The sequence below is a fragment of the Streptomyces sp. NPDC002306 genome (assembly GCF_053593435.1).
Map to the genome: position 1 here is coordinate 1 of NZ_JBSFCK010000001.1, position 56,251 is coordinate 56,251.

At 71.8% G+C, this 56,251-nt stretch carries 52 protein-coding genes (1 of these 52 cut by a window edge); 21 read left to right on the forward strand and 31 right to left on the reverse strand.

The window, feature by feature from the left end; translation table 11 throughout:
* Positions 1–114: 114 nt before the first annotated feature.
* On the reverse strand, positions 115–771 hold the full coding sequence (locus ACWCQK_RS00005; RefSeq protein ID WP_451150082.1) for a M15 family metallopeptidase: 657 nt from the start codon (positions 769–771) through the stop codon (positions 115–117).
* 128 nt (positions 772–899) lie between these two features.
* Here ACWCQK_RS00005 and ACWCQK_RS00010 point away from each other — a divergent pair, with 128 nt between their 5' ends.
* A complete protein-coding gene (locus ACWCQK_RS00010) occupies positions 900–1,958 on the forward strand; it encodes an NAD-dependent epimerase/dehydratase family protein (RefSeq protein WP_451150084.1) in 1,059 nt (352 codons plus the stop codon).
* Between the two features lie 220 nt (positions 1,959–2,178).
* Here ACWCQK_RS00010 and ACWCQK_RS00015 read toward each other — a convergent pair whose 3' ends face one another.
* Positions 2,179–3,471, reverse strand: a complete 1,293-nt coding sequence (locus ACWCQK_RS00015) for an ROK family protein (protein WP_451150086.1) — start codon at positions 3,469–3,471, stop codon at positions 2,179–2,181.
* Between the two features lie 194 nt (positions 3,472–3,665).
* Positions 3,666–4,580, reverse strand: a complete 915-nt coding sequence (locus ACWCQK_RS00020) for a DUF3626 domain-containing protein (protein ID WP_451150088.1) — start codon at positions 4,578–4,580, stop codon at positions 3,666–3,668.
* Between the two features lie 106 nt (positions 4,581–4,686).
* On the opposite strand from ACWCQK_RS00020, the gene ACWCQK_RS00025 reads away from it, so the two are divergent.
* The 3 genes from ACWCQK_RS00025 to ACWCQK_RS00035 all read left to right on the forward strand — a co-directional run bounded on the left by ACWCQK_RS00025 (position 4,687) and on the right by ACWCQK_RS00035 (position 7,952).
* Entirely contained in the window at positions 4,687–5,181 is a 495-nt protein-coding gene (locus ACWCQK_RS00025) for an FBP domain-containing protein (RefSeq protein WP_451150090.1), read from the forward strand.
* Between the two features lie 113 nt (positions 5,182–5,294).
* A complete protein-coding gene (locus tag ACWCQK_RS00030; RefSeq protein WP_451150092.1) occupies positions 5,295–6,554 on the forward strand; it encodes an FUSC family protein in 1,260 nt (419 codons plus the stop codon).
* A gap of 171 nt (positions 6,555–6,725) precedes the next feature.
* Positions 6,726–7,952: a lactonase family protein gene (locus ACWCQK_RS00035; RefSeq protein ID WP_451150094.1), complete on the forward strand. Its 1,227-nt coding sequence runs from the start codon at positions 6,726–6,728 to the stop codon at positions 7,950–7,952.
* On the opposite strand, the gene ACWCQK_RS00040 is transcribed toward ACWCQK_RS00035, so the two are convergent.
* Positions 7,920–8,645 carry a DUF2470 domain-containing protein gene (locus ACWCQK_RS00040; protein WP_451150096.1) on the reverse strand — a complete coding sequence of 242 codons (726 nt, stop codon included), beginning with the start codon at positions 8,643–8,645 and terminating at the stop codon, positions 7,920–7,922. The two genes, ACWCQK_RS00035 and ACWCQK_RS00040, sit on opposite strands and share 33 nt — an antisense overlap.
* A gap of 97 nt (positions 8,646–8,742) precedes the next feature.
* Complete coding sequence (locus tag ACWCQK_RS00045; protein WP_451150098.1) at positions 8,743–9,348, reverse strand: TetR/AcrR family transcriptional regulator; 606 nt, start codon at positions 9,346–9,348, stop codon at positions 8,743–8,745.
* Positions 9,349–9,455: 107 nt separating this feature from the next.
* On the opposite strand from ACWCQK_RS00045, the gene ACWCQK_RS00050 reads away from it, so the two are divergent.
* The gene (locus ACWCQK_RS00050; protein WP_451150100.1) at positions 9,456–11,045 is read left to right on the forward strand and encodes a cytochrome P450; all 1,590 of its coding nucleotides are present in this window, start codon (positions 9,456–9,458) and stop codon (positions 11,043–11,045) included.
* Here the strand turns inward: ACWCQK_RS00050 and ACWCQK_RS00055 are convergent.
* Positions 11,007–11,861 carry a pentapeptide repeat-containing protein gene (locus tag ACWCQK_RS00055; RefSeq protein ID WP_451150102.1) on the reverse strand — a complete coding sequence of 285 codons (855 nt, stop codon included), beginning with the start codon at positions 11,859–11,861 and terminating at the stop codon, positions 11,007–11,009. The two genes, ACWCQK_RS00050 and ACWCQK_RS00055, sit on opposite strands and share 39 nt — an antisense overlap.
* A gap of 172 nt (positions 11,862–12,033) precedes the next feature.
* Here ACWCQK_RS00055 and ACWCQK_RS00060 point away from each other — a divergent pair, with 172 nt between their 5' ends.
* Positions 12,034–12,234 carry a DUF5999 family protein gene (locus tag ACWCQK_RS00060; protein ID WP_451150104.1) on the forward strand — a complete coding sequence of 67 codons (201 nt, stop codon included), beginning with the start codon at positions 12,034–12,036 and terminating at the stop codon, positions 12,232–12,234.
* Between the two features lie 51 nt (positions 12,235–12,285).
* On the opposite strand, the gene ACWCQK_RS00065 is transcribed toward ACWCQK_RS00060, so the two are convergent.
* Positions 12,286–13,254 carry a GlxA family transcriptional regulator gene (locus ACWCQK_RS00065; protein ID WP_451150106.1) on the reverse strand — a complete coding sequence of 323 codons (969 nt, stop codon included), beginning with the start codon at positions 13,252–13,254 and terminating at the stop codon, positions 12,286–12,288.
* A 133-nt stretch (positions 13,255–13,387) separates the two neighbouring features.
* On the opposite strand from ACWCQK_RS00065, the gene ACWCQK_RS00070 reads away from it, so the two are divergent.
* Complete coding sequence (locus tag ACWCQK_RS00070) at positions 13,388–14,026, forward strand: HD domain-containing protein (RefSeq protein ID WP_451150108.1); 639 nt, start codon at positions 13,388–13,390, stop codon at positions 14,024–14,026.
* A gap of 60 nt (positions 14,027–14,086) precedes the next feature.
* Positions 14,087–15,007 carry an NADP-dependent oxidoreductase gene (locus tag ACWCQK_RS00075; RefSeq protein ID WP_451150110.1) on the forward strand — a complete coding sequence of 307 codons (921 nt, stop codon included), beginning with the start codon at positions 14,087–14,089 and terminating at the stop codon, positions 15,005–15,007.
* 183 nt (positions 15,008–15,190) lie between these two features.
* On the opposite strand, the gene ACWCQK_RS00080 is transcribed toward ACWCQK_RS00075, so the two are convergent.
* The 7 genes from ACWCQK_RS00080 to ACWCQK_RS00110 all read right to left on the reverse strand — a co-directional run bounded on the left by ACWCQK_RS00080 (position 15,191) and on the right by ACWCQK_RS00110 (position 22,829).
* Complete coding sequence (locus ACWCQK_RS00080; protein ID WP_451150112.1) at positions 15,191–16,492, reverse strand: alpha/beta fold hydrolase; 1,302 nt, start codon at positions 16,490–16,492, stop codon at positions 15,191–15,193.
* Between the two features lie 97 nt (positions 16,493–16,589).
* The gene (locus ACWCQK_RS00085) at positions 16,590–17,621 is read right to left on the reverse strand and encodes a LacI family DNA-binding transcriptional regulator (RefSeq protein WP_451150114.1); all 1,032 of its coding nucleotides are present in this window, start codon (positions 17,619–17,621) and stop codon (positions 16,590–16,592) included.
* A gap of 158 nt (positions 17,622–17,779) precedes the next feature.
* Positions 17,780–18,100 (reverse strand): L-rhamnose mutarotase, encoded by a 321-nt coding sequence (locus tag ACWCQK_RS00090; RefSeq protein ID WP_451150116.1) that lies wholly within the window; start codon positions 18,098–18,100, stop codon positions 17,780–17,782.
* 48 nt (positions 18,101–18,148) lie between these two features.
* Complete coding sequence (gene rhaS / locus ACWCQK_RS00095; protein WP_451150118.1) at positions 18,149–19,231, reverse strand: rhamnose ABC transporter substrate-binding protein; 1,083 nt, start codon at positions 19,229–19,231, stop codon at positions 18,149–18,151.
* Between the two features lie 58 nt (positions 19,232–19,289).
* Entirely contained in the window at positions 19,290–20,282 is a 993-nt protein-coding gene (locus tag ACWCQK_RS00100; protein WP_451150120.1) for an ABC transporter permease, read from the reverse strand.
* Complete coding sequence (locus ACWCQK_RS00105) at positions 20,275–21,315, reverse strand: ABC transporter permease (protein ID WP_451150122.1); 1,041 nt, start codon at positions 21,313–21,315, stop codon at positions 20,275–20,277. Before ACWCQK_RS00105 ends, ACWCQK_RS00100 begins: the two co-directional genes overlap by 8 nt.
* A complete protein-coding gene (locus tag ACWCQK_RS00110) occupies positions 21,312–22,829 on the reverse strand; it encodes a sugar ABC transporter ATP-binding protein (RefSeq protein WP_451150124.1) in 1,518 nt (505 codons plus the stop codon). The genes ACWCQK_RS00105 and ACWCQK_RS00110 overlap by 4 nt, the downstream gene beginning before the upstream one ends.
* Before the next feature lie 272 nt (positions 22,830–23,101).
* Here ACWCQK_RS00110 and rhaI point away from each other — a divergent pair, with 272 nt between their 5' ends.
* From rhaI to ACWCQK_RS00145, 7 genes are all read left to right on the forward strand, one after another.
* Positions 23,102–24,262: an L-rhamnose isomerase gene (gene rhaI / locus ACWCQK_RS00115; protein ID WP_451150126.1), complete on the forward strand. Its 1,161-nt coding sequence runs from the start codon at positions 23,102–23,104 to the stop codon at positions 24,260–24,262.
* A gap of 117 nt (positions 24,263–24,379) precedes the next feature.
* Positions 24,380–26,419, forward strand: coding sequence for a bifunctional aldolase/short-chain dehydrogenase (locus ACWCQK_RS00120; RefSeq protein WP_451150128.1), 2,040 nt, complete (start codon positions 24,380–24,382; stop codon positions 26,417–26,419).
* A 101-nt stretch (positions 26,420–26,520) separates the two neighbouring features.
* The gene (locus ACWCQK_RS00125) at positions 26,521–28,014 is read left to right on the forward strand and encodes a rhamnulokinase (RefSeq protein WP_451151736.1); all 1,494 of its coding nucleotides are present in this window, start codon (positions 26,521–26,523) and stop codon (positions 28,012–28,014) included.
* 73 nt (positions 28,015–28,087) lie between these two features.
* Complete coding sequence (locus ACWCQK_RS00130) at positions 28,088–28,843, forward strand: (Fe-S)-binding protein (protein ID WP_451150130.1); 756 nt, start codon at positions 28,088–28,090, stop codon at positions 28,841–28,843.
* The gene (locus ACWCQK_RS00135; protein WP_451150132.1) at positions 28,840–30,318 is read left to right on the forward strand and encodes a LutB/LldF family L-lactate oxidation iron-sulfur protein; all 1,479 of its coding nucleotides are present in this window, start codon (positions 28,840–28,842) and stop codon (positions 30,316–30,318) included. The genes ACWCQK_RS00130 and ACWCQK_RS00135 overlap by 4 nt, the downstream gene beginning before the upstream one ends.
* On the forward strand, positions 30,315–30,962 hold the full coding sequence (locus ACWCQK_RS00140) for a LutC/YkgG family protein (protein ID WP_451150134.1): 648 nt from the start codon (positions 30,315–30,317) through the stop codon (positions 30,960–30,962). Before ACWCQK_RS00135 ends, ACWCQK_RS00140 begins: the two co-directional genes overlap by 4 nt.
* Positions 30,963–30,984: 22 nt before the next feature.
* On the forward strand, positions 30,985–32,139 hold the full coding sequence (locus ACWCQK_RS00145) for a betaine/proline/choline family ABC transporter ATP-binding protein (protein ID WP_451150136.1): 1,155 nt from the start codon (positions 30,985–30,987) through the stop codon (positions 32,137–32,139).
* A 70-nt stretch (positions 32,140–32,209) separates the two neighbouring features.
* Here the strand turns inward: ACWCQK_RS00145 and ACWCQK_RS00150 are convergent, their stop codons facing one another.
* From ACWCQK_RS00150 to ACWCQK_RS00185, 8 genes are all read right to left on the reverse strand, one after another.
* Positions 32,210–34,348, reverse strand: coding sequence for an MMPL family transporter (locus ACWCQK_RS00150; protein ID WP_451150138.1), 2,139 nt, complete (start codon positions 34,346–34,348; stop codon positions 32,210–32,212).
* Positions 34,349–34,640: 292 nt separating this feature from the next.
* On the reverse strand, positions 34,641–35,483 hold the full coding sequence (locus ACWCQK_RS00155) for a DUF4097 family beta strand repeat-containing protein (protein ID WP_451150140.1): 843 nt from the start codon (positions 35,481–35,483) through the stop codon (positions 34,641–34,643).
* Positions 35,484–35,564: 81 nt separating this feature from the next.
* The gene (locus tag ACWCQK_RS00160) at positions 35,565–36,080 is read right to left on the reverse strand and encodes a hypothetical protein (RefSeq protein WP_451150142.1); all 516 of its coding nucleotides are present in this window, start codon (positions 36,078–36,080) and stop codon (positions 35,565–35,567) included.
* A gap of 215 nt (positions 36,081–36,295) precedes the next feature.
* Positions 36,296–36,886, reverse strand: a complete 591-nt coding sequence (locus ACWCQK_RS00165) for a hypothetical protein (protein WP_451150144.1) — start codon at positions 36,884–36,886, stop codon at positions 36,296–36,298.
* A gap of 146 nt (positions 36,887–37,032) precedes the next feature.
* A complete protein-coding gene (locus tag ACWCQK_RS00170; RefSeq protein WP_451150146.1) occupies positions 37,033–37,983 on the reverse strand; it encodes an ABC transporter substrate-binding protein in 951 nt (316 codons plus the stop codon).
* Positions 37,980–38,651 (reverse strand): ABC transporter permease, encoded by a 672-nt coding sequence (locus tag ACWCQK_RS00175; RefSeq protein ID WP_451150148.1) that lies wholly within the window; start codon positions 38,649–38,651, stop codon positions 37,980–37,982. The genes ACWCQK_RS00170 and ACWCQK_RS00175 overlap by 4 nt, the downstream gene beginning before the upstream one ends.
* Positions 38,648–39,328 carry an ABC transporter permease gene (locus tag ACWCQK_RS00180; protein ID WP_451150150.1) on the reverse strand — a complete coding sequence of 227 codons (681 nt, stop codon included), beginning with the start codon at positions 39,326–39,328 and terminating at the stop codon, positions 38,648–38,650. The genes ACWCQK_RS00175 and ACWCQK_RS00180 overlap by 4 nt, the downstream gene beginning before the upstream one ends.
* Positions 39,329–39,603: 275 nt before the next feature.
* Positions 39,604–40,173: a TetR/AcrR family transcriptional regulator gene (locus ACWCQK_RS00185; protein WP_451150152.1), complete on the reverse strand. Its 570-nt coding sequence runs from the start codon at positions 40,171–40,173 to the stop codon at positions 39,604–39,606.
* 141 nt (positions 40,174–40,314) lie between these two features.
* Here ACWCQK_RS00185 and ACWCQK_RS00190 point away from each other — a divergent pair, with 141 nt between their 5' ends.
* On the forward strand, positions 40,315–41,172 hold the full coding sequence (locus tag ACWCQK_RS00190) for an AAA family ATPase (RefSeq protein WP_451150154.1): 858 nt from the start codon (positions 40,315–40,317) through the stop codon (positions 41,170–41,172).
* Entirely contained in the window at positions 41,169–42,524 is a 1,356-nt protein-coding gene (locus ACWCQK_RS00195) for a VWA domain-containing protein (RefSeq protein WP_451150156.1), read from the forward strand. The genes ACWCQK_RS00190 and ACWCQK_RS00195 overlap by 4 nt, the downstream gene beginning before the upstream one ends.
* Positions 42,525–42,585: 61 nt before the next feature.
* Here ACWCQK_RS00195 and ACWCQK_RS00200 read toward each other — a convergent pair whose 3' ends face one another.
* The 4 genes from ACWCQK_RS00200 to ACWCQK_RS00215 form a co-directional block, all read right to left on the reverse strand.
* Positions 42,586–43,563, reverse strand: coding sequence for a pyridoxal-phosphate dependent enzyme (locus ACWCQK_RS00200; protein WP_451150158.1), 978 nt, complete (start codon positions 43,561–43,563; stop codon positions 42,586–42,588).
* Positions 43,560–44,333 carry a helix-turn-helix transcriptional regulator gene (locus ACWCQK_RS00205; RefSeq protein ID WP_451150160.1) on the reverse strand — a complete coding sequence of 258 codons (774 nt, stop codon included), beginning with the start codon at positions 44,331–44,333 and terminating at the stop codon, positions 43,560–43,562. The genes ACWCQK_RS00200 and ACWCQK_RS00205 overlap by 4 nt, the downstream gene beginning before the upstream one ends.
* A 108-nt stretch (positions 44,334–44,441) precedes the next feature.
* Positions 44,442–45,053, reverse strand: coding sequence for an HdeD family acid-resistance protein (locus ACWCQK_RS00210; RefSeq protein ID WP_451150162.1), 612 nt, complete (start codon positions 45,051–45,053; stop codon positions 44,442–44,444).
* Between the two features lie 400 nt (positions 45,054–45,453).
* Complete coding sequence (locus tag ACWCQK_RS00215) at positions 45,454–45,993, reverse strand: hypothetical protein (RefSeq protein ID WP_451150164.1); 540 nt, start codon at positions 45,991–45,993, stop codon at positions 45,454–45,456.
* A gap of 334 nt (positions 45,994–46,327) precedes the next feature.
* Between ACWCQK_RS00215 and ACWCQK_RS00220 the strand changes: the two genes are divergently transcribed.
* On the forward strand, positions 46,328–46,897 hold the full coding sequence (locus ACWCQK_RS00220; RefSeq protein WP_451150166.1) for a GNAT family N-acetyltransferase: 570 nt from the start codon (positions 46,328–46,330) through the stop codon (positions 46,895–46,897).
* A 148-nt stretch (positions 46,898–47,045) separates the two neighbouring features.
* The gene (locus ACWCQK_RS00225) at positions 47,046–47,813 is read left to right on the forward strand and encodes a YqjF family protein (protein WP_451150168.1); all 768 of its coding nucleotides are present in this window, start codon (positions 47,046–47,048) and stop codon (positions 47,811–47,813) included.
* Positions 47,814–47,947: 134 nt separating this feature from the next.
* Here ACWCQK_RS00225 and ACWCQK_RS00230 read toward each other — a convergent pair whose 3' ends face one another.
* The 4 genes from ACWCQK_RS00230 to ACWCQK_RS00245 all read right to left on the reverse strand — a co-directional run bounded on the left by ACWCQK_RS00230 (position 47,948) and on the right by ACWCQK_RS00245 (position 52,789).
* Positions 47,948–48,511 carry a hemerythrin domain-containing protein gene (locus tag ACWCQK_RS00230; RefSeq protein WP_451150170.1) on the reverse strand — a complete coding sequence of 188 codons (564 nt, stop codon included), beginning with the start codon at positions 48,509–48,511 and terminating at the stop codon, positions 47,948–47,950.
* Between the two features lie 184 nt (positions 48,512–48,695).
* On the reverse strand, positions 48,696–50,351 hold the full coding sequence (locus ACWCQK_RS00235) for a ricin-type beta-trefoil lectin domain protein (protein WP_451150172.1): 1,656 nt from the start codon (positions 50,349–50,351) through the stop codon (positions 48,696–48,698).
* 154 nt (positions 50,352–50,505) lie between these two features.
* Entirely contained in the window at positions 50,506–51,576 is a 1,071-nt protein-coding gene (locus tag ACWCQK_RS00240) for a glycoside hydrolase family 19 protein (RefSeq protein ID WP_451150174.1), read from the reverse strand.
* 685 nt (positions 51,577–52,261) lie between these two features.
* Positions 52,262–52,789 carry a YbhB/YbcL family Raf kinase inhibitor-like protein gene (locus ACWCQK_RS00245; RefSeq protein ID WP_451150176.1) on the reverse strand — a complete coding sequence of 176 codons (528 nt, stop codon included), beginning with the start codon at positions 52,787–52,789 and terminating at the stop codon, positions 52,262–52,264.
* A gap of 540 nt (positions 52,790–53,329) precedes the next feature.
* Between ACWCQK_RS00245 and ACWCQK_RS00250 the strand changes: the two genes are divergently transcribed.
* Positions 53,330–53,911 (forward strand): pyridoxamine 5'-phosphate oxidase family protein, encoded by a 582-nt coding sequence (locus ACWCQK_RS00250; protein ID WP_451150178.1) that lies wholly within the window; start codon positions 53,330–53,332, stop codon positions 53,909–53,911.
* On the opposite strand, the gene ACWCQK_RS00255 is transcribed toward ACWCQK_RS00250, so the two are convergent.
* A complete protein-coding gene (locus tag ACWCQK_RS00255; protein ID WP_451150180.1) occupies positions 53,845–54,900 on the reverse strand; it encodes a helix-turn-helix domain-containing protein in 1,056 nt (351 codons plus the stop codon). The genes ACWCQK_RS00250 and ACWCQK_RS00255 overlap by 67 nt on opposite strands.
* A 942-nt stretch (positions 54,901–55,842) precedes the next feature.
* On the opposite strand from ACWCQK_RS00255, the gene ACWCQK_RS00260 reads away from it, so the two are divergent.
* On the forward strand, positions 55,843–56,251 hold the 5' portion of the coding sequence (locus ACWCQK_RS00260; protein ID WP_451150182.1) for a GNAT family N-acetyltransferase. It continues 389 nt past the right edge of the window; the window shows 409 of its 798 coding nt (coding positions 1–409); the start codon lies at positions 55,843–55,845; its stop codon lies beyond the right edge, outside the window.

The window sequence follows — 56,251 nt, forward strand, 5'->3', positions numbered from 1 at the left end:
TCGCCGCACTCCACAACCTCAAACTAGACATCCGGTAACCGCCGCCACCACCCCACCCCGACACGACCTGCGCCCCATTACGGGATATCTCTTAGGAACCTCCTTGCGGAGCCGCTAGCGCTCCCCCAGTTCCCGAGGCCCGTACAGGGCGGCGGGCGCGCCCGTCTCCAGGGCCCAGTAGCGGTCGCCGTACGACCAGTGCCACCACTCGGTCGGATAGTTGACGAGGCCGGCCGCGCCCAGTGCGGTGCCCAGGACGGCGCGGTGGGCGCGGGCCTCGTCGGTGATGTTGTCCGCCCCGGTGTAGCAGGCGCCCGCGCTCTGCTCGGGGCTGGCGTTCATGGCCGTGCCCAGGTCGACTTCGCGCCCGTCGGCGTCGGCGAGCGTCAGGTCGACGGCCGCGCCCGCGGTGTGCGGGCCGATCTCGGGCGGCGAGACATAACGGCTGGCCGCCGACCGGACCTGCTCGGCGGTCCACCGCGGATGCGCGGCGCGCAGTTCGTCGGCGTACTGCGCGAAGTAGTCGCGTTGGAGAGCCGGTGGGCGGTATCCCTCCACGAACAGCAGCCGCAGTCCGTCCGGCAGCAGCGCCTGCGCGGTGAGCAGCCGGTCGAGCACGCCCCGCCGCAGATGGACCTGGGCGCCCTCGGAGTCCTGCTGCTTGCGTTCGTCGACCAGCAGGGATCCGCTCACGTCCACCAGGGGCTCGCCGCACTCCTCGACGGGAACGGCGGCGACCCTGGCGTCGGACATCAGAATGATCTCGCTCATGACCTGATCATCGCGCACGCGTGACGCGTCGATCACCCCGGCCGCCACGCGGCCGCCTCCGGTGTGTGCGGGGCCGCGGGGGCCGGGTACTCGGGCACTCCCGCCCGCTCACAGGGAGGAGACCCGAGGTGAGCAGCGAACCGGGCCGGAGAGTCGTCGTCACGGGCGCCACCGGCGATGTCGGTACGAGCGTGGTCCGTCTGCTGTCGGAGGATCCGCAGGTGGACTCGGTGCTGGGGCTGGCCCGCCGGATCCCGCGGTGCTCGCCGCCGGGGGCGGAGTGGGCCGCCGTGGACCTGGCGGTCGAGCGGCCCCACCCGGTGAAGGAGTTCGAGGGGGCGGCCGCCGTGGTGCATCTGGCCTGGGCGTCGCGGCCGGTCCGCGATCCGGTGGTGACCTGGCGTACGAACGTGCTCGGCGGCATCCGGGTGTTCGAGGCGGTGGCCGCGGCCGGGGTGCCGGTGCTGGTGCACGCGTCGTCCGTGGGCGCGTACTCCCCGGGGCCGCGGGGACACGCGGTGGACGAGTCGTGGCCGACGCACGGCTGGCCGGACGCCGCGTACTGCCGGGAGAAGGCCTATCTGGAGCGGGTGCTCGACACCTTCGAGCGGGACCATCCCGAGGTACGGGTGGTGCGGATGCGGCCCGCGTTCCTCTTCAAGCGGGAGCCGACGGGCTCGCGGCGCCACGTCTTCGGGGGCCGGTTCCTCCCCGGCCCCTCGGCCCGGCCCGATCTGCTGCCGTTCCTGCCCGCCGTTCCGGGGCTGCGGGTGCAGACCCTGCACCCGGACGACGCGGCCGAGGCGTACCGGCTGGCGGTGTCCCGCGAGGTCCGGGGAGCGTTCAACCTGGCGGCGGAACCGCCGGTCGACGCGGAGCTGCTGGGCGAGATGTTCGGCGCCCGCCCGGTACGGCTGCCGCGCGGCGCGGCCCGCTCGGCGCTCGCCGCCGCCTGGGGACTGCGGCTGCTGCCCGCCTCTCCCCCACTCTTCGACGCGATCCTGCGCCTGCCCCTGCTGGACTGCGCGCGGGCCCACACCGAACTGGGCTGGCATCCCCGGCACACGTCGACCGAGATCCTGGAGGACTTCCTGCTCGGCCTGCGCCGCGACGAGGACGGGGACGCGAGCGGGGACGAGCCCGAGACCGCGGAGTCGGCCCCGCCACGGGGGCGCACGCTGAACTGACGGGGGAAGCACCGGGGCGCTGCGGCGGAGCACCGCCGGAGGGGCGCACGGGATGGAGGGGCCGGACCGGAGGGTCGGGACTGGAGCGGCGGTCCGGAGTGGTGGTCCGGAGTGGTGGTCCGGAGTGGCGGTCCGGAGTGGTGGTCCGGAGTGGTGGTCCGAGGCGTCGGGCTTTCTCGCGGCCCGGTGCTCGCGGTCGGATCGTGGGTTTTCGGGGGCCTCAGTGGGGGGCGCGTTCCTCCAGGGCTGTGCGCCAGGCCGGGGGGGGTCCCTCGGGTGTGGGTTCCGGGCGTCGGCCGCCCCGGGCGAAGAAGTCGGCGAGCGGCAGGATCGCGGCACCGACGGTGACCGCGTCCGGGCCGAGCCGGCCCAGCTCCACGGTGACCTTCTCGGCGGGGTGGCGCAGGGCGTACGCGCCGGCGTGACGGCGTACGGCGGGCAGGAAGCGGGCGCCGAGCTGGAGACCGGCCCAGCCGCCGATGAGGATGCGCTCGGGCTGGAAGAGGTTGATCAGGTCGGACAGACCGGCGCCCAGGTACTCGGCGGTCTCCTCCAGGACGGCCAGCGCGACGGGGTCGGCCGTGGCACCGCCCTCGGGAGGGTAGGCGGCGGCCAGCATCGCGGTCAGCGCGGTCTCCTCGTCCACGCCCCGCGGGGGCTGCCCGCCCGCGTCGCTCCAGCGCTGGAGCAGCGACTCGGCGCCCGCGTACGCCTCCAGGCAGCCGAGCGCCCCGCAGCGGCAGCGCCGCCCCCTGACCCGGACGGTCAGGTGACCCCACTCCACGGCCCGGCCGTGTTCCACGTCCGCGGTGACGAGGCAGGCGCCGACGCCGGAGCCGAAGAGGACGACCACGGCGTTGTGGGCCCCGCGTCCGCCGCCGAACCACATCTCGGCCTGACCGAGGGTCTTGGCGCCGTTGTCGATGAAGTACGGCACGGTGTCCGGCAGAAAGGTGCCGGCCCGCAGCAGCGCCTCCAGCGGGACCGCGTCCCAGCCGATGGTCTGGCCGTGCACGACGGCTCCGCGGTCCGGGGTGTGCTCGATGATGCCGGGGACGCCGATGCCCACGCCGAGGAGCCGCTCGGGTGCGATGTCGGCGGCGGCGAGCACCTCGGCGATGCCATCGCGGATATGGCCGACGATCACCTCGACCTCGTACCGCTGATGCGCCAACGGGCGCTCCGCACGGGCGAGTTCGGTCAGTGTCAGGTCGAACAGCTCGATGCGCACCCGGGTCTCGCCGACATCGACACCGATCATGTGGCCGCTGCCGGGGGCGACGCGCAGCAGGGTGCGCGGGCGGCCGCCGTCGGAATCGACACTGCCGGCCTCCTCCAGCAGGCCGTCGGCGACCAGGTCGGCGACCACGTTGCTGACCGAGCCGGAGCTCAGCGCGGTGGCCGGGCCGAGCTCGAAGCGGCTGAGGGGCCCGTCGAAGTACAGCCGTTGCAGCACGACCGTGCGGTTGGCCCGCCTGAGGTCGCGCACCGTGCGCCCGTTCCGCCCCGCCATGTGGCTCCTTCCAACCCCGCCCGGACCGTGTCCGAGGCCCTGGCCGACCTGCAACATACCTCCGCAGGAGCACCGGGCGCACTTCTCCTGACCCTTAATTCACGTAACGAGCTAAGCAACGGGCCTGGTGATCGACCCGGACCCGGGCCGACGCGCCGGGCGGCGGCGGACCATACGGGAGCGGTGGCCCGCGCCTACGCGCCGGGCGGCCCGGCGGCCGGGGTGCGGCCGTCGGGGGCCGCCGCCGGGGAGTAGGCGGTGCCCGCTCCCTCGGGGGCGCCGAAGCGGGCGAGGGTGTGCCACACCTTCTTCAGGTCCTGGAGCTCGTGGCGGCCGGTGCGGGCGGCGTCGCCGATGACGCGGGGGTCGAGGCGGCGCCGCCCGGCGATACGGGCGCCGAGGTCGGCGTAGCGCCGGCCGCGGTAGGCGGCGTGACGGTGCAGTTCGGGCACGGTGAGCCGGTAGCCGGGGTGCCACTCCAGCGGGCAGGGCAGCAGCCGGGCGGCGGTCTCGACGGGGGTGCCGCGGTAGCTCGCGTCCAGGACCAGCGCCTCGGTGTCCCGGGCGAGGTCGACGCCGCCGTGCACCTGCGCCTCGATGTAGTCGTCGAGGGCGTCCCGCCGGTCGGCCGTGGCGAGGGCGATCAGGGACATGCCGGCGGCGACCCCGAAGTCGGCCGGTTCTGCCGCGCTGTCGGGGTAGCAGAACGTGGCGCGGGCGAGCGTCGCCGCGGTGAGCCGGAAGTGCGCCGAGCCGAACCGCGGGGCGGCGCCGACCGTCTGCTCGCGGAAGTTCAGCGCGCCGTACACGGGTCGGTCGTACGCGTCGGCGTCGTCGTACGCGCCGCCGAAGATCCGGCTCTCCCAGCGCCAGCGGTCGCCGCCGGGGTGCGCGGTGAGGCCGCCGTTGCCGGTGCCGGTGACGAACTGCGAGACGTAGGCGCCGTCCTCGGCCAGGGCGCGCAGGATGGGCCGGCCCCGGACGACGCGGTCCGGGTGGAAGTTCAGTGTGATGCGCGGCCGCGGTCCGACGGCCGGTCCGGCGGAGCCGGCCGCGACATGACACAGCGCCGCCCGCGCCCGCGGTGACAACAGTCCCTCGAATTCCACTGGCGTCCCCCGTTCGAAACTGTTTACCCTAGGCGGAAACCTAGTACCCCTAGGTTCAGAGCGTCGGGAACGCCAGGAACGTCCCGCCACACCAGGAGGCCCCTCCATGAGATCACTCACCGAGCCGGAGATCCGCGACTCCTTCGTCAACTGTTCGAAAGGCGAGGCGAAGCGGCTGGCCGTGCCCCGGGATCTCGACCAACACCCTTGGGCAGACCTGGACTTCCTGGGGTGGCGGGATCCGGGCGCGCCCGACCGCAGCTATCTGGTCACCGAGCGGGAGGAGCGGCTCGTCGGCGTCACGCTGCGGTTTCCGTCCTCGCGGCGCGGCATCCTGCATCGCAGCATGTGCTCGCTCTGCCTGACGACCCACCGGGGCGGCGGCGTCTCGCTGATGACGGCCCGCAAGGCGGGCGCGGCGGGCCGCGAGGGGAACTCGGTGGGCCTGTACATGTGCACCGATCTCGCGTGCTCCCTGTATGTCCGCGGACGGAAGCCCCTGAACTCCGGATCCCGTTTCGAGGAGACCCTGACGGAGGCGGAGCAGATCGCCCGCACGAGGGGCAACCTGTCCGCGTTCCTCGACCAGCTGTACGTCTGAGCCCGCGAGCCGCGGTCAGTCGGTCAGGCGGGCGGGGGGCGGGCGGGCGGGCGGGCGCAAGGTTCCTCGACCGGGACGTTCGAGCAGTCCAGGGACGGGGAAGGGGCCAAGGAATGCAAGATGCTCGTGAGTGGACCCAGCCCCTCGGACGGTGGCTGAAACGCCACCGGGACCCCGTGGTCGTCCAGGCGCTGCGCTCGGCGGCCGCCGCGACGATCGCCTACGTCATCGCGCTCCGCCTCAGTCCGGAAGCCGCCCCGCTGACCGCCCCGCTGACCGCGCTGCTCGTCGTCCAGGTCACCCTGTACTCGACGCTCACCACCGGTATCCGCCGGGTGAACTCCGTGGTGGCGGGTGTCCTGGTCGCCATCGCGTTCAGCCTTCTGGTGGGCCTGACCTGGTGGAGTCTCGCGCTGCTCATCGTGGCCTCGCTGGCCGTCGGGCATCTGGTGCGGGTCGACGAGTTCGTGCCGGAGGTGGCGATCAGCGCGATGCTGGTGCTCGGCGTCACCAGCGTCGGTGACACCGCGTGGGCGCGGATCGTGGAGACACTGATCGGCGCGGTGGTCGGCCTCGGCTGCAACCTGCTGCTCGCGCCACCGGTATGGGTGGACCGGGCGGGCGACTCGATCGAGGGGCTGGCACGCCGGGTGCGGCAGCTGATGCTGCGCATCGGCGAGGAGGCCGCCGGCCGCACACCCGTGGACCAGGCGGCCGCGCGGCTGCACGAGGCCCGGCGGCTCGACCACGACATCGTCGAGGTGGACGCGGCCCTGCGGCAGGCGGAGGACAGCCTGCGGCTCAATCCGCGCGTACGGGAGGCCGTACTGCACCGGGTGGTACTGCGGACCGGTCTGGACACGCTGGAGATCTGCACGGTCGTGCTGCGGGTGATCGCCCGTACCCTGACCGACCTCGCCAAACAGCGCGGGCCCGAGCCGCTGTTCCCCGCCGAGACGGGCGCCGTCGTGGAACGGCTGCTGTCCGAGATCTCCGACGCGGTGGTCAGCTTCGCGGTACTGGTCACCACCCATGTCAGCGTGAGTGCCGAGTCGGCGGAGGCACGGCTCACCGCCGAGCTGCGGCAGGCCGCCGCCACCCGGGACAAGCTGGGTCAGCTCCTGCTGGAGGAGGTCCAGCGTGACGCCCGGTACTGGCAGCTGTTCGGTGCCGTGCTGACCGAGGCCGACCGCATCATCGACGAACTCGACACCGAGCACCGCTCACGCCGGCTCATGGAGGAGCTGGACCGCTGGGCGCGGGAGCAGCGCGAGCGCATGCCGCGGGTCACGCGGCTGCGGGAGCTGGTGGGCGGGCGCTTGCCGTCCCGGCTGCGGCGCAACCGCGCGGCCACCGGCCGCCGCTCACCGTGAGACGACGCCCGCCATGCACCGAGGCCCACCGTGAGACGACACCTTCCAGCGAGGTCGGCCAGGGCGTGGGTTGCGCCCTGCGCAACACCGGTCGTCTTTTTTGCGCTTCCCGGGTGCCCCACGTCAAGGTGGGTGTGACGACCGGTGCAACCGACGACCCGAGGTGCGCATATGAGCGGTGAGGCAGAAGCGTCGCGCGGTGGCTGGAGCAGGCGTCGCTTCGTCGGCACGCTCGGCGGGGCGGCCGCGGCGACGGCTCTGGCCGCCTGCGGTACGACGTCGGAGGCCGCGAAGACGCCGGGCACGGCCGAGCCGCGCCGGCCCCGGCCGGACAGCGCGCGGGAGACGTCGCGCAAGCGCGCGGAGTCCGGCCCGCGCCCCCTCTACATCGGCACGTACACCTCCGCCGAGGGCGGCGGGAGGGGCATCGGTCTCGCCGCCTACGACACCGCGACGGGCCGGATCACCGGCACCGGCACCCTCACCGGCGTCGCCGATCCGTCGTACCTCGCGGTGCATCCCGACGGCCGGACGCTGTACGCGGTGAACGAGCGCGAGCGGGGTGCCGTGACCGCCGTACGGCTCGCCGACCGCCGGATCCTGGGCAGCCGCGCCACGGGCGGCGCGCAGCCCTGCCAGCTGTCGGTCCATCCGGGCGGGCGCTGGCTGCTCAGCGCCGACTACGGCTCGGGCAGTGTGGCCGTGCACCGGATCGAGGCGTCCGGGGCGCTGGGCGAGCGCACCGACCGGGTGGTCCACTCCTCCCCCGCGCCCGGGCCGGGCCAACAGGGCCCGCACGCCCACCAGGTCGTCACCAGCCCCGACGGCGGCCACGTCCTCGCCGTCGACCTCGGCACGGACACGGTCTACACCTACCGTCTGGACGACCGGGCCGGCACGCTCACCGAGGTCGCGCGGGCGCACACCCGGCCGGGCGCCGGTCCACGGCAGCTGACCTTCCACCCGGGCGGGCGGTACGCCTACCTCGCCAACGAGGTCGACGACACGATGGCGGTCTGCGCCTACGACCCGGCCGGCGGCCGACTCAGCATCGGCGCGCCGCAGTCCACCGGCGGCGGCAAGGGCACCAACTACCCGGCGCAGTTCCTGGTGACGGCGAACGGTTCGTACGCGTTCCTCGCCAACCGGGGCCACAACACCCTGGCGCGGTACGCGGTGGAGGCGGGCGGCGCGCGGCTGAGGCCGCTCGGCACGGTGCCGGTGGCCGGCGACTTCCCGCGGCAGATCGCGTTCTCGCCGGACGGCGGGCTGCTGTTCGCGGCGAACCAGCGGTCGGACACGGTCAGCGTGTTCCACGTGGACGCGAAGAGCGGTGGACTGCGGCTCGCGGGCGAGCCGTTCGCCTCACCCGTCGCGGTCTGTGCGCTGCCGCTGTAGCGCGCGGGGGCAGGACGCGGCGCTCGCCTGGGTGAGCAGGACGTGCATGCGCTCGGTGAGCTGCGTGACGTCGTCGGCGGGCGCGTGGAAGGGCAGCCGTACCTCGCCGTGGGCGCGGGCCTGCTCGATGCGCAGGGTCAGCCCGTGCCGGTCGACCGCGAGCGGCAGCACGCGCACGACACCGTGCAGGCTTTCGGGGTCGACGAGCCGGGTCAGCCGCTCGACCGCGTCGGGGTGGGCGTCGGCGAGATGGGTCAGCAGATGGGCCTCGGCCGTGGCGAGCGGGTCGGGCTCGGCGGCGGCGAACTCGTCGAGGCCGACGACCACCGCGCCGGACGGCTGCCGCAGCACCACCCGTGTGGCCTGGAAGACGAGGTGGCCGTCCACGGGCAGGAACCATCCGGCCAGCCAGAGCCGGCCGCGGATCCGGTGGCGCACGGCGACGGGGGCCACGTCGGCGAACTCCAGCACGGCGGACGGCTCCCCGCGGGGCGCGCAGATCACGGCCGTGAGCAGGGCGCTGTCGTCGGGCACGTGCAGGAGCACCCGGCCGTCGTCGTCCACGGCGTGCGCGCCGACGTACTCCTCGCGTCCGCCTTCCGCGGTCACCGTGCACGACCACGCGGCGGCGAGCACCGAACGCGCCCGCTCCGCGGCGGACGGCGCGGCCGTCCAGGTCTGGCTGTCACCCATCCCGAAGCCTCCTTAGGTAAGCCTTGCCTAACTTATCGAAGATCGGGGCGCACGCCAACCACGCGACACCTCAGGACGCCCCGGGACGCCTGTGCGATTACGCGATGAGCCCCAGCAGCGCCCGCGCGCACAGCTCCCGCACCTGCTCCCGCGACATCTCCTCACCGCGCAGCCACTCCAGACAGACCGCGGTGGTGAACGCGAGCCAGCCGCGCACGGCCAGCCGCACGTCGGCTCGCGCCTGGAAGGCCGGACCGAACTCGGGGTCGGCGGCGAGCGCCGCCAGGATCTGGCGCTCCTGAGCGGCCAGCGCGCGCTGGTAGACCCGGCGTACCGCCTGGTCGCCCGCCGCGTCGGCGCGATGGAAGGCGCGATAGCCGTGGGCGTGGGAACGGACGTACTCCAGATACGCGTCGAGCCCCACGGCGATCTGCTCGCGCACCGGGACTCCGGGCACGGCGGACGTCATGCGCAGCATCCGCTCGCTCTCGCGCTCCACGACCGCCGCGAAGAAGTCCCGCTTGGTCGGGAAGTAGTGGTAGAGCAGGCCCCGGGAGACGCCGGCGATCTCCGCGACCTGCTCGATCCACACCTCGTCGTACGGACTCTCCGAGAACAGCCGCGCCCCGACCGCCAGGAGCTGTTCGCGACGCTCCCCGGTACTGAGCCGGCGGCGCGTGCGGTCCCCCTGGTTCGCGGCCATGGCCGCACCTTACTTGACGCCGGTTCAGCTACCGGATCAGACTGGGGCCGTTTTTGAACCCACGTACAACACGCTCAACGTGCCGCTGGATCAAGGGAGATCGCGTCATGTCGGAGACGGCCGGGACAGAAACGTCCGAGGCGCCACCCGCGACCGGGACGGCGGCGAGGACCGCGGGCGACGGACTGCCGAGAGGGTTCCGCAGCGCCGAGCACGGCTGGCCCGAACTGCACCGCATTCCGCATCCGCCGCACCGGCTGCCCGTGTTCGGCGACATCCTCGGCGCGAGCCGTCGCACCCCCGTGCAGGACTCGACGCGCTTCGCCCGGCAGCTGGGGCCGATCTTCCGGCGCAGGGTGTTCGGGCGTGAGTTCGTCTTCGTGTGGGGGGCCGCGCTCGCCGCCGACATGGCGGACGAGTCCCGCTTCGCCAAGCATGTCGGGCTCGGGATCGCCAATCTGCGGCCGGTCGTCGGGGACGCCCTGTTCACGGCGTACAACCACGAGCCCAACTGGCAGCTGGCGCACGACGTCCTGGCCCCGGGCTTCAGCCGGGAGGCGATGGCGGCCTACCACCCGATGATGCTCGACGTGGCCGGGCGGCTCACCGACCACTGGGACGGGTCGCTCACGGCGGGCCGGCCGGTGGACGTGCCCGGCGACATGACCCGGCTGACCCTGGAGACCATCGCGCGCACCGGCTTCGGACACGACTTCGGCTCCTTCGAGCGGACCCGTCCGCACCCCTTCGTCTCCGCCATGGTGGGCACGCTCAGCCACGCCCAGCGGCTCAACACCGTGCCCACACCGCTGATCCCGCTGCTGCTGAGGCGGGCGGGGCGGCGCAACACCGCGGACATCGCCTACCTCAACCGTACGGTCGACGACCTCGTACGGGCCCGGCGGGCGGCGGGCGAGGAGGGCGACGGCGGCACGGACCTGCTCGACCGGATGCTGCGCACCGCCCATCCGGAGACCGGGGAACGGCTGTCCGCGCGGAACGTGCGCCGCCAGGTCATCACGTTCCTGGTCGCGGGCCACGAGACGACGTCGGGCGCGCTCTCCTTCGCCCTGCACTACCTCTCCCGGCACCCCGACGTCGCGGCCCGCGCCCGCGCCGAGGTGGACCGGGTGTGGGGCGACACCGCGGCGCCCGGATACGAGCAGGTGGCGAGGCTGCGGTACGTGCGCCGGGTGCTGGACGAGGCACTGCGGCTGTGGCCGACGGCGCCCGCCTTCGCCCGGGAGGCACGGCGGGACACGGTGCTGGGCGGCGAGCATCCGATGCGGCGGGGCGCCTGGGCGCTGGTCCTGACGACGATGCTGCACCGTGACCCCGAGGTGTGGGGCCCGGACGCCGAACGGTTCGACCCGGACCGCTTCGACGCCCAGGCCGTACGTGCCCGTGCCGCGCACACCTTCAAGCCGTTCGGGACCGGGGCCCGGGCCTGTATCGGACGTCAGTTCGCACTGCACGAGGCGACGCTCGTGCTCGGGCTGCTGCTGCGCCGCTACGAACTGCGGCCCGACCCGGGCTACCGGCTGCGGGTGGCGGAGCGGCTGACGCTGATGCCGGAGGGGCTGCGGCTGCACCTGGAGCGACGCGCGCCCACCGCCGTCCCGGCGGACGTCGGCCGGGTGGCGCGGGAGGAGGCCGCCTCAGAGTCGCGCTGTCCAGTGCGCGGGGCGGGTGAATGACTCCGGCAGGCGGGTGCCGGCGCTGCCGCGGGCCGCGTCGAGCTGCGGCTGCGTCAGGAAGAGCGCGCCGGTCAGATCGGCGTCCGAGAGGTCGGTGTCGCGCAGGTCCGCACCGATCAGGTCGGCACCCCGCAGGTCGGCACCGGTGAGGTCGGCGGCGATCAGACAGGCGCCGCGCAGACTCGCGCCGCGCAGGTCGGCGCCCTTGAGCCGGGCGCCCATCAGGTCCGCGCCCCGTCGGTCGCTCCCCCGGCCGCCGGTGCCCGCCCGGACGAGTTCACTGGTCCTGAGCAGGAGGACGTTGACCTTCTGCCGGTGAGCGCCGACGTCCAGCGCGGCCAGCTCGGCGGGGGTCCGAAGGGTCAGCCGCTCCGTCTCGGCCAGGATCCGGCGCACGTCCGCGTGGACGGGGCGGGCGGCGGGCAGGGTGAGCGCCTCGGTCAGATACCAGAGCAGCTCGTGCAGGTGCCGGACGACCGGGAAGACCTCGGCCATGAGGCGGGCCCGCTCACGGGTGCCGCCTTGCCGGTCCGCTCCGCCGAAGGTGATCTGCGAGACCTTCTGCCCGGCGCCGAAGCAGTCGTAGACCGTGCAGCCGTTGAAGCCCTCCTCACGCAGCCGCGCGTGGATGCCGCAGCGGTGGTCGCCGCGGAGGTTCGGGCAGGGTGTCCCGGCGTCCTTGTCGAGGGCGAAGTCGGCCGAGGCCGCGAAGGGCAGGGCCACACAGCACAGCCCGGAACACCGCCCGCAGTCCCCGCGCAGGTCACCCCGGTCGATCGTCCCGACGGGTATCTCGGCCGGTATGTCTTGTGGCATGCGCCCACCCTACTGACCGGGCGCCGCCCCTCCCCGCCTCCGGTCGGACAGCAGAACTCACCGTCGAGTTCGCTGCTTCGTGGGGGTCTCCTCATCCAACGGAAAACTGTCTCGGGTATCAACGGGACAGGAGCCGGCCGAGGTAGGAGCCAGCGGATCGAGGAGAGACGTCATGTGCAGTCACCAGCCCCCGTGTCCTCACGCGGAAAGCCCGCACCACCACTCCGCCGTCATCGTGTCGGCCCATCCGGAGCAGGGCTGGAGCCTGCTGTGCAACGGCACCATCCGTTTCGACGACACCGGTGAGCTGCTGCCCGACGGACGGGTCGTGGGCCCCTGCCGCGCCGTCGGTCCCCTCGCCGTCGCCGCCTGAGCCGCGGGTCGGTCCGCCAGGGCGTCCGCGCCGAGGCGGGCGAGGCACGCGCTACGGGGTGCGGCGGGCGCTGCTGAAGCGGCGCTGGTACGCGGCGGGGCTGACGGACAGCTCCCGGGCGAACACGCGCCGCAGGCTCTCGTAACTCGGGAATCCGGCCAGGGACGCCGCCTGTGTCGCGGTATGCCCCTGGTCGAGCAGAGCCTTCGCGATGTCGAACCGGATCGACTCGACGTAGCGGGCCGGCGTGGTGGACAACTCCTCCCGGAACAGCCGTGTGAGATGGCGGGAACTGAGGTTGAGCCGCGCGGCGAGTTCACCGAGGGAGTGGTTCCCCCCGGGATCGGCCGTCACGACGTCGACGACGGTGCGCAGGGCCGGGGAACGGGGCGGTGGGCCCTGCAGGGGCGCGGAGAACTGTGACTGGCCGCCCGCGCGTCGCAGGTAGACCACCAGGGCGCGGGCGACGTCCCGGCTCAGGTCGGGGCCGTGGTCCTCCTCGACGAGGGCCAGCGCCAGGTCGATGCCGGCGGTGACGCCCGCCGAGGTGTACGTGGCGCCGTCGCGCACGTAGATGGCATCGGGTTCGACCCGGATCCTCGGGTGCCGCCCGGCGAGTTCACGCGCGATCTTCCAGTGGGTGGTCGCCCGCTTGCCGTCCAGGAGGCCGGCGGCGCCGAGGACGAACGCTCCGGAGCACACGGACGCGACCCGGCCGGACCGGGCCGCCAGCTCCCGCGCGGCCTCGATCAGCTCCCGCGTGACGGGAGTCCTCGGATAGACGGCCCCGCCCGGCATCACGAACGTGTCGGGGTCCGGCTCGCGGTCGGGGCCGCCGTCGACGGCGATCCGTACCCCGATCGACGAGGCGATGTCCGCGCCGGTCGTCGACAGCAGTGTGATCCGGTAGTCGGCACCGAGCCGGTTCGCCTCCCCGAACACCTCGGCGGGACCGGCGACGTCCAGCAGCGCCACCCCGTCGTAGACGAGGATCGCGACCCGATGCGGTGCGGAGCTCACAGTCCATTTCCTCGGGTGTCCGGATTCGAGTGGTTCCTGGCCGGACCGAGGCGGCGGCATGGCCGAACGGTCGGCATCGTAGAGAACAGAGGCACCACAGACTCCTCACTGTCTCATCGAAAGCGTGACCATCATGACCGACATCATCGCCGCAGTGGAAATTCCCGAGACCGCAGCGGTGGCGGAGGCCACCCGTTTCCTCCGGGAAACAGTCGGGCCGCTCATCTTCCACCACTCCCGGCGTGTTTTCCTCTTCGGTTCTCTGCACGCGCGCGACCTCGGCCTCCAGCCCGATCCGGAACTGCTCTACATATCCGCGATGTTCCACGACACGGGGCTTTCGACGCCGTTCTCCGACACGGAGCAGCGCTTCGAGGTCGACGGCGCCGACCACGCGCGCAGGTTCCTGCTCGACCGCGGTTTCTCCAAGAGTGCCGCCGACGTCGTCTGGACGGCGATCGCGCTGCACACGACGCCGGGGATTCCCGGCCGGATGGACCCGGTGACGGCCGTCACGAGCTACGGCGTCCTGACCGACGTGGTCGGCTGGGGGCTCGACCGGCTGAAAGGCGACGCGGTGGACGAGATCATTTCCACCCATCCGCGCGGACAATTCAAGGAGGAATTCCTGAAGGCATTCGTCGACGGGCTCAAGAATCGCCCGGACACCACCTACGGGACCATAAACTCGGATGTACTGGAACACTTCATTCCAGGTTTCCGCCGCACCACCATGGTCGAACGTGTCCTTGACGCGCCCTGGCCGAATTGATTCCGAGAACGCGTGGTGACGGCGCTACAGGACCCTTCGGAACCGGACAGAGGACAAGGCATGCGAGCCATCATCGCCCCGGACCGTGACGCAGGGGTCAGCGGGCTGACCCTGACCGACCTGCCCCATCCCCACGCCGCCGAGAACGACGTCATCGTGCGGGTCCATGCCGCGGGATTCACCCGCGGAGAGCTGGACTGGCCCGGCACCTGGTCCGACCGGGCCGGCCGCGACCGCACACCGAGCGTGCCCGGGCACGAGGTCTCGGGCGTCGTGGCGGAGCTCGGCTACGGCACCACCGGCCTCACGGTCGGCCAGCGGGTCTTCGGACTGACCGACTGGGCCCGCGACGGCTCACTGGCCGAGTACGTCGCCGTCGAGGCCCGCAACCTCGCCCCGCTTCCCGCGGACGTCGACCACACGGTGGCGGCCGCCCTGCCGGTCTCCGGGCTCACCGCCTGGCAGGGACTGTTCGACCACGCGCGGATCGACGCCGGGCAGAGCATCCTGATCCACGGCGCCGCGGGGAGCGTCGGCTCGATCGCGGTACAACTCGCGCGGGAGGCGGGGGCCCACGTGATCGGCACCGGCCGGTCCGCCGACCGGGACACCGTCCTCGCCCTGGGCGCGCACGTGTTCCTGGATCTCGCGGCCGGCCGGCTGGAGGACGCCGGCGAGGTCGACGTGGTGTTCGACGTGATCGGCGGTGACATCCTCGACCGCTCGGCCGCGCTCGTGCGTGCCGGCGGCACGCTCGTCACGATCGCCCGGCCGCCCACCGTCCGGCCCGAGGACGGGCGGGCACTGTTCTTCGTCGTGGAACCCGACCGCGCGCGTCTCGCGGACCTGGCACAGCGGCTCCGCGACGGACGGCTCGACGTACGGATCGGCGCGGTCCGCCCGCTGGCCGAGGCACCGGCCGCCTTCACCCCCGAGGGGCGCGCCACGGGCAGGACGATCATCCGGGTCGCCGAGGACTGAGAGCGCCGGCCGCCGCGACGACGGCACGGCGCGGGCAGCAGGCAGCGTGTCCGTGCCGCTCGCGGCCGTCGGCCCGACAGCCGGCCCGCCGACGGACCGACGGGCCGACCCCGGCGCCGGCCCGTTTCGTCCTCAGGTCCCGGCAGGCCCCAGGTCCCGGCAAGCCTCAGGTCCCGGCAGGCCTCAGGCCTCGTCGCGGGTCAGTGCCAGGAGACGGTCCAGGACCCGGGGGCCGCCCGCGCGGACGCCGTCGTGCTCGAACTCGTCCGTGACCCAGGTGCGCAGGCCCCGTACGGCGCGCGCGGTCTCCAGTGACTGGGCCGCGTCGACGTACATGTCGTCGTGGTAGACCGCCGCCGCGACCGGCACCTCGTTGACGGCCAGGCGCGCGGGGTCGTAGAGGGGCTGCCAGTCGGTGCGCGCGGCGAGCAGGTGCGCGGTCTCGCGCAGGGGGCGCAGGGCCGGGTCGCAGTCGAACATCCAGGGGTGGACGGACTCTCCGGTGAACAGCACCGGTCCGTCGCCCGCCAGCGTCTTCGCCGCGTCGAACTGGGGGAACTCCGCGCGGACGCGTTCGGCCGACCAGTCGGTGGGGCGGCCGTCCTGGCCGTAGATGGCCTCGTGGACGAGGGCGTAGAGCGGGTGTCCGGCGTAGGACAGCAGGCTCTGGGCCTCCTCCTGGAAGGCGTCGGAGAGTTCGCGGCCGCCCGGGGTGCGCACGAAGGCGTCCTCCAGGAGGAAGTGCAGCCGGTGGCTGCCGTCGGCGCCGCCGAGGAGGATGCCCAGCGACTGGAAGGCCTCCGCGGTCAGGCGGTAGCCGTTGGGCAGGACCACCTCGTGCTGGAGGAGGTGGTCGGCGATGCGGCGGGCGCGTTCGACGTCCTGCGGGTAGCGGGCGTAGTGCGCGGCGGTCTTGCGCTCGATGCGCGGGTAGGCGGCCCGGTAGACGTCGTCGGCGTGGGCGTGCAGGGAGGGCAGGCCGCCGGTCAGCACGGCCGCGGCCAGGCCCTCGGGGGCCGAGGACAGATACGTCACCGTGCAGAAGCCGCCGAAGCTCTGGCCGAGGACGGTCCAGGGGTCGCCGCCGGTGACCTGCGGGCGGATCGCCTCGCAGTCCCGGACGATGGAGTCGGCGCGGAAGCGGGCGAGGTAGTCGGCCTGCTCGGCGGGGCCACCGCGCAGGGGCAGCGTCTGGCGGTTGGCGGGCGTGGAGTGGCCGGTGCCGCGCTGGTCCAGGAGGAGGACGCGGTACTCCTTCAGAGCGCGGCCGAGCCAGGCCTGCCTGCCGACGAACCGGTTGGCGCCGAAGCCGGGTCCGCCCTGGAGGTAGACCAGCCACGGCAGGTCCTGGCGTGACGTGTCGCTCGCGACGACCTCCCGACCGTACAGCCGGATCGTTTCTCCAGCCGGGTCGTCGTGGTCGAGAGGCACGGTGAACCGGCGGTCGGTGAGGACGACACCGGGCTGGCGGTAGCTGACGGTCAACAGAGCTCCCCGTACGGACGGACTGGGCCGTCCCAGTTCAGCACACCCGCCGCGGTCGGACCCGACCGGGGATCATGAACAGCTACTGAACGGCCGCTCAGCGCCCGGGCAGGCTGGAGCGGCGGACGACGAGTTCGGGCTGGAGCACCACGCGCCGGTGCTCGTGCGGCTCGCGCCCGTCCTCGGCGTCCGTCTCCGTCTCCTCCAGCAGCAGTTCGGCGGCGAGCGCGCCCAGCGTGACGGCGGGCTGCCGTACGGAGGTGAGCGGGACGGCCGCGGCGGCCGCGAACTCGATGTCGTCGTAGCCGACGATGGCGAGCTCGTCGGGGACGGTGACGCCGGCCGCGTACATGGCCTGGAGCACACCGAGGGCCAGCAGGTCGTTGGCGCAGAAGACGGCGGTCGGCCGGTCGGCGAGGCCGAGCAGCCGGGCGCCCGCGTCGCGCCCGGCGGCGACGTCGAGCCGTTCGGTGGGCAGTTCGCGCAGCGCGTCGGGGCCGAGGCCCGCCTCGGCGAGCGCGTTCAGGGCGCCGGTGCGGCGGTCGCGGACCTGGTTCAGGCCGGGCGGCCCGCTGACGTAGGCGAGGGAGCGGTGCCCGGCGTCGACGAGATGGCGCACGGCCAGCGCGCCGCCCGCCACGTCGTCCACGGAGACCGAGCACTCGGTGGTGCCCTCCGCCACCCGGTCGACGAGGACGAAGGGGATGCCGTGCCGGCGGAAGCCCTCGATGTTGCGTCCGGTGGCGTCGGCCGGGGTGAGCAGCACGCCGCGCACCCGCTGTTCGGCGAAGAGCGACAGGTACTCGGCCTCCTCGCCCGGGTTCTGCGCGCTGTTGCAGACCATCACGCCCAGGCCCGCCTGACGCGCGGCCCGCTCGGCACCGCGTGCGACGTCCACGAAGAAGGGGTTGCCCATGTCGAGGACGAGCAGCCCCATGATCCGGCTGCGGCCCGCGCGCAGCTGGCGCGCGGACTCGCTGCGGACGTAGCCGAGCCGGTCGATCGCGGACAGCACCCGGGCCCGGGTCTCGCCGGCGACCGTGTCCGGACGGTTGATGACGTTGGAGACCGTGCCGACGGAGACTCCGGCGGCGCGGGCGACGTCCTTGATACCCACCGACTGGACCATCGGGCGGGGACCTCCAGGGGGAACGAGGAGCGGCGGGAAAGCCTTCACATTACCGTCATGACCGGCACGAACGTCCTTCGGTCGAACGGGCGGCACGACGTCTTCTCCTACGGAACCACGGGTCGGGAGACGGGGAGTGCCGCTCCGGGAACCGCGGGTCAGGCGAGGTGGAAGACCTCCGTCAGGGGTCTCATCGCCTCGTCGGGTGCGGCGCCGTCCAGCGACTCGAAGAACGGCGCCATCTCCGCCTGCCAACGGGCGTTGACCTCGGTGGCCTCCATGCCGGCGCGGGCGGCGTCGAAGTCCTCGGTCTCCAGGTAGCCGACGAGCAGGCCGTCCTCGCGCAGGAAGAGCGAGTAGTTGCGCCAGCCGGTGGCGGAGAGCGCGTCGAGCATCTCCGGCCACACGGCGGCGTGCCGTTCGCGGTACGCGTCGAGGCGGTCGGCCCGGACCTTCAGCAGGAAGCACACGCGCCGCATCGACGGCCCTTCGGTGTCGGGGTGTCCGGGTTCGGGACGGCCGGCGGATCAGAAGTCGAACTGGTCGATGTTCTTCGCGTCGAACACGGTCGGCTTGCCCAGGCTGATCACGCCGTCCGCGCCGATCGTGTACGAGCCCATGGCGCCGGCCGTGAAGGTCTCACCCTCCTTGCCGGTGATCTGCCCGGAGGCCAGCGCCACGGCGGTGCGCGCGGCGAGCTCGCCCAGCTTCGCCGGGTCCCACAGCTCGAAGCCCTCGACGGTGCCGTTCTTGACGTACTTGCGCATGTCGTTGGGGGTGCCCAGGCCGGTCAGCTTGACCTTGCCCTTGTACTTGGAGCCGGAGAGGTACTGGGCGGCCGCCTTGATGCCGACGGTGGTCGGGGAGATGATCCCCTTCAGGTTCGGGAACTCCTGGAGCAGGCCCTGGGTCTGCTGGAAGGACTGCTGGGCGTCGTCGTTGCCGTAGGCGACCTTGACCAGCTTCATGTCCTTGTACTTGGGATCCTTCAGCTCCTCCTTCATGAAGTCGATCCAGGTGTTCTGGTTCGTCGCGGTCTGCGCGGCCGACAGGATCGCGATCTCGCCCTTGTAGCCGACCTGTTCGGCGAGCAGTTGCACCTCGGTGCGGCCGAGGTCCTCCGCACTGGCCTGGGAGACGAAGGCGTTGCGGCAGTCGGCCTTGGTGTCGGAGTCGTAGGTGACGACCTTGATGCCGTTCTTCATGGCCTGCTTGAGCGCGGTGCACAGGGCGCCGGGGTCCTGCGCGGAGACGGCCATCGCGTCGACCTGCTGCTGGGTGAGGGTGTTGACGTAGGAGACCTGGCCGGCCGTGTCGGTGGCGCTGGACGGGCCGACCTCCTTGTAGCTGGAGCCCAGTTCCTTCAGTGCCGCCTCGCCGCCCTTGTCGGAGGAGGTGAAGTAGGGGTTGTTGACCTGCTTGGGCAGGAAGCCGACGGTCAGGCCCTTCTTGGTGGCCGCGTTCGGGTCGGCCGTACCGCCGGTGGCGGCCGAGCCGCTGTCACTGGCGACGTCCTTCTTGGTGGTGCCGCCGCACGCGGTGACGGCCAGGGCGAGGGAGGTGACGGCGGCGAGGGCCGCACAGGTACGGCGGATCGACGACTTGCGCATGGCGACAGTCCTTTACGAGGGTCGGCGAAGCGGGTTGCGGAGCGATCGTGGGCGGGGGCTACGGCGCCGGGGTGGAGGCGGCCCGGCGGCCGGCCCGCGCCGTGGAGATCTGCCGTGCGACCCGGGGGCCGAGCACGGAGACGACGAGCAGGACGCCGGTGACGACGATCTGCGACTGGGCGGAGACGTTCAGCAGGCTCATCACGTTCTGGAGGGCGCCGAGCAGGAAGACGCCCGCGACCGCGCCGCCGAGCGTGCCCCGGCCGCCGTCGAAGTCGATGCCGCCGAGCAGGACGGCCGCGACGACGGACAGTTCGAGGCCGGTGGCGTTGTCGTAGCGGGCGCTGGCGTAGTGCAGTGCCCAGAAGACGCCGGTGAGGGAGGCCATCAGGCCGGTCACCGTGAACAGGATCAGCTTCTGCCGTCTGACCCGGACGCCGGCGAACCGGGCGGCCTCCGCGCTGGCGCCGATCGCGAACAGCGAGCGTCCGAACGGGGTGGCGTGCAGGGCCACGACCGCGATCACGAGCAGCACCAGGAAGAGCGGGAAGGCCCGCGGGAGGAAGCTGTCCCCCATGCGTCCGGCCGCGAAGTCCAGGTACGGGGTGGGGAAGTCGGTGACCGCGTCGGAGCCGAGCACGATCTGCGCGATGCCCCGGTAGGCGGCGAGGGTGCCGATGGTGACGGCGAGCGAGGGCAGCCCGAGCCGGGTCACCAGCAGGCCGTTGACCAGTCCGCACACCACGCCGAGCAGCAGACACAGCGGGATGATCGTCTCGATGGTCATGCCCTGGTTCCACAGGGCGCCCATCACGGCGCCGGACAGGCCGGCCGTGGATGCCACCGAGAGGTCGATCTCCCCGGCCACCACGAGCAGGGTCATGGGCAGGGCGACCAGCGCGATCGGCAGGGTGTTGCCGATGAGGAACGACAGGTTGAGGGCGTTGCCGAAGCCGTCGACGAAGCCGAAGGAGAACAGCAGGACCACGATGAGCAGGGCGCCGACGACCGTGTCCCAGCGGACGGCGCGCGCGAGAGCGGAGTCAGCCATGGCGGGCGTTCCTCTTCTTCAGTGCCTGGGCCACGCGCACCGCGACGATCCGGTCGACCGCGATGGCGAGCAGGAGCAGGATGCCGTTGATGGCGAGCACCCAGACGGAGCTGACACCGAGGGCGGGCAGCACGCTGTTGACGGACGTGAGCAGCAGGGCGCCGAGCGCGGCGCCGTAGACGCTGCCGGAGCCGCCGGTGAAGACGACACCGCCGACCACGACCGCGCTGACGACGGTGAGTTCGTAGCCGTTGCCGGTGCCGGAGTCGACGTTGCCGAACCGGGCCAGGTACATCGCGCCCGCGAGGCCGGCCAGGCCGCCGCAGAAGGTGTAGGCGGCCAGGATCCGCTTGCGGACCGGGATGCCGGCCAGGCGCGCGGCCTCGGGGTTGGAGCCGAGCGCGTACAGTTCGCGCCCGCTGCCGAAGTGCTTGAGGTAGTACGCCGTGGCCACCAGGACGACGAGCGCGATCATCGCGAGCCACGGCACCGCCGAGAGGCCGCCCGCGCCGAAGTCGACGAATCCCCCGGGCAGGTCGGCCGCGGTGATCTGCCGGGAGCCGACCCAGATGGAGTCGACGCCTCGGATGATGTACAGCGTGCCGAGGGTGACGACGAGCGCGGGCACCTGGCCGAGGCTGACGAGCAGTCCGTTGAGCAGTCCGAAGCCGATGCCCAGCAGGACCGCGAGGGCGACCGCCACGACCGGGTTTCCGCCGCCCTGGAGGTAGAGGCCGGCGGCGAAGGCGCTGATGCCGAGGGTCGAGCCGACCGAGAGGTCGACGTTGCGGGTGATGACCACCAGCGACTGGCCGGTGGCGACCAGCACGAGGATGGTCGCGTTCAACAGCAGGTCCTTGATGCCCTGTTCGGACAGGAACTCGCTGTTGCCCAGCTGGGTGACGACGATCATCACCAGGAAGACACCCAGGATGGCGAGTTCGCGCATCCGGAAGACGCGGTCGACCAGCCGGGTGCCGCTGGATTTGGACGCCTCGCCGGCGGGGGCGGGGCTGGGAGCGGTCACGGTCATGCGGCGGCCCTCCCCGTGGCTGCGGCCATCACGGACTCCTCAGTGGCGTCGGCGCGGGGGATCTCGGCCGTGAGCCGGCCCTCGTGCATGACGAGCACGCGGTCGGCCATGCCGAGGATCTCGGGCAGGTCGGAGGAGATCATCAGGACGGCCACCCCGTCGGCGGCCAGCTGGGACAGCAGCCGGTGGACCTCGGCCTTGGTGCCGACGTCGATGCCTCGGGTCGGCTCGTCGACGATGAGCACCTTCGGACCGGTGGCCAGCCACTTGGCCAGGACGACCTTCTGCTGGTTGCCGCCGGAGAGGGTGGCGACGGTGTCGGCGATCCGGGCGTACTTCACCTGGAGCCGCACCGCCCAGTCGAGGGACCTGCTGCGTTCGGCGCCCCGGTCCATCAGTCCGGCCTGCACGGTGGCGCGCAGTCCGGTCAGGCCGATGTTGCGCTCGATGGACATGTCCATCACCAGGCCCTGGGCGCGCCGGTCCTCGGGGACCAGGGCGAGCCCGGCGGACATGGCGGCGGACGGGGCACCGTTGGTGAGCCTGCGCCCGCCGACCTCGACCTCGCCGGCGTCCCAGCGGTCGATGCCGAACACCGACCGCGCGACCTCCGTGCGGCCGGCCCCGACCAGCCCGGCCAGTCCGACGATCTCGCCGCACCGCACCTCGAAGGAGACGTCGGTGAAGACGCCCTCGCGGGTCAGCCGGCGCACGCTCAGCGCGACGTCGCCGGGCGCCACGTCCTGCTTGGGGTACAACTCGTCGAGGTCCCGCCCGACCATCCGGCGCACGAGGTCGTCCTCGGTCATGCCGTCCAGCGGTTCACTGGCGATCAGGGCGCCGTCACGCAGGGTGGTGACCCGGCGGCAGATCCGGAAGATCTCCTCCAGCCGGTGCGAGATGAACAGGACGGCGGCACCCTGGTCGCGCAGGGTGCGCACGACGCCGAAGAGGCGGGCCACCTCGCTGCCGGTGAGGGCCGCGGTCGGCTCGTCCATGATCATGACCCGGGCGTCGAAGGAGAGCGCCTTGGCGATCTCGACGATCTGCTGGTCGGCGATGGACAGGCCGCGGGCCGGGCGGTCGGGGTCGAGGTCGACGCCCAGGCGCTTCATCAGGGCGGCGGTCGCCGCGTGGGTGGCCCGGTGGTCGATCCGGCCGAGGGTCCGGCGCGGCTGACGGCCCATGAAGATGTTCTCGGCGATCGACAGGTCGGGGAAGAGCGTGGGCTCCTGGTAGATCACGGCGATACCGGCGTCCCGCGCGTCGCCGGGGCCGTGGAAGACGACGGGCTCACCGTCGAGCAGCACCTGCCCGGCATCCGGCCGGTGGACCCCGGCGAGTGTCTTGATGAGGGTCGACTTGCCCGCGCCGTTCTCCCCGGCGAGGGCGTGCACCTCGCCGGGGAACAGCTCCAGGGAGACGTCCCGCAGGGCGCGTACGGCGCCGAAGGACTTGGCGATGTCCTTCAGCGCCAGCACCGGGGCCGGACCCGTGTCGGACGGGTGGGTCATTGGGGGCTCCTCGACGACGCCGGCGGGATGACCCTCACCGCGTCGTGAAAGGTTTCAACTGGGTTGCCGGGACGTTAGACACGTACGGCATGTCACGTCAATGGGTTCGTAGCGAAAAACTTTCGATACTCCTTCGATAGTCAAAGGTCACGTCCGAGCCCTGAAGAAGCGTCCGTGCGGGAGGGGTTGACACCCGTTCGGAGGGCTCATAGTTTCGGCTTCTGAATCGTTTCATTCAACGCCTTCTCTTCCGACGTCGCAGGAGCCCTGAAGTGACCGATCTCGCCGCGGTGAAGGCCGCGCTCAAGTCCCAGGCCGTCGAGACACCGTCGTGGGCATACGGGAACTCAGGGACCCGCTTCAAGGTGTTCGCCCAGCAGGGCGTACCGCGCGATCCGCGCGAGAAACTGGACGACGCGGCCCGGGTGCACGCGTTCACCGGCGTCGCCCCGAGCGTGGCGCTGCACATCCCCTGGGACCGGGTCGACGACTACGCCGCCCTCGCCGAGCACGCGCGGGACCGCGGGGTGCGGCTGGGCACGATCAACTCCAACACCTTCCAGGACGACGACTACCGGCTGGGCAGCATCTGCCATCCGGAGGCGGCGGTCCGCCGCAAGGCCGTCGACCATCTGCTGGAGTGCGTCGACATCATGGACGCCACCGGGTCGCGGGACCTGAAGCTGTGGTTCGCCGACGGCACGAACTACCCCGGGCAGGACGACGTACGCGGGCGGCAGGACCGGCTGGCCGAGGGGCTCGCCGAGGTGTACGAACGGCTCGGCGACGGGCAGCGGATGCTGCTGGAGTACAAGCTCTTCGAGCCCGCCTTCTACACGACCGACGTCCCGGACTGGGGCACGGCGTACGCCCACTGCCTCAAACTCGGCCCGAAAGCCCAGGTCGTGGTGGACACGGGCCATCACGCACCGGGCACCAACATCGAGTTCATCGTCGCCACCCTGCTGCGGGAGGAGAAGCTCGGCGGCTTCGACTTCAACTCGCGTTTCTACGCGGACGACGACCTGATGGCCGGCGCCGCCGACCCCTTCCAGCTGTTCCGGATCATGTACGAGGTGGTGCGCGGCGGCGGGCTCGCCGCCGGCATCGCCTTCATGCTCGACCAGTGCCACAACATCGAGGCGAAGATCCCGGCGATCATCCGGTCCGTGATGAACGTGCAGGAGGCCACGGCGAAGGCGCTGCTGGTCGACCGGGAGGCGCTGACCACGGCGCAGCGGGCCGGGGACGTGCTCGGGGCGAACGCGGTGGTCATGGACGCGTACAACACCGATGTCCGGCCGCTGCTCGCCGAGGTGCGGCGGGAGATGGGCCTGGACGCGGATCCGATCGGGGCGTACGCCCGGTCCGGCTGGGCGGAGCGGATCGTCGCGGAGCGGGTCGGAGGGGAGCAGGCCGGCTGGGGGGCGTGAACGTCCGCCCAGTCGTGTCCTTCACGGACCGCGGGCCGGCTGTGTCCGGTCACGCGGGCCCCCCGCGCCCCTCGCGGCGCGCCCCACTCACGTACGTCCTAGCAGTCAGGAACATCCATGGCACCCCACCCCGAAGCCGACGCGCTCCTCGCCCGGTCCCACCGACTCGGCGCCGACCCGCGCAACACCAACTACGCCGGCGGAAACACCTCCGCCAAGGGGAACGGCACCGATCCCGTCACCGGTGGTGACGTCGAACTGATGTGGGTCAAGGGGTCCGGCGGCGACCTCGGCACGCTCAGCGAGGCCGGACTCGCCGTCCTGCGCCTGGACCGGCTGCGCGCCCTCACCGACGTCTACCCCGGTGTCGAACGCGAGGACGAGATGGTCGCCGCGTTCGACTACTGCCTGCACGGCAAGGGCGGCGCGGCGCCTTCCATCGACACCGCGATGCACGCACTGGTCGACGCGGCCCACGTCGACCATCTGCACCCCGACTCCGGGATCGCGCTGGCGTGCGCCGCGGACGGGGAGAAGCTCACCGCCGAGTGCTTCGGCGACACGGTGGTGTGGGTGCCGTGGCGGCGGCCCGGCTTCCAGCTCGGGCTGGACATCGCCGCGGTCAAGGCGGCCCACCCACGCGCCGTCGGCTGCGTCCTCGGCGGCCACGGCATCACCGCGTGGGGCGACACGTCCGAGGAGTGCGAACGCAACGCGCTGCACATCATCCGCACCGCCGAGACGTTCCTCGCCGAGCGCGGCCGGCCGCGGCCCTTCGGCCCGGTGATCGAGGGGTACGAGGCGCTGCCCGAGGACGAGCGGCGGGAGCGGGCCGCCGCCCTGGCCCCGCACGTGCGTGCCCTCGCCTCCCAGGACCGGCCGCAGGTCGGGCACTTCGACGCCTGCGACACCGTCCTGGACTTCCTCGCCCGCGCCGAGCACCCGCGGCTGGCCGCGCTCGGCACCTCCTGCCCGGACCACTTCCTGCGGACCAAGGTGCGCCCGCTGGTCCTCGACCTGCCGCCGACCGCCCCGCTCGACGAGGTGATCGCGCGGCTGGCGGAACTGCACGCCGAGTACCGCGAGGAGTACGCCGCCTACTACCGGCGGCACGCCCTGCCGGACTCTCCCGCGATGCGCGGCGCCGACCCGGCGATCGTGCTCGTGCCGGGCGTCGGCATGTTCTCCTTCGGCAAGGACAAGCAGACCGCCCGGGTGGCCGGCGCGTTCTATCTCAACGCGATCAATGTGATGCGCGGCGCCGAGGCCGTGTCGTCGTACGCGCCGATCGAGGAGTCGGAGAAGTTCCGCATCGAGTACTGGGCCCTGGAGGAGGCCAAGCTGCGGCGGATGCCCCCGCCGCGGCCGCTCGCGACGCGGGTGGCGTTCGTGACCGGCGCCGGCAGCGGGATCGGCAGGGCCGTCGCGCACCGGCTGGTCGCCGAGGGCGCCTGTGTCGTGGTCGCCGACGTCGACGCCGGGAAGGCGGCCGCGGTGGCCGAGGAACTCGGCGGCGCGGACAGGGCGGTGGCGGTGACGGTCGACGTCACCTCGGAGGAACAGATCGCGGACGCCCTCAGGACGGCCGTGCTGGCCTTCGGCGGGGTCGACCTCGTGGTCAACAACGCCGGTATCTCCCTCTCCAAGCCGCTGCTGGAGACGTCCGCGAGGGACTGGGACCTCCAGCACGACATCATGGCCCGCGGCTCCTTCCTGGTCGCGCGCGAGGCGGCCCGGGTGATGATCGCCCAGAAGCTCGGCGGCGACATCGTCTACATCGTCTCCAAGAACGCCGTCTTCGCCGGCCCGAACAACATCGCCTACTCCGCGACCAAGGCCGACCAGGCCCACCAGGTGCGGCTGCTGGCCGCCGAACTGGGCGAGCACGGCATCCGCGTCAACGGCGTCAACCCGGACGGGGTCGTGCGCGGCTCCGGGATCTTCGCGGGCGGCTGGGGCGCCCAGCGGGCGGCCGTGTACGGCGTACGGGAGGAGAAGCTGGGCGAGTTCTACGCGCAGCGGACCATCCTCAAGCGGGAGGTGCTCCCCGAGCATGTCGCGAACGCCGTGTTCGCGCTCACCGGCGGCGACCTGACCCACACCACCGGACTGCACGTCCCCGTCGACGCGGGTGTGGCGGCCGCGTTCCTGCGATGAGCACCGCCGCGACGAACACCTCCGTCACGGGCGCCCCCGCGCTGAGCGCCCCCGCCACGAACACCTCCGTCACGAACGCCTCCGCGCTGAGCACCTCCGCCATGCACACCTCCGTCACGAGCGCTTCCGCGCCCTCGCCCGCCGTGCGGTCGTACGCCGCGGTCGACCTCGGCGCGTCCAGCGGGCGCGTCATGGTCGGCCGGGTGGGCCCGGACTCCCTGGAACTGGCCGAGGCACACCGCTTCCCCAACCGGCCCGTGCGGGTGGCGGAGGGGCTGCGCTGGGACGTCCTCGGGCTGTACGCGGGGGTGCTGGACGGGCTGCGGGCGGCCGGCGCGCACTGCGGTGGGCGGCTCGACTCCGTCGGCATCGACAGCTGGGCCGTGGACTACGGCCTGCTGGACGCGGACGGCGCCCTGCTCGGCAACCCCGTCCACTACCGCGACACCCGCACCGAGGGCGTCGCGGAGAAGGTGTGGGCGAGCGTGCCACCCGCGGAGCTGTACGCGGCGACCGGCCTGCAGTACGCCCCCTTCAACACGCTGTACCAGCTGGCGGCGGCCCGGGCCTCGGCCCAGTTCGCCGCGGCGAGAAGGCTGTTGCTCATCCCGGACCTGCTGGCGTACTGGCTCACCGGCGAGCAGGGCACCGAGCTGACCAACGCCTCGACCACCCAGCTCGTCGATCCCCGGACCCGGACGTGGTCGTACGACGTCGCGGCCCGGCTCGGCGTCGACCTGGGCCTGTTCGCGCCGCTTCGGCAACCCGGTGACCCGGCGGGCGTGCTGCGGCCGGAGGTGCTGGAGGAGACCGGGCTGAGCGGCCCGGTTCCGGTCACGGCGGTCGGTTCGCACGACACGGCGTCGGCGGTGGCCGCGGTGCCCGCCACCGGCGAGCGGTTCGCGTACATCTGCACCGGCACCTGGTCGCTGGCCGGTCTCGAACTCGACGCGCCGGTCCTGACCGAGGCGAGCCGGGCCGCCAACTTCACCAACGAACTGGGCCTGGACGGCACGGTCCGCTACCTGCGCAACATCATGGGGCTGTGGCTGCTCCAGGAGTGCCTGCGGGCCTGGGGCGCCCCGGACCTGGACGAGCTGCTGCGCGAGGCGGCCGGGGTGCCGGCGCTGCGCTTCGTGGTGGACGCGGGCGACGCGGCGTTCCTGGCACCCGGGCGGATGCCGGAGCGGATCGCGGCGGCCTGCCGGGACGCCGGCCGGCCGGTACCGGCGAGCCGGGCCGAGATCACGCGCTGCATCCTCGACTCGCTCGCCCTCGCCCACCGCCGGGCCGTCGAGGACGCCCGGGACCTGGCCGACCACCCGGTCGACGTGGTGCACATCGTCGGCGGCGGCGCCCGCAACGCCCTGCTCTGCCAGGCGACCGCCGACGCCTGCGGGCTGCCGGTCGTGGTCGGCCCCACGGAGGCCGCCGCGCTCGGCAACGTACTCGTGCAGGCCCGCGGGCACGGACTCGTCGGCGACCTCGCCGACATGCGGCGCCTGCTGGTCCGTACCCAGCCGCTGACCCGGTACGAACCGCGGGGCGACCCGGCGCGGTGGCGGGAGGCGGCGGCCCGCCTCGGCACACCGTGAGCCGGGCTCTGCCCCCGGGCCGTACTCCGCCACTAGGCTTGACTCATCCGATGACCGATGACGGGGAGCCGCGATGCGAGTCGCTCTGTTCCTGACCTGTGTCAACGACACGCTCTACCCGGACACCGGTCGCGCGGTGGTGAAACTCCTGACCAGGCTGGGCGTCGACGTCGACTTCCCGATGGCCCAGACGTGCTGCGGGCAGGCCCACTACAACACCGGGTACCGCCACCAGGCCGAGCCGCTCGCCCGGCATTTCTCCGATGTCTTCGGGGAGTACGAGGCGATCGTGACCCCGTCGGGGTCGTGCGCGGCGATGGTGCGGGAGCTGTATCCGCGCCTGGGCGAACGGGCCACGGCCGAGGGGCGCGGCGACACCCTCGCCGCCACGCTGGCGCCGGTGGTGCCGAAGACGTACGAGCTGACGGAGTTCCTGGTGGACGTGCTGGGGGTGACGGACGTCGGGGCGTACTACCCGCACACGGTGACCTACCACCCGACCTGTCACGGGCTGCGGAGCCTCGGGCTGGGCGACCGTCCGCGGCGGTTGCTCCAGGCCGTCGGGGGGCTGGAGCTCGTCGCGCTGCCGGGCGCCGACGAGTGCTGCGGGTTCGGCGGCACCTTCGCGCTCAAGAACCCCGACGTCTCGGCGGCGATGGGCGCGGACAAGGTGCGCAACGCCGAGTCGACGGGCGCCGAGGTGCTGTGCGCGGCGGACAACTCCTGTCTGATGCACATCGGCGGGACCATGACCCGGCTCGGCACCGGGATGCGGCCGGTGCACATCGCGGAGATCCTGGCGAGCACGAAGGAGGACCCGGCGGCATGAGCGGGACGTTCATGGGGATGCCGGCCTTCCCCCAGGCCGCGCGCGCGGCGGTCGGCGACCGGACCCTGCGCGCCAATCTGCGGCACGCCACCCACACCATCCGCGCCAAGCGGGCCAAGGCCGTGGCCGAGGTGTCCGACTGGGCGGAGCTGCGCGAGGCGGGCCGGCGGATCAAGGACCACACGCTGCGTCATCTCGACCGGTATCTGCTCCGGTTGGAGGAGACGGTGACCGCGGCGGGCGGTGTCGTCCACTGGGCCGCCGACGCCGACGAGGCCAACCGGATCGTGGCCGGCCTGGTCAAGGAGACCGGCGAGTCGGAGGTCGTCAAGGTCAAGTCGATGGCCACGCAGGAGATCGGCCTCAACGAGGCCCTGGAGGCGGAGGGCATCCGCGCCTACGAGACCGATCTCGCCGAGCTCATCGTGCAGCTCGGCGACGACCGGCCCTCGCACATCCTCGTCCCCGCCATCCACCGCAACCGGGGGGAGATCCGGGAGATCTTCGCCCGCGAGATGGGCGCGTGGGGACGGCCCGCCCCCGAGGGCCTGACCGACACGCCCGCCGAACTCGCCGAGGCGGCCCGGCTGCACCTGCGGGAGAAGTTCCTGCGCGCCAAGGTCGGGATCTCCGGAGCCAACTTCATGGTCGCCGAGACCGGCACCCTCGTGGTCGTGGAGTCGGAGGGCAACGGACGGATGTGCCTGACCCTGCCGGAGACCCTGATCTCGGTGGTCGGCATCGAGAAGATCGTGCCGACCTGGCGGGACCTGGAGGTCTTCCTCCAGACGCTGCCCCGCTCCTCCACGGCCGAGCGCATGAATCCCTACACCTCGATGTGGACCGGCACCACGGACGGCGACGGTCCGCGCGCCTTCCACCTGGTGCTGCTGGACAACGGCCGCACCGACACCCTCGCCGACGAGGTCGGCCGCCAGGCCCTGCGCTGCATCCGCTGCTCCGCGTGCCTGAACGTCTGCCCGGTGTACGAGCGGGCGGGCGGCCATGCCTACGGCTCGGTCTACCCGGGGCCGATCGGCGCCATTCTCAGTCCCCAACTCCGGGGCACCGCGAGCGAGATCGACGCCTCGCTGCCGTACGCGTCGTCACTGTGCGGTGCCTGCTACGACGTCTGCCCGGTGGCCATCGACATCCCGGAGGTGCTGGTGCACCTGCGCGAACGGGTGGTCGAGGGCGGCCAGGTGACGCGGGCGGGCAACAAGGTCGTACTGAAGCCCGCGAAGGGGCACGCGGCCGAGCGGGCCGCCATGCGGGCGGCGCGCTGGGCGTTCGGCCGCCCGGCTGTCCTGCGGACAGGACAGCGGCTCGCGTCGCGCACCCGCCGGCTGCATCCGCGGACGCTGCCGGGCCCCGGCAGGGCCTGGAGCGCGACCCGCGACCTCCCGCCGGTGCCGGCGGAGCCGTTCCGGGACTGGTGGCAGCGCACGGACGGCGGAAAGGACGGAGCCGCGTGAGCGACAGGGAACGGATCCTGGGCCGGGTGCGGCGCGCGCTCGCGGACGTGCCACGGGACGATCCGCCGTACGAGCGTGCGGTCGAGCGGGACTACCTGCGCGAGCACGGCGGCCTGGGCGTCGAGGCGACGGTGGACCTGCTGGCGGAGAACCTGGCGGACTACCGGGCGCTCGTGCACCGCTGCGCGGCGGACGACCTGGCCGCGCTGATCGGGCGGCTGCTCGCCGAGCGCGGCTCCCGCCAGGTGCTCGTGCCCCCGGGACTCCCGCCGCAGTGGCTGTCGGCGGCCGGTTCCACCCGGGTCGCCGACCGTGCGGTGAGCACGCCGCGGGAGCTGGACGCGGTGGAGAGCGTGGTGACCGGCTGCGCCGTCGCCGTCGCCGAGACCGGGACGATCGTCCTCGACGGCGGACCGGAGCAGGGCCGCCGCCGGATCACCCTGATCCCGGACCACCACATCTGCGTCGTCCGGGTGCCCGGCCAGGTCGTGGCGTCGGTCCCGCAGGCACTCGAACGCCTCGCTCCGGACCGCCCGCTGACCTGGATCTCCGGCCCGTCCGCCACCAGCGACATCGAACTGGACCGGGTGGAGGGCGTGCACGGCCCGCGCACCCTGGAGGTGGTGCTGGTGAGCGGGCGGTGACGGGCCCGGCTAGCGTGAGGGGATGATCCGGTTCGATCAGGTCACCAAACGCTATCCGGACGGGACGACAGCCGTGGACGACCTCTCGTTCGAGGTGTCCGAGGGTGAACTCGTCACGCTCGTGGGACCGTCCGGCTGCGGCAAGACGACGACCATGATGATGGTGAACCGGCTGATCGAACCGACGTCGGGCCGGATCTTCGTCGACGGTGAGGACATCGCCGGGGTGGACCCGGTGCGGCTGCGTCGCCGGATCGGCTACGTCATCCAGCAGGTGGGCCTCTTCCCGCACCGCACGGTGCTCGACAACACGGCCACCGTGCCGACGCTGGTGGGCTGGAAGCGGGGCAAGGCGCGGGCGCGGGCGGCCGAACTGCTGGCGCTGGTGGGCCTGGATCCGAAGACGTACGGCCCGCGCTATCCGCACCAGCTGTCGGGCGGTCAGCGTCAGCGGGTGGGCGTGGCGCGGGCACTGGCCGCGGACCCGCCGGTGCTGCTGATGGACGAGCCGTTCGGCGCGGTCGACCCGGTGGTGCGCGAACAGTTGCAGGACGAGTTCCTGCGGATGCAGGACACCGTGCGCAAGACGGTGCTGCTGGTCACGCACGACATCGAGGAGGCGGTGCGGCTCGGCGACCGCATCGCCGTGTACGGGCAGGGGCGCGTCGAGCAGTTCGACACGCCGGGCGCGGTGCTCGGCACGCCGGCCACCCCGTACGTCGCCGAGTTCGTGGGCGCCGACCGGGGGCTGAAGCGGCTTTCGGTGACCGAGATCCAGCCGGACGACCTCCAGCAACCACCGGTCGTCCGCCCCGACGAGCCGGCCGAGCGGGCGGCGGAGCGACTGCGCGCGCAGGGCACCCGCTGGGCCGTGGTCCTGGACGCGCGGGGCGACCTGCACGGCTGGGTCGGCATCGACGACCTCGGGGCCGGCGGCTCGGTCGGCGACCACGCCCACCGGATGAGCGCGTGGGTGCCGGTGGGCGCGCCGCTGAAACAGGCCTTCGGTGTGATGCTCCAGCACGACGCGGGCTGGGTCGCGGTCCTGGACGGCGCCCGTCTCCTGGGCGTCCTGACCCCGGCGAAGCTGCACGAGGCGCTGCGCCGCTCGGTGGACGCGGACGCGCGGGGCGTGCCGCGGGGAGAGGTGACGTTCGACTCGGTCGCCGACGCGTAGGAGCGCCGCGGGGACGCGGGACACGAAGGGGCCGGGTGCGCGACGCGCACCCGGCCCCCCGCCGTACCGGTCAGACCAGTTCGCGGGCTTCCTCACGGCCCGGGACGGACGGCTCCACCGTGGTCCGGTCGCCGTGGCCGGGCCACCAGGCCGCGCGGCCGATCAGCGCGGTCAGGCTCGGCGTGAAGAACATCGCCATGACGAACGCCGCGACGACGATGCCGAAGGAGACGGCGAAGCCCATCTCGCTCAGGAGCGAGTTGCCCGCGAGCATCATCGTGGCGAAGGTCGCGGCCAGGATGAACCCGGCGGCGGCCACGGTCGGGCCCGCGTGCCGCAGGGCCTCGCCCGCCGCCTCGCGTGGCTCGCGGCCCTCGCGGGCCTCCTCGCGCAGTCGGGCGATCATCAGGATGTTGTAGTCGGTGCCGATGGCGATCACGAAGAGATACATGATCACCGGCAGCAGGAACATCAGGCCGGAGTGCCCCTCTCCCTTCTGGAAGATCAGCACCGTGGCGCCGAGGGTGGCGCCGAAGCCGAGGCCGACCGAGGCCATCAGGTACCAGGGGGCGACCACGCTGCGCAGCAGCAGGCCCAGGATGATCATGATGAGTACCGCGGCGACCGGGAAGACCGTCTTGTAGTCGTGTTCGACGGCGGTGTTGATGTCCTTGTAGATCGCGGAGGTACCGCCGACCACCGCCTTGGTGCCGGGCGGCGTGTCCGCGTGGGCGGTGTCCCTCACCTTGCCGACCGCGCTGATGGCCTCGTCCTTGGCCGCGTCGTACTTGAGGGTGACGGCGATGTTCGCCGTCTCACCGTCCTTGCTGAGCGCGGCCAGCCGGGAGTCGGCGACGCCCTCGACCCCCTTGAGCTTGGCCACGAACGCGGGCAGCGCGGCCTCGTCGAGGGGCTTGCCGTCGCTGCTCGTGACGTAGACCTGGGTCGGGTCGGCGGCACCGGCCGAGTACGCCGCCTGCATCCGGGTCTGGACGACCATCGACTCCTTGGTCTTGGGCATGGAGCCCGCGGCCAGGTCGAAGGTGGCCTTGAAACCGAGCGCGCCCAGCGCCAGCGCGACCATCAGCACCCCGGACACCGCGGCGACCAGCGCGGGGCGCCGCCGCACCAGGTGGCCGAGCGCCGCGAACCGGGCGTTCTCCGGTTCCATCTGCCAGGACTTCGAGGGCCAGAAGACCTTCGGACCGATCAGCGAGACCACCGCCGGGATCAGCGTGAGGCCCGCGACCAGGGTGGCGGCGACCGCGATGGCCAGCGCCGGTCCCATCTGCCTCAGGAAGCCGAGGGAGGACAGGACGAGGGCAAGGAACGCGATGATGACGGCGCCGGCGGCGGAGGCGATGGCCTCGCCGACCCGGGCGACCGCGTTGATCATCGCTTCCTTGGGCTCGTCCCCGGCCCGCAGCCGTTCCCGGTAGCGGAACATCAGGAACAGGAAGTAGTCCGTGCCGACGCCGAACAGCACCACGATCAGCATCGCCGAGATCGAGCTGTTGGCCTCGAGGCCGAAGAGCTTGGTCGCGTGGGCGATCAGCCCGTTGGCGATCACGGAGACCAGGCCGATCAGCACCAGCGGCAGCACCGCCAGGATCGGCGCCCGGAAGATGATCAGCAGGGTGACCAGGATGATCACGAAGGTGCCGATCCCGACCAGCGCGTTACCGCGCTCGGAGGATTCCTGCTGGTCCAGGGCCTGCGCGGCGGAGCCGCCGACCTTCACGTCCAGCCGCGTACCGGCGGACAGTTCCTTGGCCTCCGCGCGCAGCGTCTTCGCCGCGTCGGCCTGCTTGGGCTGGCCGGCGTTCTTGCTGTCCATCTGGACCAGCGCCAGATCGTACTTGCCGTCCTTCGACGGAGTTCCGGGGACGACCTTCTGCACCTCGTCGATGTGCTTGGCGCCCAGTCCGTCGGTGACGCGCTGGACGTCCTTCAGGTCCTCGGACGTCAGCTTCTGGCCGTCGGTGCGGCCGTAGAGCACGATCGCGGACGGGGTGAAGGCACTGGGGAACGCCTTCGACTGGACTTCCAGGGCCTGGATGGACTCGTAGCTTTTGGGGAGGAAGCTGCTCTGGTCGCTGTTGGAGGGAAGGCCGGGTGCGGTGGCGACGATCGCGACGGCGGCTATGACCCACGCCACGATCGTCCAGATCGGATGCCGGACGACTGCACGTCCTATGCCGTGAAACATGCGGTGTTGTCTCTCTTCGCGGGGGGCTGGCGGGGAGAAGTGGTGCGGCCGGGTGCCGGATCAGGGTGAGCGGAAGGCCCAGCCTGCGTCGAGCCCTCCACCGTGGCGCGTGTACGAGATGACCCGAGATCGGGAAGGAGGCTCTCGGCGCTGGTGGTGTTGTTGATCGGCGAGCGCGACCCAACGTAGCCGATCAGAAACGCTACCGGCGCGTCAATTAAGCGTGGTCGCTTGGCTGTTGTCGGTCCGGACACCGGAGAAGAAGCAGGTCGCGCGAGGTCTCGGCCGGTACTCAGTCGCGGGCGCGGCGCACGTCGATGTTGCCCCAGCGGGTGCGGGCGCGGACCTCGACGGTGTCCTCCGTCCGCTGCGGGGGTTCGGCGTCGGCGAGTGCGTTACGTACCTGCCCGCGCCCGGAGCTGACGTCGAGCCAGGCGGCGGTGCCCTCGCGGACACCGACCTCGATGGAGCCGTAGGAGGTCTCCAACTGGACGATTCCGCGGACGACTTCACCCACCCGCAGGGCGCCATGGGCGGTGGTGGCGGCCACCGAGTCCTCGGCGCGCGCGATGTCGATGTCACCGTTGGCACCGCTCACCCGTACCTCGCCGGTCACGGCGCCGACGGTCGTGGCGCCGTGCGAGTTCTTCAGGACGGCGGAGCCGTCGACGGTGCCGACCCGCAGGCTGCCGGAGCTGGTGGTGATCTCGGCCGTGCCCACGACCCGGTCGACGGTGATCGAGCCGTGGGAGGCGGTCAGGTTCAACGGCCCGGTCGTGTCCAGGCGGACGTCGCCGGACGAGGTCTTCACGCGGACCTCGCCGAGCCGGCCCTCGCCGAGCACCTGGACCCAGGAGCCGGTGATGTCGACGCGCGAGCCCGTGGGCAGGTCGACCGTGATGTCGACGGCTCCGCTGGGCCCGACGAGGTGGCGCTGCTTCGTCCTGACGGCCAGGACACCACCGGCGTACGTCACCTCGGTCTGCTCGGCGGCCCGCACGTCCTTGTCCCGGTCGGGGTCGCGGGGCCGCACCTCGACCGACGTGTCGAGGCGGTCGCCCGCGGTGAACTGGATGGAACCGGCGTCCACGTGGGCGGTGGCCGAAATGGGTTCCGGGGTGTCGAAAGAAGGCATGGTTGTCCCGTCCTCATGGGTACTGGGGCCGTCCCCGCTGGTGGGACGTGGTGGGGTGACGTGGGGCGGGCGCGAACGCGGCTAACGCACCCAGCCCGTGAAGGTCTGTCCGAGGGTGCGGGACCGCTCCGTCGCACGCGGCGCGCCACCGCCCTCGACCGCGGCCGACACGGCCCGCACCAGCCACGCGTTGACCGACAGGCCGTCGCGGCTCGCGGCCTCCTCGGCGCGCGCCTTGAGGTGGGCCGGCAGCCGGAGGTTGACGCGGGCGGTGCCGCCCTCGTCGCCGTCGGCGGGCGCCTGCGCCTTGAGCGGTTCGACGGGCGGCGCGGCCGCTTCCACGAGGCCGCCGGCGGGCGGCGGCGTCACCACGAAGTCGGGGTCGAGCCCGCGCAGCCGTACGTCGACCGAGCCGGGGGCGAGTTCGCGGGTGATCTCGTCCATCGCGGCGGAGAGCACATTCAGCATGGTCAGACGGGTCGCCGATTCCAGGGGCGCGGTGAGCCGTTCGGCCAGTCGGCGAGCGTCCTCGCCGCCGGCTTCGGCGGCCACCGCGAGTTCACGGCGCAGGGAGTCGACATACGGGGCAAGGTCCATGACGCCATTGTGGCGCCATGATGGCGTCATGCGCAAGTCCTGGACGGAGATCGCATGGTGCCATTCGGCGCCAGGTGGCACCATGCGGCGCCATCTGACGCCGTAGACCTACATCCGTACCCGTCGCGCTTGCGCCGACCGCACCCGATGGACGACTGGGCGGGGCGCGTCGGGCGAGGCGGCAGGGCTAGGTCAGGAGGGGCGGCAGGGCTAGGTCAGGAGTAGACCAGCGGGCAGCCGCGGCGCAGGGAATGCTGGGCCGCGCGCAGGTACAGCGCCACGTAGTAGGACGTGTCCAGGTCCTCGCTCCACGGGCCCGGCCGGGTGACGGCCAGTTCCGCGGCCGGGCCGTCCAGGAACCAGAGCGTCAGTCCGAGGTCGTCGCACCTCTCCGGTATCGCGTCGACCGGCAGTTCGAGGACCGCCGCAAGGCGCTCCGCGAGGGCCAGCACCTGCGGGGCTCCGGCGACCAGCGTCTCGTCCGCGTAGGCGCAGCCGACGGACAGCCGGAGGTCGTCCTCCAGCGAGAACGGCACCAGCACCGACCAGCCGGCCAGGGTCTCCCCCTCGTCCCGTGCCAGGTGCGCCTCGCAGAGCGCGCCGAACCCGGCCATGGGGGGACTCAGCTTCTCCTCGAACCGCAGCCCCGCGCCGGGCACGAAGTCCGCCTCCTCGGGCAGCGACGCGTACGGCGGCAGCCCGCGCCGTCTCAGCTGCTCGTTCAGCGCCGAGGCGGTCTCCCCGTACTCGCCCTCCCGCGCGCCGAACCACTGCTCGGCACCGACACTCACCAGGTAAACGCCCATGACCGCAACGTACAGCGCACCACTGACAGTCCCCCGGGTCACGCGGTCGGGACGGACGGGCGGGCGTGGGGCGGGGCGCGCGTGCGGACGTTCGGTCAGGTGGCGTGCGACGGGGTGCGGGCTGAGGGATGCGGGGTGAGGGGCGCTCATTTCAGGAGGCCCTTGTCCTTCAGATAGGTGCGTGCCACGTCCTCGGGCAGCCTGCGCCAGCTGTCCACCTGCTCGTTCAGGGATGCCAGGTCCCGGGTGGTGAGAACCTCGTTGAGCCGGCCGAGCGCCCGCGTGACCTTGGCGTCTCCCGCCCGGGCGCGGTTGACGACGGGGACGACGTAGTCCGCGTTCTGGAGGTGCTTGTCGTCGGCGAGGAGCACCAGCCCGAAGTCGTCGAGTGTGGCGTCGGTCGTCGTGGTGAGCAGCATCTGGTCCCGGCCGCTGCGCACGGCCAGCTTCGCCGGGGTCGTGCCGACGCCTTTGGGGTCGACGGCGACGATGTCGATGCCGTACGTCTTCTTCAGTCCGGGTGCGCAGTACGGCCGTTGGACGCACTCGTCGCCCGCCGCGAGCCGGACCTTCAGGCCGGAGGCGCCGAGGTCGCTGAGGGTCTTGAGGTGATGCTGCCGCGCGTAGGCGGCGGTGACGGCGAACGCGTTCTGGTCGACGGCCTTCCCCGGGTCCAGGACGGTGAGCCCGCGGGGCGTGGCGAGCGCGCGCAGGGCCTTCATCGTGGCACCGAGGTCGGGCGAGCCCACCGGGCGGGCGTCAGGGCCGTCGGTCTTGGCTTTGAGCCAGTCGGCGAAGGTCGCCGCGTACTCGGGTACGACATCGATCTGGCCGGACTCCAGGGCGGGTTCGTACAGCTCGCGGTTGGCGACGGTGAGGAGGGACGTCTTGTATCCGGCCTGGTCCAGCAGCAGGGCGTACATCTGGGCGAGCAGGTCGCTCTCGGTGAATCCGGCCGAGCCGACGGTCAGGTCGTGGCTGTCGCCGGGCGGTGCGGTGACCGCGCCGCGGTTCTCCAGGGACGGGCCGGTGGAGCAGCCCGCGGGCGCCAGCAGGAGGAGCAGCAGCGCGACTGCCGGAGCCGTACGGTCTCTCACCGGGTGCCTCTGGTCCAGGCCGGCGCCATCCGTTCGGCGACCTCGAAGACCGCCTCGACGACCAGCGCGAACACGGCGACGAGCACGGCGCCCGCGACCACTTGAGGGGTGCTGGCGAGATTGAAGCCCGCCGTGATGATCCGGCCGAGCCCTCCTCCGCCGGCCAGCGCCGCGATGGTGGCGGTGGCCACCAGTTGGACGGCGGCGATGCGCACGCCGTTCATGATCATCGGGCGGGCGAGCGGCAGTTCCACCCGGAGCAGCAGCTGCGGACCCGTCATCCCCATCCCGCGGGCCGCACCGACCACGCCCCGGTCCACCTCGCGCATCCCGACATAGGCGTTGGTGAGCAGGGGCGGTACGGCGAACAGCACCAGCGCGACGACCGTGGGGCCCTCGCCCCACGCACCGATCGGCGTGAGCAGCAGCAGGACGAGGACGGCGAAGGTGGGCACCGCGCGGCCGACGTTGGAGATGTTGACGGCGAGCGCGCCGCCCTTGCCGAGGTGGCCGAGGACGAGGGCGACCGGCAGGGCGATCAGACAGCTGATCGCCAGGCAGACGACGGTGAGGACGAGGTGCTGGAGCAGCCGGTGCCCGATGCCGTCGGCACCCGACCAGTGCGCGGGGTCGGCGAGCCAGTCCCAGGCAGCGGTCAGGGTCGTCATCCGCGGGCCGTTCTCGTCCAGGGAGTGATGAGCCACTGCACGCCGAGCAGGAGCAGGTCGGCGGCGATCGCGATCACCACGCACAGGACGGACGCGGTCAGCACCTGTGCCTTGAAGTACGTGTTCATGCCGGCGTAGATCAGATTGCCGAGACCGCCGTGGCCGACGATCGCGCCCACGGTCACCAGGGAGACGGCCGAGACGGCGGCGATGCGCAGCCCGGCCATGGAGGCGGGCAGGGCGAGCGGCAGTTCGACGGTGAGCAGAAGGCGGACCGGGCCGTAGCCCAGGCCGCGCGCGGCCTGCCGGGTCTCCTCGGGGACGGCCCGCAGGCCCGCGAGGATGTTGCGGACCAGCAGGGTGAGGGAGTAGAGGACGAGTCCGGCGATGACGAGGGTCGCCGAGAGTCCGTAGAGGGGCAGCAGCAGCGAGAACATCGCCAGGGACGGGATCGTGTAGAGGACCGTCGTCACCCCCAGCACGGGTGCGGCGGCCCAGCCCCAGCGGCGGGCCAGGACGGCGAGCGGTACGGCGACGACCAGCCCGATGAGCACCGACAGGGCGGTCAGCCGCAGGTGCTGGAGCACCGCGTCGAGAAGGATCTCGCTGCGGCTGGTGAGGTACGCGCCGCAGATCCACTCGTTACGCGCGAGGCAGTCGTCCGGTATCGCGGTCACCCGTCCATTGCACCGGCCACAACGTGGCCTCGGCCCGTTGTGGTGACCCGTACGAGCGGCGACCGTCGACTGCGCACAGGACTGCCGGGCGCAGCACCGACCCCACCTGCCTGCTTACCGCCCACCAGGCCGAGGGGCGGTCGCACCCTGCGCACCGGGGCCCCGCGAGGCAACGCAGGTCGGTGGGAGCCCGGTGCGGCGGCGAGCGCAGGCCGTTCGCGGCGGGCGCTGCGACGAACAGCGGCTTTCCGCCCGCGCCCCGCCCGGCGCGGGCGCTACTTCACGTCCGCCGCGTCCAGCAGTGTCTCCACGGTCGCTGTCATGAGCCCGTCCAGGGTCTCGATGCCGGCGCCGGAGCGGGCGCTCGCGCCGTCGAAGAGGAGCATGAGCTGCCGGGCCAGCAGGTCCGGGTCGCGGGCGCCGCCCAGCTCGGCCTGCTCGCGGAAGGCGATTTCGGCGCGCTCCTTCATCGCGCGGGCGACCGCGCTCGCCGGATGCGCCGGGTCCTTCAGCTCGACCAGCACGGCCAGATAGGGGCACCCCTGGTAGTCGGGTTCGACGGAGGCCAGCTCCAGGCGGCGGAACACGTACAGGATGCGTTCGCGCGGGGTGGTCGCGTCCTCGGGGCCGGGCGTGAACAGACCCTCGTACTGCGTGCTCCGGCGCTCCAGGCTCGCGGCCAGCACCTCGTCCTTGCTGTCGAAGAGCTGGTACATCGACCGTTTGGAGACCCCGGCCGTCCGGCACAGCGCCTCGACGCCGATGGAGACGCCGTCGCGGTAGAAGAGCTCGGCCGCCGCGTCGAGGAGCCGGTCTCTGGTGGCCGGCTTTTCGGTCGTGGTCATAGCGCGAGGTTACCGCGCCGGCGACCCTGAGGAAACCGATCGGTATTGGTCTTTTGTCTCACCGGGGGATGGGTGACAGCGGCACTGAACAAGCGCTTAGATAGTTCTCCAGAGGCTCGCTCACGACCACGGAGGCCCCCGTTGTTCACATCCGTCGACGATGTCTCCGCCCGGCTGGCCGAGACCGGCTACCTCGCCTCCCCCGCGGTGGCGACCACTGTCTTCCTCGCCGACCGCCTCGGCAAGCCGCTCTTGGTTGAGGGCCCCGCGGGCGTCGGCAAGACCGAGCTCGCCAAGGCCGTGGCCCAGGTGGCCGACGCCCGGCTCGTACGCCTCCAGTGCTACGAGGGCGTCGACGAGTCGCGGGCACTGTACGAGTGGAACCACGCCAAGCAGCTGCTGCGCATCAGCGCCGGGCGCGACGAGACCTGGGACGAGACGCGCACGGACGTCTTCAGCGAGGAGTTCCTGCTCCCGCGCCCGCTGCTGACCGCCATCCGCGGCGACGAGCCGACGGTCCTGCTCATCGACGAGACCGACAAGGCCGACATCGAGGTGGAAGGCCTGCTGCTCGAGGTGCTCAGCGACTTCCAGATCACCGTCCCGGAGCTCGGGACCATCACGGCCACCCGCCGCCCGTTCGTCGTGCTCACCTCCAACGCGGGCCGCGAACTGTCCGAGGCGCTGCGCCGCCGCTGCCTGTTCCTGCACATCGACTTCCCCGACGAGGAGCTGGAGCGGCGGATCGTACGGCTGAAGGTCCCCGAACTCGGCCAGGCCCTCACGGAGTCGGTCGTGCGGGTGGTCAGCGCGCTGCGCGCGATGGACCTGCGCAAGGCCCCGTCGGTCGCCGAGACCATCGACTGGGCGCGCACCCTGCTCGCGCTCGGCGCCGACACCCTCGACGAGCGGGTCGTACGCGACAGCCTGGGCGTGCTCCTCAAGCACCAGGACGACGTCCTCAAGGCGGCCGCCAAGCTCGACCTGGACACCGTATGACCGCCACCGCGGATGTGGTGACACGGCTGACGGGCCTGGTCGCCGCGCTGCGCGCGCACGGTCTGCGCATCGGCACCGGCGAGACGGTGGACGCGGCGCAGGCCGTCGCGGCCCTGGGTCTGACGGACCGCGAGCTGCTGCGGGAGGGGCTGGCCGCGACGCTGCTGCACGGCACGGCACAACGGCGCGTGTTCGACCCGGTCTTCGACCTGTACTTCCCGAGGAGCGTCGGAGCGCCGGACACGGGCCCCGCGGACCGGGAGGACCTGCGCGAGCGGCTCGCTGCGGCCCTCGCCGCCGACGACGTGACGCTGCTCGGGCGGCTGGCGGCCGAGGCGGTCGACGGCTTCGGCGGCTACGGGAGGCCGGGGTCGGACGGCTGGTCGTCGTACCAGGCCCTCGACCGGCTCCGACCGCAGACGCTGCTCGCGCGCGTCCGCGACAGCCTGCGCGCTCAGGACGGTGGCTCCGGGTTCGCCGACCGGCTGCTGGACGACGAGATCCGGCGGCGGATCGAGGCGTTCCGCGGGCAGGTGGCGGTGGAGGCGCGCCGCCGGGTCGCCGAGCGGCGCGGCCGGGACGAGATCGCCCGACGGGCGGTGGCCCCGACCGCCGACCGCGTCGACTTCCTGTACGTCGGGAAGGACCGGGTGGCCGAACTGCGCCGGACCGTGCAGCCGTTGGCCCGCAAGCTGGCCACCCGGCTGGCCGCCCGCCGCCGTCGTGCCGCCCGCGGCACCATCGACCTGCGGCGCACCCTGCGCGGTTCGCTGTCCACGGGCGGCGTGCCGATGCGGCCGGTGCTGCGCCGCCGTCGGCCGGTCCGCCCCGAACTGGTCCTCCTGTGCGATGTGTCGGGCTCGGTGTCCGGCTTCTCGGACTTCACGATGCTGCTGGTGCAGGCCCTGCACGAGCAGTTCAGCAAGGTGCGGGTGTTCGCCTTCGTCAACCGGATCGACGAGGTGACCGGGCTGCTCGTGCGCGGCGCGGCCGACGCCGAGGGCCTGAGCTCGCGCATCCGCGCGGAGGCGACCCTGACCGGCTGGCACGACAGCAGCGACTACGGCGTCGCGTTCGGCGAGTTCGCGGAGCGCTACGAGGCCGCGGTCGGCCCGCGCACGACCGTGTTCGTGCTCGGTGACGCCCGGACGAACATGAGCGACCCGAACCTGCCGGCCGTACGGCGGATCGCCGCTCGGGCCCGCCGCCTCTACTGGCTCAATCCCGAGCCCCGGGGCCAGTGGGGCACCGGCGACTCGGCCGCGCCCTCCTATGCCGAGCTGGTCGAGATGTACGAGTGCCGCAACGTCCGGCAGCTCGGCGCGCTGGTGGGGCGGCTGCTGCCGGTCTGAACCGGCGCCGGGGCGGCCTGCCGGTGAGGTCGCTTCGGCGAGCGCGCCCGGCCCGGGTGCGTCAGACCGCGTTCCCGCACAGGGCGGCGAAACGCTCGGCGTCGATGTTGCCGCCGGAGACGATCACGCCGACGCGGGGCGGGAGCGGGCCGGCGTGGCCCGCGAGCAGGGCGGCCAACGGGGTGGCGCCGCTCGGCTCGACGACGGTCTTGAGCCGCTCGAACGCGAACCGCATCGCGTCCTTGATCTCGTCGTCGGAGACCAGGACGATGTCGTCGACGAGCCGGCGGTTGACGGAGAAGGTCAGTTCGCCGGGGGTGTGCAGAGCCTGGCCGTCGGCGATGGTGCGCGGCACCGGGACGGTCACCCGGTGGCCCGCCGCCAGCGAGCGTCTGGTGTCGTCGCCGGTCTCCGGCTCGACGCCGATCACCCGGATGCCCGGGCGCAGCCCCTTGGCCACGGTCGCACTGCCCGCGATCAGCCCTCCGCCGCCGACCGGCACGATCAGGAGATCCAGCTCGCCCGCCTCTTCGAGGAGCTCCAGGGCAGCGGTGCCCTGTCCCGCCATGACGTGCGCGTGCTCGTAGGGCGGGATGAGCGCGAGGCCCCGTTCGGCGGCCAGTGCCTCGGCGATGGCGACCCGGTCACCGGTGTAGCGGTCGTACGTGACGATCTCGGCGCCGTAGGCGGCGGTGGCGTCCCGCTTGGAGCGCGGGACGTCCTCGGGCATGACGATGACGGCGGTGGTGCCCAGTTCCCGGGCGGCCAGGGCGACCGCCTGGGCGTGGTTGCCGGAGGAGTAGGCGGCGATGCCCCGGGAGAGCTGCTCAGGGGTGAGCCGGGAGGCCGCGTTGTAGGCGCCGCGGAACTTGAAGGCGCCGACGCGCTGGAAGTTCTCGCACTTGAGGAACACCTCGGCGCCGACCCGGCCGTCGAGGGTCCGGGAGCGCAGCACCGGTGTGCGGTGGGCGACGCCCTTGAGCCGGGCCGCGGCGTCGAGGACGTCGTCGAGGGTGATCGGCAGGGGTGGGGTGGTCACGGCTGTGCTCCCTCGTCGGTCCGGTCGGTGGCGGGCGCGGGCGTGCCGGCTCTCGCCTGGGAGAGGTAGGTGTAGGCGGAGGCCCGGGAGATGCCGAGCCGGGCGGCGACCTGCTCGACGGCGCGCCGGACCGCGAAGACACCGTGTTCGTCCAGGCTGCGGAACAGCTCCAGGCGTCGCGGGCGGTCCAGCGCGGCCCACGGCTGGTGCCGGTGGGACTGGTGCGCGTCGAGGATGGCGTCGACGACCGAGTCGATGTCGTTGCCGTAGGTGATGACGGGCGGTTCGACGACGGCGCCCCCGAGGCCGGCCAGCGCGCCCAGCAGGGCGTGGGCCTGGCCGACGGCGGTCACGTCCACGTTGACGCAGAGCGCGCCGAACACCGTGCCGGTGGAGTCGCGCAGCACCATCGTGGACGCCTTGACGAGGCTGCCGGAGTCGGTGCGGGTCAGGTAGTTCAGCTCGTCCGTCGCGTCGTCGCCGCGGGCCAGGACCCGCATGCCGATCTCGCTCATCGCCCCGCCCACCGCGCGTCCGGTGACCGCGCCGGCGACGGCGACCACCGACCGCTCCGGGCGCCGGTAGTCGTGCAGCACCGCCTCGCACACCGGCCCGAACGTCGCCACGATCCCGTCGAGGACGGGGGCCAGCGCCCCGAGGATCGCGTCCCGCTCCCGTTCCCGGTCGTGCCGCAGATCCTGCCGCCGGTCCGATGGCCCGTCCGGGTCTCGATCGTGGCCCTGGTACCGGTCCTGGTCCTGGTCGGCCATCTCGAATCCCCTCCCCGGAATCTCCGTACGGCCTGGAATTTTCGTCCATACTCTGTACGAAAAATCTAATCAGAGGTCGTACGGAAAAAGCAAGGGCCACGTTCGTGGTCAGGAGACGGGCCGGTCGTCCTTCGCGGGCCTGCGGACCGCGGAGCGCAGGGCTAGTGCCACCGCCAGCTCCACCAGGCCGAGCAGGACGAGCCACAGGCCGAGCAGCCGGGTCAGGGCGACCGCTGACGCGGTGGGCAGGGCGAGCACCACGATGCCCGCGGCCACCCCGAGCGCGCCGGCAGCGGCCAGGACCCCCCGGTGCGGCAGGGCCTTGACGGCGATCGCCGAGTAGAGGGTCAGCATGCCGGACACCAGCCAGGTCACCCCGACGATCAGGGAGAGCGCGGCGATCGTCTGCAACGGGTGGCGCAGACACAGCACACCGGCCAGCACGAACACCACGGCGAGCAGAACCCGGGTGAGCCGGTCGCCGTGACTCTCCCGGGCGAAGGCCGCGACGAACCGGAAGACGCCGGTGAGCAGCAGGGACAGGCCGATGATGACGGCCAGGACGTGCAGGGTCTCGTCGGGCCAGACCAGGATCAGGATGCCGGGCACCAGGGTGACGAGCGCCGAGCCCAGCGCCCAGAGCCAGGACGAGCCCAGCGCGGCGAGTACCTGCGCGGGGTCGCCCTCACGGTCCGGGCCGAGGTCCGGCCTCCGGGGCACCCCTGCGGAGGTCCGCTCCGAAGCGGCCGGTGTGCCCGGAGCGATCGGGGCTCCCGGTGTGCCCGGAGCGGCCGATGTGTCTGGAGCGGCCGATGTGTCTGGAGCGGCCAATGCTCCCGGTGCGGTCGGAGCGATCGGTGTGTCCGGAACGGCCGGTGTTCCCGATGCTCCCGGCGCGGTCGGACGAGGCGGTACGGTCACGGCTCCTCCTCGCAGGCCCGCCACCGGCCATCGGCCGACGGCCACCTGTCGGGCGTACCCCCGACACGACGGTCCGGCAGACCACTTCGCCCCTCCCCCGCACCACCACCCACCAGGATCACCCGAACCGGATGCCCCCGCCACACCGCGCAGTACCCCTGACGGGTCGGCACGTCAGGGACGTGACGGCGTCGGGCCATCAGTGGGCCAGCCCCACTTTCAGCGCGACGATCAGCAGCCCGATCACGAGGTTGACCGCGCCCGTGGAGGCGGCCATGCCCCAGGAGGCGCGGGCGCGCCGGGCGGCGGCCATCGACCAGCCCACCAGTCCGGTCACCGCGACGATCATGGCCAGCCAGAGCGTGCCTTCCAGACCCAGACCGAACAACGGGCTGACGGCCACGGCGACCGCGGGCGGTACCGCGGCCTTGACGATCGGCCACTCCTCGCGGCACACGTGCGCGACGGTGGCCCGGTTCAGCGGCTGCCGGGCCAGCCGGGCCCCGAACAATTGGGCGTGCACGTGGGTGATCCAGAAGACCACGCCGGTGCCCAGGAGCAGCAGCGTCAGTTCGAGCCGCGGGAGCGGGCCCAGCGTGCCGACACCCGCGACCACGGAGGCGGCGAGCAGCGATCCGTAGACGCCGCCGGTGTAGTCGGCCTGGGACCGGCGCCGTGTTCGGCCCGCCCCGCGCTTCTCCGGGATCTCGGCCCCGGTGCCGGCCCTGGTCCTGACCATGGTGTCCCTCCGGATGCTCGGGAAGCCGGGCCGGTCCACGGGTGCGGCGCACGGTCGCGAGAGGCCGACGAAGGTGGCGTGACCCCGCCTGACGCCAGGATCGCCGTGTTCGGGCCGTACCGCCGCACCACGGGGTACGTCTCGGTGACGGCAGCGGCGTGGGCGGCGCGGCGTCCGGCCCGGTGTACGAAATCCCGTACACCGGCCAGGACGCGGCCGAACCCGGTGACTCCGGCACCCTGCCGCGCCACTCGTGGCAGGCTTCGCGGACAGGACGGGAGCGGGCGGGAGCGGGAGAGAGACGAGGAAGACGAGGGAGGCGAACGGTCAGGCCATGTCCGGATTACGTACGCGGCCACTGGACGACGCCACCTGGGCGGACTTCGCCGCCCTGGTCGAGCGGCACAACGGCGTGTGGGGCGGCTGCTGGTGCATGTCGTTCCACGCCGAGGGGGTGGGGAGCGGCAGGACCGCCGCGCAGAACCGGTCGGACAAGGAACGCCGGGTCCAGGAGGGCAGGGCGCACGCCGCGCTCGTCTACGACGGGACGGACTGCGTGGGCTGGTGCCAGTTCGGGCCGACCGGCGAACTGCCCCGGATCAAGCACCGGCGTGCCTACGTCAAGGGGGTGCACGTCGTGCCGGACTGGCGGATCACCTGCTTCTTCGTCGCCCGCGGGCACCGGCGGGCCGGGGTCGCCGCCGTCGCCCTGGAGGGCGCGCTGGGCGAGATCGCGCGGCTCGGCGGCGGAACGGTGGAGAGCTATCCGGAGGACGTCGAGGGCCGTACCGTCTCCGGGTCGTTCCTGTACAACGGCACGGTGTCCCTGTTCGAGAGCCATGGTTTCCGGCGGACCCGACGGCTCGGCAAGCATCACTGGGTGGTCGTCAGAACCGTGGCCTGACCGGACCGGACGAAACCGCCCGGACGTCCCACGAGGGTGCGTCCACGCGGCCGTATCAGGCGGGCGGCGCATCTCGTGGCCTCACCCTCCGGGAGCCGCTGCCCGCCTCGGGCTCCGGCCGGAGCGGGTGTCTGCGATCCTGACCCCCGTGCCGATCGACCCCGTGCCCGTCAGCCCCGACGCCCCCGCCCCGGTCCATCCGCCGCTGCTCACCCAGCAGTGGCTCGACCTCACCTTCGTCCACTGGGCCGTCGAACCGGGCGCCGTGGCACGGCTGTTGCCCGCCGGGACCTCTCCCGACACGCTCCATGGGACGACGTACGTCGGGCTCGTGGCGTTCCGGATGCACCGGGTCGGCTGGTTCCGGCTGCCGGGCGTGCCGTACCTGGGCAGTTTCCCGGAGACCAACGTGCGCCTCTACTCGGTGGACGGGCACGGGCGGCGCGGTGTGGTCTTCCGGTCGATGGACGCCTCCCGGCTCATCCCGGTGGTGATGGGCCGCGCCGCCTTCCGGCTGCCGTACGTGTGGTCCCGGATGACCGTCCGGGCCGAGGGGCGCACCGTCGCCTACACGAGTTCCCGCCGCTGGCCCGGTCCGCGCGGCGCCCACAGCCGGCTGACGGTACGCGTCGGTGAACGCATCGAGGAACCGACCGGGTTGGAGCATTTCCTCACCGCCCGCTGGGGCATGCACAACGCGTTCCTGCGGGGCGGGGCCGAGTCGTCGGCCTACCTGCCCAACGACCATCCCCGCTGGCCCCTGCACCGCGCCGAACTGCTCACATGCGAGGAGAACCTCGTGGCGGCCGCGGGCCTTCCGGCGCCGAGCGACGCACCGGTCAGTGTCCTGTACTCCCCCGGCGTCCCGGTCCGCCTCGGCCGCCCGACCCGCCCGGCGGGCATTCCCACACCCTGACGGCGGCCGCGTTACGGGGAGCCGGGGCACGGTCGCCGCGCCGCGCCGCTCCGGGCTCGTGGACCGCCCCGCCCTCCGACCGGCACAGGCCGCCGGAGCCCGCGGGCCTCCCCGGCCGGACCGGCGAACGGGCCTCAGTCCAGCTTTCCGCGGCCGGACAGCGCGTCGCGCAACCGGTCGACGAGACCGGCTCCGGGAGCGAGCATCTTGTCGGCCGGCGGCTTGTCCGGCGCGGAGGGGTGCGGACGGGTCGGCGCCACCTTCTTCGCCCGGCGGACCTTGTCGCCGAGCTCGTCGAGCGTCTCCGGGGCGGCCACCACACGCAGCATGGGGAAGAGGTTCCGCTCCTCGTCCGCGACGTGCGAACGGATCTCGGTCATCAGCATCCCGATGAGCCGGTCGAACTCCGGGTCCCCGGCCTCACAGCTCTCCAGGTCCTTCATGATCTGCTCGGCCCTGGAGTGGTCGTCGGTCTCCCGGTCCGCGATCGCGTCCCCGTTGGCGAGGTACTTGCGTACGGCCGGGTAGAGGTACTCCTCCTCGGCCACCGAGTGCCGTACCAGTTCCATCGTGACCTGATCGGCGTAGACCTTACGGTCCTTGTCCCCGGACGACAGCGCGCCGATCTTCCCGAAGAGTTCCTCGACCTCCCGGTGGTCCGTCATCAACTCGTTGATGACATCTCCTCCGTGTCCCATCTCCACTACCTCCGGTCGACTCGGCCCGGACCTTCCCTGTACGGGCACGGTGGCCCTCCGAGTGCCCTCGCCGGCGGTGGGCTAACGCGCCCTGGCCCCCGCCCCCTCTCCATGAGTTCCGGGTACGCGTCCTGACCAACGACGGGGTGGCCCCGCCTCTCGTCGAGGCGGGGCCGCTCCGCTGTCAGGCCGGAAGGAGGAACTGCTGGTTGGTGGTCCCGGTGCAGGACCAGATCTGCAGCCGCGCGTTGTTGGCGGTGGACATTTCCGTGACATCCAGGCACTTGCCCGAGACCGGGTTCACCAGCGTGTCGCCGCTGCCGCGCTGCCAGACCTGGGCCGCGCTGCCGTTGCAGTCGAACAGCTGCACCTTCGTACCGTCGGCCGTGCCTGCGGCGGCGACGTCCATGCACTTGCCGAGCGCGCGGAGGGTGCCGTCGCCTCCCACGGTCCACTGCTGCGCGTCGGTGCCGTTGCAGTCGTACATCTGGATGGCGGTGGTGTTGGCGCTGTTGGCCTTGTCGATGTCCACGCACTTCTCGCCGAGTCCGGTGATCGGCCCGGTGGGCAATTGGGTGCCGGGCAGCACCGGGTTGTTCGCGTTGGTCAGCGTCTCCCACGCCACGAACAGGTAGTTCGTTCCGGCCGGCCGAGTGCCTTCGGTCAGGGCCTGCGTGTTGGCCATGGCGACGCCCTGCCTGGTGTGCAGCGCGTTGAACCCGGTTTCCGTGACCGGGCCCAGGCCGCGCTTGAGCGCCCCGCTGCCGCACAGCCCCGCCGGCTCCGGAGCCGCGCGCAACTCCTGGGTGGACTGCCACCCGAGCGCCTGCCGAAGCCGCTCACCCACCTGCGGATAGAGATCCGAGCCCTGCATGAGAGCCGTCTCGGCGATGTGCGACATCGAGGCGATGCTGTAGCCGGTGTGCACGAAATCCCTGCACGTCTCCTGCGTCATCCCGGTGACATACCGTTTCGCCGTCTCCCAGTTGAAACCACCGTCCGGGCTCCGGTGCGGTGTCGGCCCGTCCGATTCGAGGTAGACGAAGGCGGGGACGCGTTCGAGGTACTGGCTGACGGCCTTGTCGAAGGTGACGCCGTCATTGGTGAAGACGGCGATCCCGATCGACGCCTCGGCCTCGGTGAGGTCCCAGTTGCTGGTCCGGTCGTCGCCGTTCACCACGACGGGCAGGTACACCGAGCGCAGCATGTTCGCGAACCGGGCCGCGTTCGGCCAGTTGTGGTACTGGTACTTGATGAGTTCGGCGGCCTTGACCCACGAGGCGGCCGACCACGCTGTCTGGATACCGGTGTTGGCGCCCGTGTGGCTCGTTATCGTGGCCGACCACGCGTCCATGAGCTGGATCGACTTCTTGGCGTACCGTTCGTCACCTCTGAGGGCCCATGCCAGCGCGTCGGTGTAGGCGGCGATCGCGTCCTGTCTCTCGTTCGTGCATCCGTTGTCCGGATTGCTGCTCTGACCGCAGTTGACGACGGCGCGTGGCGTGGGCACGCGTGAGAGCGAGGCCAGGGAGTCGTCGACCATGTCGTCGTACGCGCCCTTCCAGGGCGACGCGCCTTGCTGGACCTTGGTCCGCACGAACTCGAGCTGCGTGGAGGTGATGTTGACCCCGGGGTGCGCGAAGTTCTGCGGGGCGAACCGCAGGGCGGACTTGGGCGCGGGGGTCGCCGCCGTCGTGGCCGTCGCCGCGGTCGTGGCCGTCGCCGCGGTCGTGGTCGTCGCCTCGGTTGTCGTCGTCGCCGACGCCGTGGCCGACGCCGCCGAGAGAGTCAGAAGTCCGAACGCTGTCGCGAACGCGCAGCGTTTCAGCATCGCATGCATGAAAGATTCCCCGTCTGTTGACGAAACCGAAGTCCTGGACCGAGGCGCGGTCCCGCGCCCTGGTCCGATGTGCTGGTGGGTGAAGGTGGCCGAGAGCACCGCGCGCCGCGTCACCGACCGTTCCGGCGCTCATGGCAGCGGCGCCCGGAGGGGCTCAGCAGTAGAGGTTGTCGCCCGGGCCGACCCCGAGGACCGCGGTGAACCTCTGGTAGGCAGTGACCCGGCTCTGCACCTGCCCGGGGTTCTTCCCGTCGCATTCGAGGGAGCCGTTGATGGTGCGGATCGTCTGACCGAAGCCCGCCTGGTTCACCATCGCGTTGTGCGGGGTCATCGTGCCGGCGCCGGTCGAGGTGTTCCAGAACCACAGGCCGGTGCGCCAGGCCACGGCGGAGTCGTTCTGGACCAGCCAGGGGTTGTGGAGCAGGTCGATGCCGAGCGCGTCGCCCGCCGCCTTGTAGTTGAAGTTCCAGCTGAGCTGGATGGGACCGCGCCCGTAGTAGGCGGACCGACCGGCCGGGCAGCCGTACGACTGGCTCGCGTCGCAGTAGTGCGGGTAGTTGGCGGTGTTCTGCTCCACCACATGGACCAGGTGGCCGGTCTCGTGGTCGACGTTGGCGAGGAAGGCCGCGGCCTCCTGCTTCCTGACCGTGTCACTGCCGGTCGTCGCGAAACCGGGGTAGGAGCTCAGCGCCTGCACCAGCCCGCTGTACGTGTAGAAGCCGTTCCGGTTCGGGAACATCTGGTTGAACTGGGCCTCACTGATCACGAAGCCGGAGGGAGCCGAACCAGCCTCGGGCGCCGTCCACTTCTGGTTCGCCTTGCCGGTGCAGGTCCAGATCTGGAGTCGGGTGCCGTTGGTGGGGTCGTTCTCCCGGACGTCCAGGCACTTGTCGGCCGCGGGGTTGACTATGTCGCGGGCCGCGGTGACCACCCACTGCTGATGGGCGCCGCCCTTGCAGTCCCACAGCTGAACTGACGCACCGTCGGCCGTGCTGTGGTCGACGATGTCGAGGCACTTCCCGAGAGCGCGCAGTGTGCCGTCGCCCGGGTTGGACCATGTCTGGGCGTTGGTTCCGTTGCAGTCGTAGAGCTGTACCGGCGTCCCATTGGCGTTGCTCGCCGCCGCGATATCGACGCACTTGCCGGCCAGGCCGGTGATCTGACCGTCGGCTGCCGAAGCGGACGGCGCGGCCACGAACAGAGCGGCGATCAGTGCGGCGATCACCGTCAATACCGTGGACAGGCTTACGGATTCGCCTATCGAGGCAGGCTTTTTCGGCAGCCGTCTGACACGAGACGAAAACATGGGGAAACACTCCTTACTCGGCCCTGGACCGAGACTCTGCGGAAACGGGAGATTTCCCGGAGGACGGAATGGCGCGTCAATGCGCCAACTCTCCTGCGTTGGAAGTCCCGTTGAGTTCCGTGACGGTCCAGACCTTCGCAGGGTGATGTGTCAGCGTCAAATCATTGCTGTTCGGCGGTGTGTCGCGGCGCGGCGAATGTCTCTGGCGTTCCATCGGATTGGCGCCGGAGTTCTATTTATCGAGCCGGCCTGCCTTTATGGCGCGCATGATGGGGCGACGGCAACCGGGGATATTCGAGGCGCCTCGGTTATCTGCGTCACACGTGGCGACGACCCGCGCAATGGGAAGCGGGCATGAGGGATGCCACGACGGTTCGCGTGTCGTGAGTGCCTTCAACTGGCCACGGTGCCGCATGCGGCCACGGGAACACCGACGGGTCGGCGGCCGGTCAGCCGCTTCCGCCTGGCCTTGGACATCAGAAAGAGCGGCCACGCGTACGCCGCCGCGACGCGGATGAGCAGGCCTGCGCGTCGCAGACCTGCTCATCGCCGGAGTCGCCGGAGTCGCCGGAGTCGCCGGAGGGTGCTTGTCGTGCGAAGGTGCCTATCGCTCGAAGGTGCCGTACATGGTGGCCCGCGCGATCGCGTGCGTGAACAGGAGGAAGTCCATGTAGGCGGGGGTGGACGCCTCGGACACCTCCAGTTTCTCCACACCGACCGCGTGGACCACGAGGAAGTAGCGGTCCGGGCCGTTGCCCGGAGGCGTCGCCGGTCCGAGATACCGTCTGTGCCCGGCGTCGTTGGGCAGCGTCACCGCGCCACCGGGTATGCCGCTCCCGTCTCCGGCCCCGGCCGGAAGCTCGGTCAGGGAGGCGGGAAGGTTGGCCACCGCCCAATGCCAGAAGCCCGAGGCGGTGGGCACGTCGGGGTCGAACATCGCCACCGTGAAACTTCGCGTCTCCTCAGGAAACCCGGACCAGCTCAACTGCGGTGAGACGTCCGAGCCGCCGGCTCCCAGGATGCCGCTCACCTGCTCGATGGCCAGTTGCTCGCCGTCGGCCACCGACTCCGAGGTCACCGAGAACGTCCGGAGCGGCGGCATGAAGTCGTACGGACCGTAGGGCTTGATCACGACGATCCTCCGCATCCGCGGTCAGCGATCGGAGAAGACGAAAGGACGAGAGACGGTCGCTCATATGCTCCGCGACCGGGCCCGGTGTCGGAAATGACAGACGTCGGCGCGCCGGCTGATCGTCGCCATAGCCATGATTCAACGCTATGGCCGCTCTTACCCGGCTGCAACCTGTTCGCCGGGCCCCACCCATCGGCGATGCGGGTGGGTACGGCCCCACGGAGGCCGGCCGCCGACCTTCCAGCCGGGAGCGTCAGCCAGCGGCCGCGGAGAGCCTGCGTCGACCCGCTCCGCGGTCCATCGCGATGGGCCTCGACCTGCTGGGCCCCTACGGCGCGGTGGTTGCCGTCGGCCTCATGGGCCACCGCGTCCAGCACCATCAGTTCCCGTCCGTGGGAGCGGAGTTGTCGTACCTCGGCTCCTTGTGGGGCAACCGCCTGGCGGTCGCCCCGAGCCGCAGGCTGAGGGGTTCGTCGGTCGCCGGGAGTAGGACCTGCGCCTCAGGCGCGCTGCGCGCCGACTTGGCTACGGTCGCTCCTCATGGAGACCACGGGAATCGTTCGCCGCCGGACGGCGGAGCGTATGCGCGACACTCTGGAGCGGCTCGCTGCCGAGCGGGATGTGTGGGTGTCGACGGCTCACCCTGATCACGGGCCGCACCAGGTGCCGTTGTGGTTCCTGTGGGACGGGCGAGCGGTGTGGATGTGCACCAGCGCCACTTCCGTGACCGCGCGGAACGTCCGCAGAGAGCCGCGCGTGCGCCTGGCGCTGCCGGACACCTTCGACGTGGTGCTCCTCCAGGGGGAGGCGGAGTGCTTCCCGGACCAGGAGGTACCCGAAGGCGCGGCGGCGGCGTTCGCCGACAAGTTCGGGTGGGATCCACGCGCGGAAGAGGGTTCTTTTCTCTACGTACGCGTGCTCCCGAGGACTGTGCGCGCTTGGCGCGGCGAGCCGGAACTACGCGGGAGAGTCATCATGCGCGACGGGACGTGGCTGGAGGAGCGGCCGTCCCTCGCCGACGCGCCTCCCTCCGATCACGAGCTACAGTCGGCGCACTATGCGGAAGATGAATCCCGGTCTGCCGCCGACCGGCCGGCCGCCGTACCGGCGTTCCTCAAGTAGGCGGCCGGGGTGATCCCGTAGGCCGATTTGAAGCTTCGAATGAAGTGGCTCGCGTCCGAGAAGTGCCAGCGCGCCGCGATCTCGGAAATCCCCGCCGCGCTGCCCAGCCTCATCAGATCGTCGTGAGCTCTTTGCAAGCGTCGGCGGCGGGCGAACGCCATGATCGAGTCATCCGATGCCGAAAAGGATCTGTGCAACGTCCGAAGCGAGACACCGACGATCTGAGCGATCATGGCCGGGGAGAGGTCATGTCTGTCGATGTTTCTTTCAATCGCGTTCTTCGCCGCCTCTATCGTGGCATTCCGATGGTCATCCGACCCCACGCGGGAACGCCCCGAGAGCATTCCCGACAACAGGGTCGCGCAGGCGTCCAGCGCGATGTTCTGTGCGGCGAGGGAACCATCCAGGTCGGCACTGCTCTTCTCGAGCGCTTCCAGGAAGTTCACGAGGAATCGGACTTCGGGCGATGTGACGTCCTGGATGTACGCCTGATTGAGCACCTTGGGCGACTCGATGCGCGAAATCAACAGACGTCGCGGGATCGTGATGACGCGCAAGCGCGTTGCCGGTCCGCAGGCGAATTTCCAAGGAGTCTTGGTGTCGCGAATACAGATCTGCCCCGGGGTGACCGGATGCGTTCCCCCGTTCCCCAGGAACGTGAGCCATCCCGAGGTCACCAGGTCGGCCACGATGGGATCCTCGTCCAGGTTGTTCCCCGAGATCCCTGTAAGCGAATCGCAATACACTTTGACCGAGAGAAGACCGTCGAACAGATGGCCATTCGCGGCGAACTTGAACCCTTGACCGACGGACGGGTACGGAATGGCGAGGCGGGTGAGATGAGAGAACGGACCCTGCTTCCACGCTTCGAAGGGGCGTGCCGTCTCATGAATCTGCCGGGACGTCAGATTCATCGTGGTCTCAAAATCTGTCGAGCCGCCGCGGACCCGTGAAGGGATCGGGAAGGTTTCCCGTCCTTGCTCACTCACCTGATCCCCATTTCGTGCGCTTCAGATCGATTCCCTGGAGAAGACATCGTTGTCAAGGGCGTCTCAGGTGACGCAGCAGACCGCGGTCGGGTCGAAAGGCCACTCGCCGGCATTGTCGCCGACTCCCTGTCCCTCGAAATAGTACGACCGTGCCAGATCGCAGTCCGTCCGGGAGGAAGGTGGCACCGGGCATCCTTCGCCACCGACCCGGCGACCCGGCGACCCGGCGACCCGGCGACCCGGCGACCCGGCGACCCGGCGACCCGGCGACCCGCGTGAGCGTATGGCAAGGGGGCACCGAAGTCGTTCAGCAAGGCAGCGGACCTGACCGCCAGCCACACCCCTCAGCGACACACATCAGGCGGAGAAGGGCGGGATGCGCGCTCGGTGCCCTCGCGATGTCGGGTTCGCCGCACTCGGGGCACCGCCCCGCGAGCAGGCCTGCCTGACTTCCCCCGCCCTGAGGGGGCGTGTGCGAGGCCTCCGGTTCGGCCGTGTCGCGTTCGCCGATCATGAGTGCCTCTCAAAGTTCCGTGTGCTTCCCCGCCATGTCGCAACTCGGCGGCGTGATCCCTGAACCCGCGACACCCGTAGTGGTTACGCGTCTGCGCGACGACAGGATTTTTACACCACCAGGCACCGCGCAGTGCCGACATCTCTCCCTATGTGGGCAAGACCCGGGCAGTATCCGGCCGTTCCTGGCACCCATGAACGATTGATATGTCACTGACGTTCTATCCGCTGAGTCGCCTCGCATGATGATCTGGGGCCGATTGCCGGGGGAAGCGGATCGCCCGTGGCTCTCCACGCCTCGATGACATTCCGAGCCGAAGCCGATCAGGGGCGCCGTCCCGCCGTGCGAACGTCGGACCGCGCGGTCCGGGGCACACACAAGAGAGTCCGAACTCCTCAGATCAGACAAAGCCGAGAGTAATTCTGCGAGTGAACGATTCCATCAGGCCGATAGTGTCCGCCTACGCGGCCGTCCGCGGCGGTTTGGCGGCGGTCGCCGCGACAGGCCTCGTAAGACAACATTCGGACGGCACCCTGCTGGCCGTCTCGGATGCCCCGGTCGCCACGCTGAACGGTGTCGTCAGCCCCCACCCAAAACCCAGCGCACAGGTCATCGAGCGATTGGCCGGCGACTGCGAGCAGCTGAGGACGATTCCTTGGAGTATCCAGGTGCGCGGGGTTCCGGGGCAGCACATGGTGAGGACGGCGGCGCACTTCGGCCTGACCACCGCCACCACTCTGCCTCTGATGGTCAGACCGAAAGGCGCGGGAGTTCCGCCACGGCTGGCAGGCAATCCCTTGCGGGTACGTCCCGTACGTGGTCATGAGCTGGAGTTCT

What these genes read in the sequence shown, in the direction of transcription:
- ACWCQK_RS00085 (WP_451150114.1), bottom strand. Translation starts at nt 17,621, where the DNA reads ATGGTCCAGTCGGTGGGTATCAAGGACGTCGCCCGCGCCGCCGGAGTC.
- ACWCQK_RS00205 (WP_451150160.1), bottom strand. Translation starts at nt 44,333, where the DNA reads ATGGCCGACCAGGACCAGGACCGGTACCAGGGCCACGATCGAGACCCG.
- ACWCQK_RS00025 (WP_451150090.1), top strand. Translation starts at nt 4,687, where the DNA reads ATGAGATCACTCACCGAGCCGGAGATCCGCGACTCCTTCGTCAACTGT.
- ACWCQK_RS00150 (WP_451150138.1), bottom strand. Translation starts at nt 34,348, where the DNA reads ATGTTTCACGGCATAGGACGTGCAGTCGTCCGGCATCCGATCTGGACG.
- ACWCQK_RS00090 (WP_451150116.1), bottom strand. Translation starts at nt 18,100, where the DNA reads ATGCGGCGCGTGTGCTTCCTGCTGAAGGTCCGGGCCGACCGCCTCGAC.
- ACWCQK_RS00175 (WP_451150148.1), bottom strand. Translation starts at nt 38,651, where the DNA reads ATGACGACCCTGACCGCTGCCTGGGACTGGCTCGCCGACCCCGCGCAC.
- rhaS (WP_451150118.1), bottom strand. Translation starts at nt 19,231, where the DNA reads ATGCGCAAGTCGTCGATCCGCCGTACCTGTGCGGCCCTCGCCGCCGTC.
- ACWCQK_RS00050 (WP_451150100.1), top strand. Translation starts at nt 9,456, where the DNA reads ATGTCGGAGACGGCCGGGACAGAAACGTCCGAGGCGCCACCCGCGACC.
- ACWCQK_RS00045 (WP_451150098.1), bottom strand. Translation starts at nt 9,348, where the DNA reads ATGGCCGCGAACCAGGGGGACCGCACGCGCCGCCGGCTCAGTACCGGG.
- ACWCQK_RS00120 (WP_451150128.1), top strand. Translation starts at nt 24,380, where the DNA reads ATGGCACCCCACCCCGAAGCCGACGCGCTCCTCGCCCGGTCCCACCGA.
- ACWCQK_RS00060 (WP_451150104.1), top strand. Translation starts at nt 12,034, where the DNA reads ATGTGCAGTCACCAGCCCCCGTGTCCTCACGCGGAAAGCCCGCACCAC.
- ACWCQK_RS00125 (WP_451151736.1), top strand. Translation starts at nt 26,521, where the DNA reads ATGCACACCTCCGTCACGAGCGCTTCCGCGCCCTCGCCCGCCGTGCGG.
- ACWCQK_RS00130 (WP_451150130.1), top strand. Translation starts at nt 28,088, where the DNA reads ATGCGAGTCGCTCTGTTCCTGACCTGTGTCAACGACACGCTCTACCCG.
- ACWCQK_RS00005 (WP_451150082.1), bottom strand. Translation starts at nt 771, where the DNA reads ATGAGCGAGATCATTCTGATGTCCGACGCCAGGGTCGCCGCCGTTCCC.
- ACWCQK_RS00015 (WP_451150086.1), bottom strand. Translation starts at nt 3,471, where the DNA reads ATGGCGGGGCGGAACGGGCGCACGGTGCGCGACCTCAGGCGGGCCAAC.
- ACWCQK_RS00070 (WP_451150108.1), top strand. Translation starts at nt 13,388, where the DNA reads ATGACCGACATCATCGCCGCAGTGGAAATTCCCGAGACCGCAGCGGTG.
- ACWCQK_RS00145 (WP_451150136.1), top strand. Translation starts at nt 30,985, where the DNA reads ATGATCCGGTTCGATCAGGTCACCAAACGCTATCCGGACGGGACGACA.
- ACWCQK_RS00055 (WP_451150102.1), bottom strand. Translation starts at nt 11,861, where the DNA reads ATGCCACAAGACATACCGGCCGAGATACCCGTCGGGACGATCGACCGG.
- ACWCQK_RS00230 (WP_451150170.1), bottom strand. Translation starts at nt 48,511, where the DNA reads ATGGGACACGGAGGAGATGTCATCAACGAGTTGATGACGGACCACCGG.
- ACWCQK_RS00215 (WP_451150164.1), bottom strand. Translation starts at nt 45,993, where the DNA reads ATGGTCAGGACCAGGGCCGGCACCGGGGCCGAGATCCCGGAGAAGCGC.
- ACWCQK_RS00105 (WP_451150122.1), bottom strand. Translation starts at nt 21,315, where the DNA reads ATGACCGTGACCGCTCCCAGCCCCGCCCCCGCCGGCGAGGCGTCCAAA.
- ACWCQK_RS00155 (WP_451150140.1), bottom strand. Translation starts at nt 35,483, where the DNA reads ATGCCTTCTTTCGACACCCCGGAACCCATTTCGGCCACCGCCCACGTG.
- ACWCQK_RS00110 (WP_451150124.1), bottom strand. Translation starts at nt 22,829, where the DNA reads ATGACCCACCCGTCCGACACGGGTCCGGCCCCGGTGCTGGCGCTGAAG.
- ACWCQK_RS00165 (WP_451150144.1), bottom strand. Translation starts at nt 36,886, where the DNA reads ATGGGCGTTTACCTGGTGAGTGTCGGTGCCGAGCAGTGGTTCGGCGCG.
- ACWCQK_RS00030 (WP_451150092.1), top strand. Translation starts at nt 5,295, where the DNA reads ATGCAAGATGCTCGTGAGTGGACCCAGCCCCTCGGACGGTGGCTGAAA.
- ACWCQK_RS00135 (WP_451150132.1), top strand. Translation starts at nt 28,840, where the DNA reads ATGAGCGGGACGTTCATGGGGATGCCGGCCTTCCCCCAGGCCGCGCGC.
- ACWCQK_RS00075 (WP_451150110.1), top strand. Translation starts at nt 14,087, where the DNA reads ATGCGAGCCATCATCGCCCCGGACCGTGACGCAGGGGTCAGCGGGCTG.
- ACWCQK_RS00250 (WP_451150178.1), top strand. Translation starts at nt 53,330, where the DNA reads ATGGAGACCACGGGAATCGTTCGCCGCCGGACGGCGGAGCGTATGCGC.
- ACWCQK_RS00160 (WP_451150142.1), bottom strand. Translation starts at nt 36,080, where the DNA reads ATGGACCTTGCCCCGTATGTCGACTCCCTGCGCCGTGAACTCGCGGTG.
- ACWCQK_RS00195 (WP_451150156.1), top strand. Translation starts at nt 41,169, where the DNA reads ATGACCGCCACCGCGGATGTGGTGACACGGCTGACGGGCCTGGTCGCC.
- ACWCQK_RS00035 (WP_451150094.1), top strand. Translation starts at nt 6,726, where the DNA reads ATGAGCGGTGAGGCAGAAGCGTCGCGCGGTGGCTGGAGCAGGCGTCGC.
- ACWCQK_RS00100 (WP_451150120.1), bottom strand. Translation starts at nt 20,282, where the DNA reads ATGGCTGACTCCGCTCTCGCGCGCGCCGTCCGCTGGGACACGGTCGTC.
- ACWCQK_RS00040 (WP_451150096.1), bottom strand. Translation starts at nt 8,645, where the DNA reads ATGGGTGACAGCCAGACCTGGACGGCCGCGCCGTCCGCCGCGGAGCGG.
- ACWCQK_RS00220 (WP_451150166.1), top strand. Translation starts at nt 46,328, where the DNA reads ATGTCCGGATTACGTACGCGGCCACTGGACGACGCCACCTGGGCGGAC.
- ACWCQK_RS00235 (WP_451150172.1), bottom strand. Translation starts at nt 50,351, where the DNA reads ATGCATGCGATGCTGAAACGCTGCGCGTTCGCGACAGCGTTCGGACTT.
- ACWCQK_RS00185 (WP_451150152.1), bottom strand. Translation starts at nt 40,173, where the DNA reads ATGACCACGACCGAAAAGCCGGCCACCAGAGACCGGCTCCTCGACGCG.